Below are 43,729 nucleotides of genomic sequence, written 5' to 3'. Positions count from 1 at the left end.
CCCTTCCACCATCCGGCGCGGTCCTGCTCGCGGCGCAGGAACTCGACCGCCGCGGCCGCCGTGTCGGCAGCGGTGCGGGCGGTGCGGGCGGCGGGCGCGGAGGTCCGGGGGACGGTCTGGGTCATCAAGCTTCCCTTCCGGCGATGAAACGGGCGATCGAAACGAGATCGGCGCGCGGGCCCGGCGGGATGACGGCCAGCGCTTGCTCCGCGGCGGCGACGTGCCGAGCCGCTTCCGTGGCGGCCCATTCGCGCCCGCCCGCGTCGTCCACGAGCGCGGCGATCCGGGCGAGGTCGGCGTCGTCGTCCCCGGCGAGCCATTCGGCGAGCCGCCGGCCCGCCGCGCCGCCGTGCGTGGTCGCGTAGGTGATCGGCAGCGACTTCTTGCGCGCCCGCAGGTCGGAGTACACCGATTTCCCGGTGACCGCCGGGTCGCCCCAGATGCCGAGCACGTCGTCGACCAGCTGGAACGCCAGGCCGATCTCCTCCCCGAACACGGTCAGCGCGTCGACCACCTCGGCGGGCGCACCGGCGAGCACCGCCCCGATCGCGGCGCTGGCGGACAGCAGCGCACCGGTTTTCCCGGCGGCCATCGTCACGCATTCGGCGAGGATCACGTCGTCGCGCTGCTCGAACGCGACGTCCAGGAATTGGCCGTGGATCAGCCGCCGCGTGGTCTCGGTCAGCAATCGACCAGCGGGCACCGCATGGGGGGAACCGCTGTCCAGCACCACTTCCTGCGCGAGCGCGAGCATCGCGTCGCCGGTGAGGATCGCGCTCGCCGCGCCCCACAGCGCCCACACCGTCGGCCGGTGGCGGCGCTCGGTGTCGCCGTCCATCAGATCGTCGTGGACGAGCGAGAAGTTGTGCACCAGTTCCACCGCGACCGCGCCGGGCACGCCGACTTCCACCGGCGCGCCCGCGGCCTGCGCGGACACCACGGCGAGCGCCGAACGCACGGCCTTGCCGCCGTTGCCTTGCACCGGCACGCCGTTCGGGTCGGTCCAGCCGAGGTGGTAGGCGCTGATCGCGCGGCTGGTGTCGTCCAGCCGGTCGACGGCGGCGCGCAACGCGGGCTGCACGACGTCGCGGGCGCTGCCGAGCACCGGTGGCGCCGCGGAACGGACAGCTGTCGTCTTCGCGGCAGAAAATACGTCGGCGGTCATGCTCCGACTCCCTCCCTCTCACCGTTGTGCTGAAGAAGGATGGCGGCCGCAGCTGCGCCACTGCGCGCGGCGCCCTCCATCGTCGCGGGCCATCCGGTCGCGGTCCACGCACCCGCCAGGTACAGCCCGGGCAGGGCGGTGCGCGCGGGCGGGCGCAGCGAGGCGGTGCCGGGACCGGGCCGGAACGTCGCGTGCCGCTCCCGGGTGACGAAAAAGTCGAGCACCTGTGCGCCGCGGGCCTCGGGCAGCAGCGACAGCAGTTCGGGCAGCAACCGCTCGCGCAGTTTCGCGGTGGGCAGGTCGATCTGCGCGTCCGCGGCGGACAGCGACATCGCGAGGTATTGCCCAGTGTCCAAACCGGACTGTCGCGTTCGGTCGAACACCCATTGCACCGGCGTGCGCACGCCCGCGACGAACGGTTCGTCGAGCACCTTCCGGTCGAGCACCACGTGCACGTTGACGATCGGCGAGCTGCCGAGCCCGCCGGACCAGCCGGGCGGCAGGCCGATCGCCCCGGCGGGCGCGAGCTGTTCGGTCACCGGCGGGGGAGTGGCGAGGATGAGCTGGCTGAACGTTTCCTCGCCGCGATCGGTGCCGACCTGCCAGCCTTCGCTGATCGCGCGCACCTTCGTGCCGACCCGGACGTCCGCGCCGGCTTCGAGCAGCCGCTCGCGCGCGGGGTCGCCGTGCAGCTCCCGCAACGGAACCAGCGACCAGCCGATGTCGGCGGCGGCCGGATCGGTGAGCAGCCCCTCCTGAAACACTGTCGCGGCCAGACTGAGCGACGCGTCGTCGGCGGTCGCGTTCAGCGTCGCCACGCCGACCAGATCCCACAGCGCCTCGATCGCCGCCGCGCTCTGTCCGTGCCGCCGCAGCCATTCCCCGAAGGACTGGCGATCCGTGCGGTCCGACTTCGGGTCCACCCGGCGCAACGCGAGCGCGGCGAGGGCGAACCGGGCCCGGTCAAGCGGGCGCAGCGGCTCGTACCGCAGCAACGAGGTGGCCAAGTGCAGCGGCGCGGGCAGGTCGTCGCGTCTCAGCCAGGTCGGCTCGGTCGCGCCCGGCAGCCGGATCGGGATCTCCAGCCGAGGCTGCAGAGTCACCCGGTCCGCGACGCCTAGCCGGTCGAGCAGCGCGCGATAAGCGGTGCAGCAGCGGAGGAACACGTGCTGTCCATTGTCGACTCGCAGCTCGCCGCGGGTGAACGAATGGGTGAGTCCGCCCAGGTGCGGACGCGCCTCGAACAGCGTCACCGGCCGTCCGGCGTCGGCGCAGGCGAGCGCGGCGGCGATGCCCGCGAGCCCGCCGCCGACCACCGCGACCGGGGCGGTCATCGGCCGATCCCGGTCAGCGCCCGGAACGCCACCACCGCCTTTTCCCGGCCGGACAACGAAAGCCGCCGGTCGAACACGCGGGCGGGCTGCTCGTCGATCCGGTCCAGCAGAGTGCGGTAGATGCCCGACATCGCAGTGCAGCACGCGGCGCTGCGACCGTCCAAAGAGGGCACCAGGCGAAGACCGCGGGAGTACCAGTCGCGGGCGCGCGCGGCGCTGTCGTGGATCAGCGCGGTGAGCCCGCCTTCGGGGTCGGCCAGCTTGCCGTCCGGTCCGACGGACAGCTCGACGCCGAACCGGTCGAGGTCCTCTTTGGGCAGATACACCCGGCCGTTGAGCAGGTCCTCCCGGATGTCGCGCAAGATGTTGGTCTGCTGCAAGGCAATCCCCAGCTCGTCGGCGTACACCGGCGCGTTCGGCTCCGGACGGCTGCCGAACACGCCGAGACACAGCCGACCGACCGAACCCGCCACGCACCGGCAGTACTCGACCAGTTCCTCGAACCGCACGTACTCGCGGCCGGTCACGTCCATTTCGACACCGTCGAGCAACTCCTCGAACGCGCCCAGCGGAATCGGGTACCGGCGCGCCGCGTCGGCGACCGCGACGTACACCGGATCGGTGGTCGCGGACAGGTCGCCGAGCGATTTCCGCACCCCGGCGAGCCCCTGCAGCTTCGCCTCGTCGGACGCTTCGGTGTCGTCGCCGATGTCGTCGATGATCCGGGCCAGCGCGTACACCGCGCACAGCGCCGCGCGTTTGTCCGGCGGCAGCAACCGGATTCCGTAGTAGAAGTTGCGTGCCTGTTCCTTGGTGACCGCCGCGCAGTGCGCGTAGGCCTCGTCCACTGTGCCCATTGTCGTCATCCGGACCGCCTCCTCGTGCCGACTTGCAGCCACCCCAGCCAACTCAGCAGTCCGGCCCGGCTCGGCCGGACCGGCGCGGACAGCACGTCGCCGCCGCTCGCGCGCAGTGCGTCGACCGTCGCGAGCCCGCCGGCGAGGAAGCCGCTCACCGCGAACCGTCCCCACCCGGACAGGTACCCGAGCAAATCCGCGCCGCCGCCCAGCAGGGCGGCGGCGCGGCCGGTTTCCCACCGCATCAGCGCTTTCATCCGGGGCGACGCGTGCGCGGCGCCCAATTCCTCCTCGGCCACGCCGAACTCGGCGAGATCCTCCTGCGGCAGGTACACCCGCCCGTTGCGGTAGTCCTCGCCGACGTCCTGCCAGTGCTCCACCAGTTGCAGCCCGGTGCAGATCCGGTCGGACAGCACCGCCGCGGCCGGGTCGTCCACTCCGAGCAGGTCGAGCACGATGCGCCCGACCGGGTCGGCGGAAAGCTGGCAGTACGCCAGCAAGTCCGCGAAGACCGGATAACGGTGCACCTCCTGGTCCTGGATGTTCGCTTGGACCAGCCGCTGGAAGGGTTCCTCGGTCAACCGTCCGGCGCGGATCGCGGGGAGAAGTCCACGGACAGCGGGGTCTTCCGGTTCCCCGTTGCCGAAAGCCGCGGACAGTTCCGCCGAGAAAGCCTTGAGCTGCGCGACCCGGTCGCCCTCGGCCTCGTCGCCCAGATCGTCCACAGTGCGCGCGACGGAATAGACCGCGACAAGGTCGGCGCGCAGCTTTTCCGGCAGCACCCGCAGGGCCACCGGGAAGTTTTCCGAGCGCCGTTTCTCACGCAGGCCAGACGTATCCGGAGCGTGACGGACTGCCGAGGTCGATCTCATCCCCGCCAGTGTCGCGCCCCCGGTCGGGCGGCTTCTGCCGCCGGAAAGCGAATTTCGCTGGCTTCGACTTGGCACGAGAGGCCAAAGTGGGGTCAGGATGTCCCGAGGCGACCCGAGGACCGCTGCCTGCGACGGAAGGACTCCCGGACACATGGGACCACATCAGGTGACCCGGCTTGACGAACTGGAGACGGTGGTGACCCGCCGGCTTCCCGCGATCCTCAACGAGGTCCGCGACCAGCTCGCGGACGAGCATCCCGACTACGCGGAGTTCCTGACCGAAGAACTGGCCGACCTCGTCGCGGCCAGCGCGGGGTTCGTCCGGCGGCTGATCGACATGGCGGCCGAGCCCGACGAACGGCTGCCGGAACTGGGGTCCGGCGTCGAGCAGACAGTGTTCGAGGAGATCGGGCGAGCGCAATACCAGCAGGGCCGGCGCGTCACGAGTTTGCTGTCCGCCTATCGGGTGGGTGCGCGCGTGGCGTGGCGGCACGTTTCGGAAGCCGCGCTCGATCTGGAAGTGCCCGCCGAGCTGTTCGCCTCGCTCGCCACCACTGTGTTCGCTCTGGTGGACCAGCTTTCGGAATCGTCGCTTCGCGGTTATCTGCAGGAGCAGTCGGACGCGGTGCGCGCGCGGGAACGGCTGCGCGACGAACTGACCGCGCTGCTGCTGTCCGACCGCGCGGACAAGGCCGCGGTGCGGGCCGCTTCGCAGCGGGCGGAGTGGCGATTGCCGAAGCATGCCGCGGTCGTGCTGGTGGAGGACGACAACGAGCTGGGCCGGGAATTGGTGTTCCGCCTCGAAGACAGCTGTCTGCGGCTGCGTCGCCCGGGGGCGGTGGTGGCGATCGTGCCGGACCCAGGAGGCCCAGGCCGACGCGCGTGGCTGGCTCGCGCGTTGCGGGGAGGCGGAGCGGTGGTCGGCGCGACGGTGCCGCTCGACCGGCTCCCGGCCAGCCTGCGCATCGCCGAGGTGACCGCGCGACTGCGCCGCGACCACCTGCTCAGCGACGATCCGGTGTTCGCCGACGAGCATCTCGACGCGATCATCGTGCACCGCGACGACCGGCTGCTCGACGTGCTGCGAAGACAAGCCCTTGCCCCGCTTGACGAGCTGAACGAGTCCGCGCGGGAACGCTTGTCCACCACGCTCACGTCCTGGTTGCTGCATCTGGGCGACCGCAAGGCGGTGGCGGAGGATCTGCACATCCACCCGCAGACGGTGTCCTACCGGCTCGGCCGCCTGCACGACCTGTTCGGACCGTCGCTGGACGACCCCGCCGTGCGCGCGACGCTGGTGCTCGCGCTGGCTTGGGGGCCGCCTGGGGAAAGGGACGAAAATGGCTGATGGGGGAGATTCCCTGATGCGGCGGGACAGGGGGCGTGGTTGGGTCTCGTGAGTGGCAATCCCGGTTAGAACCGGGATTGCCACTCACGAGGTACGCGGGGGAGGAGGTGCGCGTGTCAGCTTTCGGCACCGAACCGCGCCGCGAGCGCGCGGTACAGCCCGGGTGCCGTGCCGCGCAGCGCGACGGGGATCCGCAGCCAGCGCGGCACGTAGTAGTCACCCGGATGCGCGGCGGCGCGCAGCACGGCGGCGGCCACGCGTTCGGCGCTGACCGGCCGGGGCGTGCTGCGGGTGTAGGGACGGCCGCGGCGCTCGAAGAATTCTGTGCGCACCACGCCGGGAACTACGATTCCGACCGTTACTCCGGTGCCGTGCAGCTCGAATCGGAGACTGTCGGCGAAAGCGTCCACACCGGACTTGGCCGCGGCGTACACCGCTTCCCCGGCGACACCGGTGCGTCCGGCGATCGACGACACGAAAACGATCTGCCCGCGGTCGCGTTCCAGCATCGCGGGCAGCAGCGCGCGGGTCAGGTCGAGCGGCGCGGTGAGGTTCACCTCGACCAGGCGCCGCAGCCGTTCCTCGGACAGTTCGGGCAGGGGACCGGACCAGCCGAGGCCGGCGTTGTTGACGAGCAGATCCACCGATCCGGTGCTCGCGAGCGCACGCTCGGCGAGATCCGCCGCGGCGCCCGGCTGCGCGAGGTCGGCGGTGAGCGCGGTGCCGCCGGTTTCCCGGGCGAGCGCGGCGAGCCGGTCCTCGTTCCGGCCGTGCAGCAGCACGTGGACGCCGGAGCGGGCGAGCTGTCGAGCGGTGGCGGCGCCGATGCCGGACGACGCGCCGGTGACGAGCGCGGTCCGGGCCATCAGGCGGCGGGCAGCGCGGCCGGAAGGTGGCCCATGCGCAGCGTGATGCCCGCCGACCGCAGCGAACGGCGGAACCACCACAGCGAACCGGCGATGGCCAGCCCGATGATCGAATACGAGCCCGCGGTGCTCACCATGAGGAAGTTGCCGACGGTTTCCCGCGCGAGCATCAGCAGCGTCACGCCGCCGTTCACGGCGAACACGAGTCCCCACAGCACCGACACGCGCTGGAAGAACCTTCGCATTCCGGGATGTCCGGACAGCGTTTCCGGGAAGGCGCAGAAATCGCCCGCCAGCCGCGCGAGCAGCGGTTTGTTGAACGGCGCGGAGATCAGGAACAGGGTGGCGACGAGGAAATTCTGTAGAGTCGGCTGCAAGAAGTACAGGAAAGCGCTGCCGGTGGCGAGGCCCAGCACAGTGCGCGCGACCAGCAGAGCCGTGGTCAGCAGCAGCACCGCGGGGATCTTCTTGCGCAGCACCAGCCGGGTGCCGACCACGGCGACCGACCAGCAGAGCGCGGCGATGACCCCGCTGTCGAAGCTCACCAGGGTCAGCAGGAGATAGAACAGGCCGGCCGGGACCAGCGTCGACTCCAGCAGGTGCCGGCCCCCGCCCACGACGAGGTTGCGGAACGAGGGGAGGTCGATCGTATGGGGGTGTCGCATGCGGGTTCTGCTGCCTCCGGTGCCAACCGGGCGACTCGGCCTGGACAAGGCTCGAGCATAAGCACGGCGGATGGGGACGGTGTGAGGTGAAGAGTCCGTGACAGTTACGGGGATGTCGCTGGTCGTGGCTGTCCCCGCCGCCGTGGCCGGCGCGGCGTGCATGGGACTCGCGAGCGCAGCGCAGGCCAGGGCGACCAAAGAAGTGGAAACCGGCAAGCCGCTCGACCTGACGCTCTTCAAGCGGCTCGTCGGACGCCCATTGTGGCTCATCGGGATCGCCGCGACCATCCTGGGTCTCGTCCTGCAGCTCGTGGCGCTCGCGTTCGGGCCGTTGCTGCTGGTCCAGCCGCTGCTCGTGACATCGCTCATGTTCGCCGGGCTCGCGTCCGCGCGGCTGGAGCGCCGCCGTCCGGACCGCACGATGAGTGTCGGCGGATTGCTCTGCGTGGCCGGGCTGGCCGCGTTCCTCGTCGTGGCCCGGCCGAGCGGCAACAGCGAGACGCTCGTCAGCGGCGGCGGCCTGCTGCCGCTCGGCATCGCGCTCGCGGTGGTGACTCTGGTCTCGCTTGTTGTTGCCGCGTCAACGAATTCCGGATCTTGGCGGGTGCTCGCGCTCGCGGTCGCCACCGGCGTGCTGTACGGCCTCACCGCCGGATTGATGAAGGTGGTCGCGGGCCAGTTCCGCGTCGGGATCGACGAGCCGTTCCGGCACTGGACGCTGTATCTGGTGTGCGTGGTGGGGCCGCTGGGATTCCTGTTGAGCCAGAACACGTTCCAGCAGGGCCGGTTCCTGACGCCCGCGCTCGCCGTGATCACCGCGCTGGATCCGCTGGTCGGCGTCGCGATCGGGCTGTCGTGGATGGGCGAATCGGCAGACGGCAGGCCGCTCGCGCTGTTCGGCGAGGCGCTGGCCGGGCTGGTGATCGTGGTCGGGATCGCGCTGCTGTCCACGCGCGCGTCGCATTTGTCGGCGGAATCGGAAATGCCGCCCGCCGAGGAGGAAACCGCGCCGGACGAATCCGGCGAAGAGCCTGATTCGGACCAGGACGACGGGTACGGCCTCGCCGGGACCGCTTGCTAGTGAAGGGGGATGCGCTGGTGCGCGTGCTGATCGTGTCCGCGAACATGGGGCAGGGGCACAACGCCACGGGACGCGCGCTCGAGGACGCGGTGCGGCAGCGCTGGCCCGATGCGACCGTTTCGTGGATCAATGCCCTCGAACGGCTCGGCCCCGGTTTCGAGGGGCTTTTCCAGCGGATTTACGTCGCCAATGTGGAAAGCGTCCCGTGGCTTTACGAGTTCTTTTACGGCGCGATCTGGCGGATTCCGTGGTTCGCCGCCGCGTCCCGGTGGTTCACCGCTTCCTGGTGCGGGCGGCGGCTCGCGAAACCGGTCGCCGAATTCGCGCCGGACCTGGTGCTGTCGACGTATCCGATGGGAACCGCGGGACTGGCCTGGCTGCGCCGCAAAGGAAAACTCTCGGTGCCGATCGGTGCGTGGGTTTCGGACTTCGCGCCGCATCCGTTCTGGGTTTACGGCGCGGCGGATCTCACCATGGTGATGCACGACGTCGCGGTCGCGCCCGCGCTGCGCTCGTCGCCGTCGGCGCACGTCGGAGTGTCCGCGCCACCGGTGCGCGCGGTGTTCCGTCCTGGGGACCAGACGGCGACGCGGCAGGAGCTGGAGCTGCCGCCGGACGCGTTCGTCCCGCTGGTTTCGTGCGGGTCGCTGGGTTTCGGCGAAATCGAGACCACGGTGCGGGAACTGCTGGCGGCGGATCCGTCGGTCGTGCCGATCGCGATCTGCGGGCGCAACGACGCGGTGGCTGCCCGATTGCGGGCACTGGGCGAACCGCGGCTGCGCGTGGTCGGCTGGACGGATCAGCCGGAGGTATACACGCTGGCGGCGGACGTCGTGGTCACGAACGCGGGCGGGGCGACCTCGCTGGAGGCCCTGGCGTGCGGACGGCCGGTCCTGATGCATCACCCGATCGCCGCGCACGGCAAGGCCAACGCCCGGTTGATGGCCGCGGCCGGGCTGGCTCTGGTGTCCACAAAGGACGGTGAGCTGGCGGAGACGGTGCGCGGGCTGCTGGCCGAACCGGAACGGCTCAAGGAGATGGCGGAAGCTGTCGCCCGGCATTGCGAGACGGCCACCCCGCTCGGATCGGCGTTGGAATCGCTCGTCTCCGCGCCGTTGAATCCGCCGACGCAGCGGCTCCGGCCGGAGGACGCGCTGTTCGTGCACGTGGCCACTCCGGAGGTGCCGCAGCAGGTCGGGGCGGTGTTGTTGTTCGACCCCAAGGCGGACGGAACGCCGGTCACCCCTGCGGACGCCGAACATCTGCTGGCCGCGACGCCGGGCTTGCGGACGCGATTGCTGCCCGGCAGCGGTTTGTGGCGAGCGCGGTGGCAGGAGGACCCGGGACGGACGTCGGCAGATGTGCTGACTTCGGTGCGGGTCGGGCCGGATGCACCGTTGGACGCGGCTTTGACGCGGGAGATGGACGCGTTCTTCTCGGAACCGGTGTCTCCGGAGCGTCCGGTGCGAGCGCGGTTGGTGGCGGGGATCGAGGGGGAGCAGGGGGCGTTGCTGATCGCGCTGCACCATGCGGCCAGTGACGGGATCGCGGTGATCAGCGCGTTGGTGGGGCAGGCGCGGGGGAAAGAGCCGCTGGTCCCGGTGGTGGCGCCTCGGCGGAGGGGGTGGCACCGCCCCGATGCCGCATTGGGTGCGTCGGGCGCGCCGAATGCCACATTGGGTGCGTTGAATGAGCCAGCGGCGCGCAGCGCCTCCGTCGAGGATGGTGGCGGGGGCATCGATGGAGCACCCAATGCCGCATTGGGGCGCAACAGGTCTGAACCCGAGCGACGTGCCGTGCGGGCGGGACTTGCCGGGCTGGTGGCGCCGGTGCGCAAGGTGCTTGCTCGCGGGGCAGGCCCGGTGTGGCACGGACTTGACCGGCCGACGGAATCGGCCGGTGGTCCCGGCCACGCCGAACCCGCGCGCTCGAAACCCAGCTCCGGCAGCAAAACCCGCCACCAAGCCGCCGATCTCGCCCGCGGCATCTGGGCCCTCGCGCGAGCCGGTACCGCGCCTCGGGTTCGCTGGGACAAGCGGATCGACGGCCCTCAGCGGCATTTCGCGCGCGCTCACCTGTCCGCCCCCGAGGTCCGGAAAGCCGCGCGGCGGGCAGCGGTGCCGACGACCAACCTCGTCCTCGCGCTCGTCGCCGAGGCCTTGCATCGCGAGCTGGGCGGGACCGCGCCGGAGCAGCTTCGGGTGCTGATTCCGATGTCGGTCCGCGACACCGGGACCTTCCGGCAGCTCGGCAACCACACCGGTGCCGCGTCGGTGGATCTGCCGACCGGGGCGATGTCGCTGTCGGAGCGGGTACGGGCGACTGATCGGATGCTGTCCGACCAAGTCGGCCACGGTGCGCCCCGCGCGGGCAACGCGGTCGTGCGCGTGCTCGGGATCCTGCCTCCGGCGTTGCACCGCCGGGCGGCCAGACTTGTCTACCGCGGCACGTGGTTCAGCGCCATCGCCTCGGTCCTTCCCGGCGCGCGGTCGCCGGTGGTGCTCAACGGCGCTCTCGTCCGCACGGTCTACCCGGTCTTGTCGCTCGCTCCCGGCGTTCCGGTCGCGGTCGGCATCATGACGTGGGCGGATCGGTTCACCATCTGCATCACCGTGCCCGCCGGACAAGAGGAGCGCGGCGATCGGCTGGCGACCGCGGTCGTGGAGGCGTTCAGTCGGGTGTAGTCACTGCGAGAAGTGCGTGTGCGGACGGAGAAGAAGTTCGCCGTCTACCTCGATGTCCACCATCTCGTTGTAGAACGCCACCAATCCGGCGATGGGCTGGACCGCTGCGGTCGGATAGGCGTACGTCCACGCGAGGTGCTCGTGCAGGACGTCGCCGACGCGGACGGACCAGTAGCCGGACGTCTCGCCCTTGTACGGGCAGGCGGTGACCATGGCGGGTTCGGCGACGAGGTGGGTGAAGTCGACTTCGGTGCGGTTGAAGTAATACCGCGTCGGGAGGCCGGTTTCGAACAACAGCACCGGCGACGAGGATTCCGCCAAAGTCACGCCATTCAACCGAACTCGGACGTGCCGGATCGAGCGCAAAGCGTCCACCCGCGTGTACGGGTTGCGCGGGTGGACGAAAACCTGTTCGTCCTCCTCGAACCAGGCGTCCAGCACGTCCCAGGCGAAGCGGACGTGTCCGGGTAGGACAGACCCGTCGCCGTGTATCCAAGCGGCAGCGGGCTTTTCGACCTCGCCGACGTGCAGCGAGTGCCGTCGGGCCGGGCCGTCGACCTCGTTCTCCGGCGTGAGCACCTCAGGGAGAACGTCGTCGAGCGGGAAGTAGAACTGCGGATAATAGGGCCATTCCCAGACGTACTTGGCCCGCGTACTGTCCACAATGGTCTTCCCGGCGAGTACTCCGCGCACTCGCCGGGGGACCGGTTCCACGTGTCCGGTTTCGACTGCTGCCGCTGGATAATCGGTCATGATCAGCCGCGCTTCGGGAGTTTCCAGCCGGGGCGCGGGAAGTGGCAGGTGTAGCCGTTGGGGTAGTGCTGGAGGTAGTCCTGGTGTTCGGGCTCGGCTTCCCAGAAGTCGCCGGCCGGGGTGACCTCGGTGACGACTTTGCCGGGCCAGAGGCCGGAGGCGTCGACGTCGGCGATGGTGTCTTCGGCGATCTGTTTTTGTTCGTCGGTGGTGTAGAAGATGGCGGAGCGGTAGCTGGCGCCGAGGTCGTTGCCTTGGCGGTTTTTGGTGCTGGGGTCGTGGACCTGGAAGAAGAATTCCAGCAGGGTGCGGAAGTCGGTGTGGGCGGGGTCGTAGGTGACTTCGATGGTTTCGGCGTGGGTGCCGTGGTTGCGGTAGGTGGCGTGGGGGACGTCGCCGCCGCTGTAGCCGACGCGGGTGGCGGTGACGCCGGGCTGGTGGCGGAACAGCTCCTCCATGCCCCAGAAACACCCGCCGGCCAGGATCGCTTTTTCCGTCATTTCCTTCTCTCCCGTCGCGAACTCCGTGTACAGGATGACGCTGCGGCGCCGGTCGCTATTCCGGCCGCCCGGGGCCCGGTCAGAACTCCGTAATATCTCCCTCCGCCGCGGCCGCGACGAACAGGTCCAGCAGCGTCCGCAGGGCCTGCGACGGCGGCCGCTTCGCGGAGACGACGACGGTGAGCGGCCAGGTCAGCGACGTGTCGGCGACGGGGATCGACACGACGCCCGGCATGGTCAGCCGGGCGGTGCCGGGCAGGACCGCGACGCCGAGCCCGGCGGCGACGTAGCGCGGCACCGTCCGCAGGTCGGCGACCTCGGCGGTCACCCGGCGGGAAAGCCCGAGCGCGGCGAATTCGCGGTCGACCGCCAGCCGGTTCCCGAAGCCGCGCGGGCAGTCGACGAACATCTCGCCGTCCAATTCCGGCAGTGCGACCGACGCGCGCTCGGCGAGCGGGTGGCTGTCCGGCAGCACGGCGTAGTACGGCACGCTGGCCAGTTGCGTCGCGTCGAGGCCGCCCAGTTCCGCTCGGGAGAGGCCGAGCAGGGCGACGTCGAGGCGGCCGTGGCGGACGTCGTCGGCGAGGCCGGACGAGCCGGTGAGGGATACCGTCAGGTGCAGGTCGACCAGCGGGTGCCTGCGGTGGAACGCGCCGAGCAACACCGGCAGGTCGAACGCGTTCATGCTGGTCAGCGTGCCGATCCGGAGACTCCCGCGCAGGCCGGCCGACGCCTGCTGCACCACCTCGCGGGCCCGCTCCACCGATTCCAGCGCGGCTTTCGCCTCGGGCAGGAAGAGCGCGCCCGCGGTTGACAGCGCGACCCGGCGGGTAGACCGGTCGAAGAGCGTCGCGCCGAGGTCGGTCTCCAGCGCGCGGATCGTCGCCGAAACCGTGGACTGGGTGGCGAACAGCCGCTGCGCCGCCCGCGTGAAGCTCAGCTCCTCGGCGACCGCGACGAAGAACTCGAGCTGGCGCGTATCCATCGCCTAATTATCGCTGATCCAGATAACTCTGACCAACACTTTTCGTTGGACTTGATGAGTGGAGCGAGGGATCGTTGCAGACGTAGGTTCCCGCTTGGAAGGTCGACATGGTCACCACAGTTCCGCCCGCTTTCACCGCCCCGGCCGGATGGCGCGTCAGCCATGGCTGGGGGTTCCGGGTGATCGCGTTCGCGTTCGCCGCGTGCCTCGCGTTCTCCACCGTGCCCACCCCGCTGTACGCGCTCTACCAGCAGCGGGACGGGTTTCCGACGTTCCTGGTCACCGTCGTTTTCGCGGCCTACGCGGTCGGCGTGATGGCCAGCCTCTACCTCGCCGGACACGTCAGCGACTGGCTCGGCCGTCGCCGCGTGATCCTCGCTTCGGTGCTCGCCGAGGTGCTGTCCGCGGTCTTGTTCCTGCTCTGGCCGGAGGTCCCGGGCCTGCTGATCGCGCGGTTCGTGTGCGGCGTGGGCATCGGCGCGCTGACCGCGACGGCCACCGCGCACCTGTCTGAGCTGCGGGCGGTGACCCGTCCGGACCAGGATCTCGGCCGCTCCGGCCTGATCGCCACCGTCGTCAATATGGGCGGGCTCGGGCTCGGCCCGGTCGTCGGCGGCGTCTTCGCGCAGTACATCGGCAGCCCGCTGACCAGTACGTTTGTCGTGTTCTTGATCGTGCTGCTGGTCGCCGCGTTCGCGGTGTGCCTGGTGCCGGAGACCGTCGAGCGGCGCGAGGAGCGTCCGGCTTACCGGCCGCAGCGGGTGTCGCTGCCCGCCGGGGCGCGGCCGGCGTTCATCGGCGCGGCGATCGGGGTGTTCGCCGCGTTCGCGATCACCGGACTGTTCATGTCGCTCGCGCCGACCCTGCTCGCCGAGGGCCTGCACGAGCACAGCCGGATGCTCGCCGGGGTCACCGCGGGCTCGATGCTGGCCGCCGCGGCGGTGTCGCAGGTGGTCTTCGCGTCGATGGCGCCGCGGGCACAGCTGAAGCTGGGGTTCGTGCTGATGCCGATCGGGCTGGCGGTGCTGTCGGTGGCTGCGTTGCTGCCTTCGCTGGCGTTGTTCCTCGTCGGTTCGGTGATCGCCGGAAGCGGGATGGGACTCGGATTCCGCGCCTCGGTCGGGACGGTGGCCGCGCTGGCCGATCCGCTGTCCCGGGGCGAGGTGCTGGCCGGGATCTTCCTGGCGGCTTACGCCGGGCTGGTGGTGCCGGTGCTGCTGGTCGGCATGACGCTGCTGTGGGTGCCGAGCCCGCTCGCGCTGGTCGGGTTCTCGGCCGCGGAGCTGGTACTGCTGGGATTCTCCGCGTGGCGAGTGCTGCGGACGGCTTGAGCCTGGCGGCTTCGGCGGTGCGGGGGTGCGCCGCCGAAGCCGTGGGAGGGTCTGATCGCTGCGGGGCGGGTCGGTCGGGCTTGTGGCTCGGTGTGCGGCTGCTCGGGTCGGGCGGCGTTGGTGGTGCGGGGGTGTGCCGCCGAAGCCGCGGGGGTGCCCGATCTCCGCGAGCCGAGCAAGCCGATCTCCGGGCTCGGCGTGCGACTGCTCGGGTCAGGCGACCTCGGTGGACCGCGTGCGGGCGGCGCGGGCGCTCCACCGGCCGTCGTGCCGGTCGACGCGGATCGGGTGACCGAATGCCCGGCTGATGCTCGCCGTGGTCACCGCCTGGTCGATCGGTCCGGACGACACCACCGAACCGTCCGCGATCAGCAAGGCGTGCGTCGTCGTTTCCGGCAGTTCCTCCAGATGGTGCGTGACCACGATGGAGGCGAGCCGGGGATGCGTCCGGGCGAGCAGGTCGATCGTTTCGAGCAGCTGCTCGCGAGCGGCGACGTCCAGGCCGGTGGACGGCTCGTCGAGCAGCAGCAACCGAGGGTCGCTGATCAGCGCGCGGGCGATCAGGGCGCGGCCGCGTTCGCCTTGGGAGAGCGTCGGCCAGCGTTCGGCGGACTTGCCGTCCAGGCCCAGGAGACCGATGAGTTCGTCGGCCTGGGAGATCTGCGCCGCGGTGGGTTGCCAGCGCGGGGGAGTGTCGATGCTTCCGGTGATGCCGGTCAGCACGACTTCCCGGATGGTGAGCGGCGAACGCAGCGGATGCCGCGGGTCGACGTGGCCGATGCTGCGGCGCAACGCCTGCAGTTCGACGCGGCCGAGCCGTCCGCCGAGGACGTCGACGGTGCCGGTCGTCGGATGCGTGACCGCGCCGCAGAAACCGAGGATCGTGCTCTTCCCGGCGCCGTTCGGGCCGAGCAGCGCCCAGTGTTCGCCTGCCCGCACGGTCAGGTTCACGCCGTGCAGGATTTCCTTGCCCTGCCTGCGGAACACGACGTCGGTCAGCTGCAGCACGACCTCGCTCACGAAAGTGCCTCCTTCAAGGCGGTCAGGTGCGCCCGGCTCAGTTCCGCGGCGGCGGACGCGTCCTTGTCCGCGATCGCGTCGACGAGCGCCAGGTGCGCGGCTTGGTCTTCCTCCGGCGCGGTGATCGGCCGGGCGCGCAGCATGTCCGTCATCGCGCGGTGGACGCGGGGGACGAAACTGTCGAACAATTCGATGAGCACGTCGTTGTGCGCGGCGACGAGCACCGTGCGGTGAAACGCGGTGTCGGTGTCCACCAGGAATTCGACGTCCGGGTCGCCGAGTGCGCGGGCCGCGAGCGCGCGGCGGATCGCGCGCAGGTCGGTCGGCGTTCGCCGGTGTGCGGCGAGGGCGGCGGCTTCCGCTTCGATGGCGATGCGCGCTTCGAGCACCGCGCCGATGGTGGCGCGGCGCAGCACCGCGTCCCAATCCTCGGCGACGTCCAGCGCGGTCACGAAAACCCCGGAGCCCTGCCGGGAATCGAGCACGCCTTTGCCCGCCAATTCGCGGATCGCCTCGCGCAGGGTCGAACGGCCGACGCCCAGTTGTGCGGCCAAAGTCGTTTCCCCGGGCAATTTGTGGCCGAGCGGCCATTCGCCGGCGCGAATGCGTCCCAGAAGGACTTCGGCGGCCTGCGCGGCGAGCGGGTGCCGGTGCACGAGAGGGGGCATCGGGAGGCTTTCTGGTCGGGCGGAACGACAGGAGCGAGGCTACTGCGGGACATTCTTCCGGCGGGGTGTCGAGTGTGGAGCGTCACTAGTCTACTTGTCTGAGGAGCGCGGTATTTTCTGACCCGTTCGGGTGGGTTACGGTGTTTTGACTGAGGTATTTCGGCCGCTCCGGGTAAGGATCGGCCGCATGCGTGCCAGGAAAATGGCCGTCGTGGGCGGAGCGATCGCCGCGGCGGTGTGTGCAGTGGCGTTTGTGGCCGGTCCGGGCGCGAGCGCCGCTCCGTTGCCCGGGGGGCTGGGGCCGTGCGTCGGCGACGCCTGCCCGGACAAGTACCCGCCGGTCCACAACGAGGGGTTCGCGGGACGGGACAGCGGCATCAACGTCTTCGCCGGCGGCGATTTCCTGGTGCGCGAAGGCGCGGCCGAGGCCGAGGGCAAGGTCGTGGTGCTCGGCGGTTTCGACATGGCGAAGCGGGCCGGCGCGTCCTCGATCTACAACATCGGCATCGTGGGCGTCGGCTCGCGCGTGCCCCCGCCGGACGGCAGCGATTTCCTGACGACCGGCAAGAACGTCACCATCGCGCCGAACCAGCGGCTGCTCGCGGAGGGCGGCGTCGTGCGCTACGGCGGCACTGTCACCGGAACCGTGGTCGGCACGCTGAAGCAGGACCCGAACGCGGCCGAGCCGTACAAGCAGCTCCGGACGCAGCTGCAGGAAGCCAGCACCTGCTACGACAAGTCCGCGGCGACCGGCACGGCGAAGAACGAGGGCTACCGCACGCTGTTCACCGGCGACGGGAAGTCCGCGCTGCAGGTGTTCAACGTCGACTTCGACCTCACCGGCCCCGGCGGCGGCATGCAGGGCCTCGCGTTCGCCGGCATCCCGGCGGGCGCGACCGTCCTGGTGAACCTCGTCGGCGGCAACCGGGTGATCAACACCTACACCGGCGACCTCGCCGACCAGGACCCGATCAACCACCTGCGCGAGAAGCTGCTGTGGAACTTCCCGGACGCGTCGAAGGTGAAGATCGCCGGGCAGGCGCAGTTCCAGGGCAGCGTGCTGGTCGGCAACCCGTCCAGCGACACGACGGTCACCGCGTCGGGCACGAACGGCCGGTTCTTCACCGCGGGCAACCTGCTGCACACGTCCGAGGGCGCGGCGGGCGGGCAGGAATTCCACGCCTATCCGTTCAACGGGGACCTGCCGGACTGCACGACGCCGACGACTTCGACTACGCCGACCAGCACTACGTCCACGTCCAGCACCACTACGTCGAGCACGGAGCCGACATCGAGCACCACGTCGACTTCCTCCACGACGTCGACCACGACGACTGAGCCGACGAGCACCACGTCGTCCAGCACGACCTCGTCGAGCGCGACCTCGACTACGTCGACCAGTTCGACGACGTCCAGTTCCACCGTCCCGACCGGCCCGTCGGAGACGTCCTCGTCGACCGCGCCGACGTCGTCGTCCTCGGAGACTTCGTCCAGCGCGACGTCGTCGAGTTCGCAGCCGGCGTCCTCGGCCAGCAGCACGAGCCCGACGACGTCCAGTTCGTCGTCGGAGGCCCCGGTCCCGATCACGACCACGAGCGACAACTCCGGCGGGGTGGCCCCCGGAACCGGTCCGTCCGACCAGGGACCGCTCGCCTCGACCGGCGCGGACATCCGCGGCTACCTGATCGGCGGAGGTGCGCTGCTGCTCATCGGCGGCGCGCTGGTGGCGGCAGTGGCGGTTCGCCGCAAGCGCTCCTGACCAAAGCCTTCACAGGCACTCAGGTCGGGCCGGGTGCCCTGACTGCGTGAAGTCCGTGAGGGGAACCCTGAGGGACTCAGAGTCCGTGATGGTTCCCCTCACGGACCTCGTGGGTTCCCCTCACGGCATCGCGGCGGGTCGCGAGGGGCACCTGGCCAAACCAGCGTCTGTGAAGGGCTCCTTGGGGGAATCTAATTCCCCCAAGGAGCCCTTCACGGACACTCAGGTCGCGCGGCGGGTGAAATCCGTGAGGGGAACCCTGACGGACTCAGAGTCCGTGAAGGTGGCCTTCACGGCATTGCGCGGGTCGTGACGGGCGGACCTTCGGCTATTGGGCGACTGGCGTGCGCGAGGCGCGGTACTCGGCGGCGCGGGCCTCGTAGGCACGGAGTTCTTCCTCCCGGTCCGGAACGTCCTGCGGGCCACTGTCCGGTCGGTCGGCGAAGAAGCCCCGCAGCGCCGCGTTCGAGTCGGCGGCCAGGTGGCCGGTGCGGGCGAACATCGTTGTCTCGTAGCGGGTCAACGCGGCTTCGACGCTCGGCTCCTCGTGCAGTGCATGCGCCAATTCCGCACCGTCGAGCAGCGCCAGGTTCGCGCCGTGCCCGCCGAACGGGGCCATCGCGTGTGCGGCGTCGCCGAGCGCGGTGATGCCCGGGACTCGTTCCCACGTCAAGGGAGCGGGCAGTGCGGTGAACGCGCGCGCCACGTAGTCGCCGTCGTTGTCGGTCAGCAGCGGACGCACCGTCTCGCCCCAATCGCGGAATTCGCGCAGCAGGAACTCCCGCACCGAGGCGCGGTCCGTCAGGTCGACGCCTTCGCGTGCGGCCCAGTCCTCGTCGGCGCGGAACGCGACGTAGCCGCGGATCACGCCGTTGCTGTTGCGCTGCACGATCACCGCCCGGCCTGCGCCGTCGGCGGTGAACAGCTGGCCGTTGCCTACCAAAGCCGCGATGTCCGGGTGCCGGGTTTCCACGTCGTCGAAGCGGACGTCCAAAAAGGACACGCCGAGGTATTCGGGCAGCACGTCGGTAAGTCGACGGCGGACCTTCGACCAAGTGCCGTCCGCGCCGACCACGACGTCTGCGTCCACTGTGGATCCATTGGCGAACTTCAAGCGGTGGACGCCGTTTTCGGTCGTCAGCTCGATGAGCTTGTGTCCCCAGTGGACGGTGCCGGGCGCGAGGTGTTCGTACAGCATGGTGCGCAACTGGCCGCGGTCGATTTCCGGGGCGGCGGTGTCGTCGTCGGCGGGGGTGAACTCCTTCAGCAGGGTCCCGTGGTGGTCGCGTCTGGTCATGGCTTGGCCTTCGACGCGGGCTAGCGCGTGGAAGGCGGGCAGCAGTCCGGCGTCTTCCAGGGCGATCTGCCCGCTGTCGGCGTGCAGGTCCAGCGTGCCGCCGGGATCTCGCGAATCCACGGCGGCGTCGGCGTCGTAAACGGTCGCGGCGATGCCGTGTCCGTGCAGGACGTGCGCGGCGAGCAGCCCGCCCGGGCCGCCGCCGACGATGGCGATGCGCGGTGTCTCTTTCATGGTCTTCCCCTCTCGTGCCGGTGTGATCTGCACCCAGCATAAGTGGAACCATATAAAAAGTGCAACCGTACAACTTAGTGAGTCATTGCACCTCGCGATGGCCGCTTCGCCTCCAGTCCGGCGAGCACGATGCCGAGTGCGTATTCGAAGCTGTCCTCGACGGTGCTTCCGGCTGCTTGGCGTTCCCGCAATCCCTGCGCCATAAGCGGAAACGGGATGCTTTCGATGGTCGCCTCCAGGTCGTCCGGCCAGGCCTGGTCCTCGACGGCGCGGCCGAGGATGAAGTGGACGTACACCCCGGCGCACCGGGTGGCGTCGGCGAGCGGGAACCCGGCTCGGTGCAGCACGTCCACCGCGCGCTCGGCGAATTCGCCCAGCGAGCGGGCGGTCCGGAGGTCTGCGCCGAGCGCGATGCGGGCGCCGTCTCGATGGCCGAGGAGAGCGGCATGCAGGGCGGTGCCTGCTTGCTTCAGCCACGACAGCCAGGGGGTGTCCAGTGGTGGGAGGCCGGCCAGGACTGGGGTGACGAGGGTGTCGGCGAGATGGTCGAGCAGGGCCCGTTTGCTGCTGAAATGCCAGTACAAAGCGGGTGCTTTGACGCCGAGTTCGGTGGCGAGGCGGCGGACGGTCAGCTTGTCGAGGCCGTCGGCGTCGACGAGGGCGAGCGCGGTCCGGACCGCCGCGGGGATCTCGATCGGCAAGGCGGTTGCCTCCTTAACTAGTTCAGGGCAGTCTAGCCTTTAACAAGTTAAGGAGAATCATGGACGCAGACGTCATCGTGGTCGGGGCCGGGCCGGTGGGGCTGTTTCTCGCCGCCGAACTCCGGCTCGGCGGCATCCGGCCGCTGGTGGTGGAGCGGCTCGCGGAGCCCTCGACGGAACGGAAGGCGCGCGGCATCGGCGTGCTCGCGACGGAGGCGCTGACCCGGCGCGGTCTCGGCCCGCAGCTAGCCGCGGCGCACGAGGAGGGGATGCGCGATTTCGCGCGTGATCACGGCAGCTCGCTCGGCCACTTCGCGAACATCCACAAACTCCTCCCAGACGAGAATCGCCCGCGCACGCACATCTGGCAGCCGGAACTGGAGCGGCTTCTCGCCGGACACGCGGAGGTGCTCGGCGTACCCGTGCGCCGGGCGCATCGGGTGACGGCGATCGAGTCTGGTGTGGACGGATTAACGGCGATTGTCGAGACGCCGCAAGGAGAACAGCAGATCACCGCGGCTTACCTCGTGGGTTGCGACGGTGGCCGAGGGAAGGTTCGGAGCCTCGCCGGGTTCGGCTTTCCGGGCACGCCGCCGTTGCTGCGGACGATCGCGGGCGAAGTCCGGCTCGAGGGGCCGGTTCCGCCCGCCGGACGGTACCCCGATGGGACCTTCCTGCACAGCGGCAGCATGGCTGGTGTCACCGAGTTCGCACGCGACGGCGAGCCTGACGGTCCGGTCGCTCCGGCGGAAATGGCCGCCGCGATCCGGCGGGTGACCGGCGAGGACGTCACCGTGGCGGAGGTACGCGAGTCCCGCCGGTTCGCCGACCAAGCGCGCCAGGCCGACGACTATCGGCGCGGCCGGATTCTGCTCGCGGGCGATGCGGCGCATGTGCACTCGCCGAGCGGCGGTCAAGGGCTCAACCTCGGTCTGCTGGACGCGGCGAACCTCGGCTGGAAGCTGGCCGCGGTCGTGCGCGGGGAAATGCCGGATACCTTGCTGGACAGCTACTTCCGCGAACGCGGCCCGGTCGGCGCGGCGGTCCTGCGCAACACGCGGGCGCAGTCGGCGTTGCTCGCGCCGGGGCCGCAGGTCGACGCGTTACGGGAGATCGTCGCGGAGCTGATGGATCTTCCGCAGGCGAACCAGTACTTCTCGGACCTGCTGTCCGGAGTGACGGAGCGATACGAATTCCCTTACCTGGCAGAGGAACCGGTCGGATTGCACAGTCCAGATAAGTCCCTTGTGGACGATGACGGCCGCGTCACGCGACTGTCGGACCACACTCGCACCGGGCGGGGCGTGCTGGTGCTCGACCCGGAGAGTCGCGGACTCGCCGCGTTGGCAACGAAGCGAGTCGAGGTGGTCTCGGCGACGAACACCGAGTCGTTCTTGCTGCGTCCGGACGGGGTCATCGCCTGGGCTGGGGGAGAAGCCGAATTGAAGGTCGCGCTGGACACCTGGTTCGCCTAGGCGTTCGCGCGGCTCCGCCACAGCAACCAGCCGAAATACGGTGCCCCGATCAGTGCGGTCACCAGTCCCGCCGCGATCTGGGTCGGTGCGAGGACCGTGCGTCCCAACGTATCGGCGACGCACACCAGCACCGCTCCCAGCGCGGCCGCCACCGGCAGCGATCGCGAATGCCGGGAACCCACCAACGCCCGCGCGGCGTGCGGGGCGACGAGGCCTACGAAACCGAGCGCGCCGACCGCACACGCGGCTGCGGCGGTGAGCACGGCGGCGAGTGCGGCGAACGTGAGCCGAGAACGGTCCAGCGGAACGCCGAGCACGCGAGGCACGTCCTCGTCGAGCGAGACCAGGTCGAGGGTCCGTGCGCTGGACAGGGCAATCGGCAGTGCGATGACCAGGCACAACAGCACCGGAAGGACTTGGCTGAACTCCCGGCCGTAAGTCGACCCGGCGAGCCAGGTGAGCGCGAGGTGCGCGTTCCACGGCGAAGTGAGCACCACGACGAGCGTCGTGATCGCCTGGGCACCCGCGCTGACGCCGATGCCGACCAGCACCAGCCGGTCCGACGAGAGCCCTCGGCCGGTCGAACCGCGGCCGGTGGCGAGCCAGTGCACGAGCGCGAATGTGGCGAAGGCGGCGACGGTCGCCGCGCCCATCATCGGCCAGACTCCGATGCCAGGCACCAAAAGCACGACGCTGATCGCGCCGACGCTCGCGCCGGGCGTCACGCCGAGCAGGCTCGGTTCGGCCAGCGGGTTGCGGCAGATCGCCTGCACCAGCGCGCCCGCGACGGCCAGCGCCGCCCCGCCGAGCAGTGCGGCGAGCATCCGCGGCCAGCGCAGGTCGAGCGCGAACGACACCTCGGTGCCGGACACTCCGCGCAGCCAGTTCAGGACGTCGCCGAGCAGCACGATCCGGTCGCCCAGCAGGAGCGCGGCGATCACCGCGCCGACCAGCGCGATCGTCAGCACGACGCCGGTCCCAGCCACCCAGCGGCGCGACCGGACGGTGCCGTGCGTGCCGCGCGCGGACGGCGTACCGGAGGGTTGCCGTCGTGCCAGCCAGACCAAGACGGTGGCGCCGGCGAGGGTCGTCACGACGCCGGTCGGCACCGAAACCACTTTGTCCGCTGGGACGAGAACGCGGAGCAGGACGTCGGCGGCCACGACGACCAGCGCCCCGGTCAGCCCGGCGAGCGGCAGCAACAGCGGATGTTTCCCGAGCCCGGGCACCCGGTTCGCCAGCAACCGCGCGATCACCGGCGCACACAGGCCGACGAATCCGATCGGCCCGGCGACGGTCACCGCGACCGCCGAAAGCAGCACCGCCACGACGACGGCGAAAGTGCGGGTACGGCGCACGTCGATGCCCAGCACTCGCGCGTGGTCATCGCCGAGGCTGAGGACGTCGAGGCGGTGCGCGAGCAGGAGCGTCGCCAGGATGCCGACGGCGATCACTGGCGCGGCAAGGGAAACCTGCCGCAGTCCGGATTGGACAGTCGTGCCGCTGCCCCAGCCGTATAGGCCCGCGGTCCGCTCCTGGAACAACATCAGCAGCACCGACGTGAGCGCGGTCAGCGCCAGCGCGATCGCGGACCCGGCGAGCACGAGCCGGGCCGCCCCGCCGCTGCTGCTGCGCGCGACGAGCAACACCAGTCCGGCCGCCGCGAGACCGCCGATGAAGGCGACGATTCCGTTGACATAGAAGGGAAGCGAGACCCCGAACGCGGCGACGCCGACCACCGAGACGTACGCACCGGCGTTGACCGCGAGCGTGTCCGGCGAGGTGAGCGGGTTCCGCGCCACCGACTGCAACACGCAGCCCGCGAACCCGAGCGCCAGCCCCACGAGCAGCGCCGCGGCCAGCCGGGGGAGCCGGCTGGCCACGAGCACTGCCACCGCCTGGCTGCGCGCGTCGTCGTCCGTGCCAGGGAAAACGGCGCGCAGAAGTTCGCCGAGCCCGACATGCGACGTTCCTTGCAGCAGGTGCACGGCGGACAGGACGAGCAGCGCGATGATTCCGCTGAGGAAGACGACGGACGCGGTGAGCCTCGGTTTCCGCGAGACAAGCGGCCGGGCGGGTGCGGGGGCTGGTGCGGTCATCGGATCAGCGCGTCAGAGCGCCGGTGAGCGCGTCCACGTAGGCGATCGCCGACTTCGGGCCGCCGAACATCCAGATGCCGTCCGGAATCCGGTGCAGCTTCCCGGCCTTGACGAACGGCAGCTGCTTCCACACGGCGTTGCTCGCGAGATCCTGGGTGAAGACGTCGGATTCGGCGTCGTTGGCGGCGTACACGAAAGAAGTGGCCGGATCGGTGATCTTGGTCAGGCCCTCGATGTCGGTGGGGGCGAGGCCGTAGACCTTGTCGCCCTCGCCGGTCCACTGGTTCGCGACGCCGAGCCGGTCGGCGATGCTGCCGAGGAACGAGCCCTTCGTGTACATGCGGACGGTGACCGTGCCGGAGGTCGAATAGCCGTCCGCCATGACGAACTTGGCCCCGGACTTGCCCGCGTCGGCCAGTTTCTTCTTGCCGTCGGAGACCTTGGTGTCGAATTCGGTGAGCAGCTTGCGGCCCTGCTCCTGCGTTCCGGTCGCCTCGGACAGCGTGGTCACGGTTTTGCGCAGGTAGCCGATCGGGTCGGCCGAATCCGAGCCGCGCAGCGTGAGCACCTTCGTCTGCTTCGAGAGCTGCGCGATCACGTTCTCCGGCAGATCCGTGGTGGTGACCACGAGATCCGGGTGCAGCGCGGCGATCGCGTCGAGGCTCGGCTCGCCGCGGGTGCCGACGTCCGGAGTGGACGCGGCGAGCGGCATCGCCTTGTCGTAAGTGTTGTAGCCCTTGACATCCGCCGCACCGATCGGCTTCACGCCCAGCGCCAGCAGGTTCTCGGTGAGGCCCCATTCCAGCGACACGATCTTGGTTGCCGGCGCGGGCAGGTCGACCTTGCCGCGCTCGTCGGTCAGGTGGACCGGACCGGACGGCTTCGCGGCAGTGGCTTGGTCCCCGGCGGCGGGAGCTTCGGTGGTGCCGCACGCGGCGAGCGCGAACGTGGCGAGCACCGCCGCCACGGTCTTCAGGACCGGCCTGCGGGCAGGACGAGAGAACACAATGGACACGGGGTTTTCCTTTGAACTCGGGGACGGGTCAGGCTGAGCGGACCGGCCGCGGCCGGGAGGTGTGCCGTCCGACCGGGCGTGTGCGGACGTGCCCCTCGTCGTCGACGTGGACGTCGATGCGCAGGCCGTAGACGTCGCTGAGCAGATCGGCGGTCAGCACGTCGGCCGGGCGGCCGGTGGCGCGGACGGTGCCGCGGCACAGCAGCACCACCTCGTCGGCGACGGCGGCGGCCTGGTCGAGGTCGTGCAGCACGACGCCGACCGCGACGCCGTGTTCGTCGGCGAGGTCGCGGACGAGGTCCAGCGTTTCGATCTGGTAGCGCAGGTCGAGGAAGGTCGTCGGCTCGTCGAGCAGGACGACGCCGGTGTCCTGGGCGAAGCAGGTGGCCAGCCAGACGCGCTGGAGTTCGCCGCCGGACAGCTCGTCGACCGGGCGCTCGGCCATTCCGTCGACGCCGGTGTGCCGCATGGCCCGCTCGACCAGCTCCGGCCCCTCGGGATCGCCGGAGCCGAAACGGCCGCGGTACGGGTGGCGGCCGTAGGATACGACGTCGCGCACGCGCACGCCGCCGGGCGTGGGGCGCGACTGAGTCAGCAGCGTGACGTGCCGGGCGAATTCCTTGGGGGACAAGGCGAGCGCGTCTCGTCCGGCCAGGGTGACGTCGCCCGCGGTCAGCGGATGCAGCCGGGCGAGCGAGCGCAGGAGCGTCGACTTGCCGGAGCCGTTGGGGCCGACCAGGACGGTGACCGCGCCCGCGCGCAGGACGATCCCGGCGTCCTGGACCACCGGCTTTCCGCCGTAGCCGAGCGCGAGCCCGGCGCCGGCGAGCGCCGGTGCTTCCGGCCAGGAGTGACTCATGAAGGTTAGCCTAACCTGATTGAGTGAAATTCCGAAACCGGACACCGCGGCGGTGTCGGACGTCACGGGCGTTTTGTACCGGGCGGGCCCGCCAGGATGTGAAACGCCTTTGCCGCTTCCGGTTGTCGCTCTAGCTTCTGATCGGGTCAGAGGTTTTCGGATTTCCGGGTGACGAGGGGAGCCGGTGCGTGGCCACGGGCGAACTCGCGAGGACGACGCTGCCGGTCGGGGCAGGCTGGCTCGGGTCCCGCATCGGCGAGCGCACCGCGCGGGGCGTGGCCGGCACGGTGTCCGGCCTGATCCGCGACGGGGAAGTGCCGCCGGGCACGCGGCTGCCCACCGTGCGCGCGCTGGCCGCGGAGCTTTCGGTCAGTCCCACGACGATCGCCGAAGCGTGGTCGCAGCTGCGCGCGGCCGGGTTGATCGGCACTGGCCGCCGGCGCGGCACGATAGTGCTGGAACCGCCGTCGAGCCCGCCGCCGGAACGCGCGTTTTCCGGCTGGCAGACGGTCGATCTGGAACACGGCCTGCCGGATCCGGGACTGCTGCCGCCGCTGGAGGACGCCGTCGCGGCGGGTGTCCACACGGAACGGTTCGGCGGCCCGGTCAAGAACACGATCACGTCGCAATTGCGCGCCGCGGTGAAGCCGGCGTGGCCGTTCGCGGCCGAATCGTGGACGGTCGCGGCCGGTGGGCAGGACGGGATGTTGCTGGCCTGCCAAGCGGTCGCGCGGCCGGGTGATGTGATAGCACTGGAAGCTCCGACGACGCCGTGGTTGCGTGAATTGCTGCGCCGGTCGCGGATCCACGTGGTGCCGGTGCGCTGTGACGAGAATGGTCCGCTGCCGTCCTCGCTGGCCGCGGCGTTGGAACATCGGCCGGTTGCGTTTGTCTACCAGCCGCGCGCGCAGTCGCCGCTTGGCCATTCGGTTCCGGCGGACCGGCTCGCGGAACTCGCCGCCGTACTGTCCGAAGAGGACGTCGCGGTGATCGAGGACGACGATTTCGGGCCGTTGGCTTCGACGCCTTCGTTAAGTCTTGGCACGCACTTGCCCGGCCGGGTGTTGCTCGTGCGGTCGTATTGCACTGCTTTTGGGCTCGAATTGCGCAGTTGCGTGATCGGCGGCTCGGCGGCGCTGGTGGAGCGGGTGCGGAAGCAGCGCGGGCCCGGATCAGTGTGGTCGAGCCGGATTCTTCAGGACGCGCAGGCGTTTTTGCTGACCGATCCCGGCAGTGCGGAGCTGTTGAATCGGGCTCGGCATCGGTACGCGCAGCGGCGGACGGCGTTGGCGGAAGCGCTGCGGGAGCACGGGATTTCGGTGCGGGCGCGGGACGGGTTGACGTTGTGGGTGCCGGTCGCGGAGGAGTCGCGGACGTTGATGAATTTGGCGGCCAACGGGGTTTCCGCCGGGTCGGGCACTCGCGCGGGCAATCCGGGGACGCCGCACGTCCGGGTGGCGACAGGGCAGTTGCCGGACGATCCGGCGTTGGTGGCTGATCTCGCGCGGATGATCGCGCGGGCTGCTCGGCGGTCTTGATGTCTGTTGTGGACAGCTCCATTTTGGACAATGCCGCTTGGGCGTCGCTGACTGGTCCGCATGCTGCGTTCGCCGAGCGGGTTGGGCAAGCGGTGCGCTATCCGGTGGATGTTTCGGTGTTTCTGGCGGTGCCCGACGAGCCGTCCGAGAGGGTGTGGGACGACATCGCCGCGCTCGCCGGACCGGGCGCAGTGGTGCCGGTTCTCCCGCAGGCTGGGCCGCCTCCGCCAGGTTGGGAGCTGCTGGAGAAGATGGCCGGGGTCCAGCTGGTGGACGCCGGGGTCGATGCCGCGCCCGATCCGGATGCGGTCCGGCTGACGGTGGCCGACGTGCCGGAGATGCTGGATCTGGTTGCGCGTACGAAGCCTGGCCCGTTTTTGCCGCGGACTGTTCTGCTCGGGACGTATCTCGGCATCCGGTGCCATGGCGCGCTCGTCGCGATGGCGGGGGAGCGATTGCATCCGCCGGGGTGGACGGAGATCAGCGCGGTGTGCACGGATCCGGCGTATCGCGACCGGGGTCTGGCCGGTCGGCTGGTGCGTGCGGTGGCCGCGGGGATCCGGGATCGGGGAGAGACGCCGTTCATGCACGCGGTGGCGTCGAACGTGAACGCGATCCGGCGGTACGAGGGGATGGGGTTTCGGTTGCGGCGGACTAATGCGTTCGGTCGGGTGCGTATTCCGGAGGACTGGCGGGTGGCGGCCTGAGGTTGTGAGTGGCGATGCCGGTTCTAACCGGCATCGCCACGCACGAGGTCTGTCCAGGCGTGGCTGCAGCTGTGCGCAGCATCACCCTGCGACGGCGCGCCTGCCCCGGCCGGGTATGTGTCGTGAGTGTTGGCGCCGGTTCTAACCCAATGCCACGTAGCTTATGTTGATCTTGCTGGCGGGGTCGGCGTGGCGGCATGGTCAGGGCGGGGTGGCGGTGCTCTGATACCGGTCGTGGAATCTGGTGTGGTGGTCAGTGCGGATCAGGTGTCGCTGGGTGTGCTGGTGACGGCGGTGCCCCGGGAGGTGATCGACCCCGCGGTCGCTGCGTGCGGGGTCGCGGCGAAGCGCTCGGACGGGAAGCTGCCACCGCATGTGGTGGCGTATCTGACGATGGCGATGTGCCTGTTTCCCGATGACGACTACGAAGAAGTCGCGACCAAGGTCACCGGTTCGTTGTCCCGGTTCGGGTGCTGGAACGCATCCTGGACGGTCCCGACGGCCAGTGGGATCACCCAGGCCCGTAAACGCTTGGGCCCGGCGGTGATGAGCGAGGTGTTCGAGGGTGTCGCTGCTCCGGTGGCGACCTCGGACACCCGCGGGGCGTGGCTGCGGCGGTGGCGGTTGCTGGCGATCGACGGGTTCGAGGTCGACCTGCCCGACACTCCCGGCAACGCCGGCGAGTTCGGGTATGCCGGGTCGGGTGAGCACCGCTCGGCGTTCCCGAAAGCGCGGGTCGTCGCGCTGGCCGAGTGCGGCACGCACGTGTTCCTCGCCGCCGAGGCCGGGTCCTATGCGGTCGGGGAGAAAACGCTGGCGCAGCGGCTTTATCCGCGGCTGCGTGATGATGAGTTACTGACCGCTGACCGTGGCTTCTACAGCTGGGAGGCGTGGGATCTCGCGGCCCGGTCCGGGGCGGCGTTGCTGTGGCGGGCCCCGGCCCAGCTGGGCCTGCCGGTCGTGCAGGTGCTGGGCGACGGGACCTACCTGACGATCCTGGTCAACCCGAAGGTTCGCGGTGCCGGGCGCCGGCGGCAGATCCTCGCCGCCGCCGAGGCCGGACAGGATGTCCACGCTGATGAGGCGCACCTGGTCCGGGTCGTGGAATACGACGTTCCCGATCGCGAGGGCAACGGCGCCGGGGAGCTGATCGTGCTGCTGTCCACCTTCACCGATCCCGCCGATGCTGCCGCCGACGAACTCGCCGCCGCTTATCACGAAAGGTGGGAAGAGGAAACTGCGAACGACCAGCTCAAAACCCATCTCCGCGGCCCCGGCCGGGTCTTGCGGTCCCGGCTGCCGGAGCTGGTGCACCAGGAGATCTGGGCGTGGCTGAGCGTGCACTACGCCCTGTCCGTCCTGATCGCTCGCGCGGCCGAGGCCGCCGACCTGGATCCCGACCGGATCAGCTACAGCCGCGTCCTGCGCATCGCCCGCCGCACCGCCACCGGCACGGCGGGCTTTTCCCCCTCAGGACTGGACTGACGTCCTGCCCGAGATCCTGGCCGATATCACCCAGCGCGTCCTCCCTCCACGACGGCACCGCACCTGCCCACGCGCGGTGAAACGGTTGCGTCACAACGCCTACCGCGCCAAGAAACGCGCCGAACCCAGCAGTACCCGCCACGTCGGCCCACCCGTGATCAGGCTCCATAAACTCACCTCCGCAGCAAGATCAACCTAAGCTACGCGGCATTGGGTTAGAACCGGCGCCAACACTCACGAGGGGGTTCAGGAGTCGCTCAACGGCAGGCCCGGAGGGTTGACGCCCGCCTTCTTCACCGCTTCGTTCTCCAGCCCGTACGCGGCAAGCCATTTCGCGTACTGGCCGTGCTGAATCAGGTAGTCGATCGCCGCCGCGACCGGCTTCACAAGACCGTTGTCCTTCTTGGTCGTCGCGGCGATCAGCCCCTGCAGCTTGGCTCCAGCCCCGGAATACTTGCCCGCACTGCGCGTGGGGTTCGGGGTTTTCGCTGTCTGCGTGGCGTGGTAGGCGATGCTCGGGTTCGGCGCGAAGTACGCGTCGATCCGGCCGGAAGCCAGTGCCAGGTACGTGCTGTTCTTGTCCGCGAAATTGCGCACGTCGAGTTTCTTGCCTTCGGCGGTCAGCTTCCGCTGCCATTCCTTGAGGATTTTCTCCTGGTTGGTCCCGCTGTCGACGGCGACGGTCTTCCCCGCCAGCACTTCGTAATTGCCGTCGAAGTTCCACGTGCTCGCGCGGTTCGTCTCGAAGCCGAGGTTGTCCTCGCGGTAGGCGGCGAAGTCGAAGCCCTGCTGTTTGCGCTGTTCGGTCACGGTGATGTTCGAGAACCCGGCGTCGAACTGGCCGCTTTGCAGGCGTACGAACAGGTTCTGCCATGAAGCGTTCTGCACGTCCGGCTCCAGCCCGAGCACCGCGGCGACGAGACGGCCGAGGTCGGGTTCGGCACCGGTGAGGGTGCGCTGATCGGTGCCGACGTAGGCCAGCGGCGGGAATCCCGATGGCAGCGCACCGATGCCGATCGTCAGCTTGCCCCGGTCGAGGATCTTCTTCGGCAGTTGTGCGCGGATCTCGGCGACGACAGGCACGGTCAGCGAAACCGGGTGCGCGTCCGCGGTGTTCGCGGCTACGGAAACGGTCTGCGAACCGTTCACGCTGGTCGACGCCTGAGTGCTGCCGCCGCACGCGCCGGCGAGCAGCGCGACTGCGGCGAGGACGGGCAGGATCGTGCGGGTTTTCATGCGTTCTCCGGGGTTTCGAGGCGGGCGACCTTCCCGAGGAAGGTTCGGGTCCGGTCGTGACGGGGGCGGTCGAGGACCGCTGACGGCGGCCCTTCCTCGATGACGCGGCCGCCGTCGAGGAACACGACGTGGTCGGCGATCTCGCGGGCGAACCCGATCTCGTGCGTCACCACGATCATCGTCGTGCCGGAGCGGGCCAGTTCGCGGATCACGGCCAGCACTTCGCCGACCAGTTCCGGGTCGAGCGCGGACGTCGGTTCGTCCAGCAGGATCAGCCGCGGTTCGAGCGCGAGCGCCCTGGCGATGGCGACTCGCTGCTGCTGGCCTCCGGACAGTTGCCGCGGGTACGCCCCGGCCTTGTCCTCGAGGCCCACGCGGGCGAGCAATTCCCTTGCCCGCGTCGCTGCCTTGGCGCGGGGCAGTCGTTGGGTGACGATCGGCGCTTCCGCGATGTTGTCGAGGATGGTGAGATGCGGGAAGAGGTTGAAATTCTGGAACACAAACCCGATCCGGGACCGTTGCCGCAGAATCGTGCGTTCGCTCAGTTCCTTGAACCGGTCGCCGTGCACGCGCACGCCGACGAGTTCGCCGTCGATGCTGACGTAGCCGCTGTCAAGGCGTTCCAGATGGTTGATCGTGCGTAGCAAAGTCGATTTGCCGGAACCGGACGGACCCAGCACCACGGTCACTTGTCCGCCGGGTGCGGTCAGGTCGATTTCGTCCAGCACCCGGGTTCCGTCGTACGTCTTGACCGCGCTGCGCACGCGGACTTCGGCGCTCATCGGGCCACCCCTAGCGTGCGCAGCCGGGCGCGGAACCGCTGGAACGGCGTCGGCGGAACGGTGCGCAGCGCGCCGCGGGAAAAGAAGCGTTCCACGTAATACTGGATCACCGAGAGGACGCTGGTGAGAATGACGTACCAGACCGTGCCGACGAGCAGCAGCGGAATGATCTGCCCGCTGTTGGTGCTGGCCTGGGTTTCGACCACGCCGAACAATTCCAGCAGCGACGTGATGTAGACGACCGAAGTTCCCTTGAGCAGGCCGATCAGCTGGTTCGCGTAGGCGGGCACGATCGCGCGGGTAGCCTGCGGCAGGATGATTCGCCGGTATTGCCGGGCTCGCGGAAGTCCCAGCGCGGCCGCGGCTTCGAGTTGTCCTTGGTCCACCGAAAGCACCCCGGCACGCACGATCTCGGCGGCGTACGCGGCTTCGTTCAAGCTCAGGCCGAGCACCGCGACGACGAAGAAACTCAGCACGTCGGTGGCGCTGAAACTCAGAAACGACGGGCCGAACGGGATGCCGAGGCTGAGCGTGCTGTACAGCGCGGTCACGTTGGCGAGGAACAGCAACAGGACGATCAGCGGAATCGAGCGGAAGATCCACACGTACGCCCACGAAACCGCTTGGAGCAGCGGGTTTTTCGACAGCCGGAGCAATGCGAGCACGATGCCGCCGACGAGTCCGAACACCGCGGCGAGGCCGGTCAGTTCGAGGGTGAGCAGCAGCCCGTCGAGGATCACCGGGCGGAAAAACCAATAGCCGAAGACGTCCCATTGGAACACCGGATTGGTGATCAGCGCATGCGCCAATTGGGCTAGCAACACGAGTACTACTGCCGCGGCGACCCATCGGCCCGGACGGCGCAACGGGGCGACTTTCTTCGCCGCCAGCTCGCGCAACCGCGCTTCACCGGGCGGTTCGGGACCTGCGGACGGCACCGGCACGGCGCGCAGCGTCGGAGGAGAACTCACAGTGGCTCCTGGGGATCGCGGAGAGGGCGATCGCCACTGTGACCCGCTGGGTTCCCGGCTGTCGAGTGTCCTCTTGGGACTCCCACATGGTGAGCGCGGTGGTACGGAAGGAGGTTTTGTACCGGCTTTGTTACTGACTATCCATTGTGGACTAGCGAAGCAGGTGCCGCTCCAGGAACGGATTCCGGAACTTGCCCGCCGGGTCCAGCTCCGCGGCCAGCTCCCGGAACTGCCGCACGCCGGGGTGGTCCAGGTCCAGCGCAGCGCCGTGGAACAGCTTCCCCCAGTGGGCGCGGACGCCGAACGGAGCCAGCCTCTCCTCGATCAACGGCAACACCGCTTCCACCTCCGGCTGATGCTGCTGCCAGGTGAAATGCACCGCCACCCGGTCGCCGCCGTACGCCGGGCTCAGCCAGTGCTCGTCGCCAGCGACAGTGCGGATTTCCGACACCACCAGCAGCGGCGCGATCCGGTCGCCGAGGCTGCGCAACGCCTCGAACGCCGCAGCCGCCTGCGCGCGCGGCACGAAGTACTCGCTCTGCAATTCCGCTCCGACGCTCGGCGCGAAGTCCAGGCGGAAGTGCGGCAGGCGGTCGTACCACGGTCCGGGAACGCCGCCTTGCACTGTGGTGTTTTCCGCTGGAATGCCTGCCGCGTGGGCGGGATGGCGCGGACCGTCGGCGAGAAGGGCGCCGAACAGCGAATCGGGGATCTCGGCCGGGACGCGGTTCTTCAGCAGGACTTGGTCTACGACGTCGCGCGCCCAATTCGTGAACAGGCTGACGCTGTAGCCCGCCGCCTGGATTTCGTCGAAGTGCTCCGACACGGCGGACCACGGGAGAGCGTCGAAAACGTCTTGGCGCACCGAGAAAGTCGGCTCGAGGTCGAGGGTGAGCCGGGTGAGGACGCCGAGCGCGCCGACGTTCACCACGACTCCGGGAAACTCGGCGTCGCCGCGGGAGAAGGTGCGCAGGGAGCCGTCGGCGGTGAGGAGTTCGACGGCGGACACTGCCGAGGCCAGGCCGGGCAGCCGCTGTCCGGAGCCGTGGGTGCCGGTCGCGACGCTGCCGGCCACGGTGATGTGGGGGAGCGACGCCAGGTTGGCCAGGGCATACCCGGCCTCGTGCACCTGCGCGACCACGTCGCCGTAGCGGGTCGCGCCGCCGATGGTGAGCGACGCGGCGTTGATCTCGGGCGCGATGTTGACGGCGGAGAGATCGAGTTGGACGCCGTCCGGGCTGTCGGCGACGGTGTTGAAGCTGTGCCTGCTGCCGAGGGCCTTGATCCGGGCCGCGCTGGCGACGAGTTCCCGCGCTTCGGAAAGGGTGCGCGGGGCGACGATCTCGCGTGCGCGGTAGGTCAGATTGCCAGCCCAGTTTTCGATCACGAACGCCGAGCCTAACCGGCCCCGGCGCGGCAGACTGGGGGCAGGCTGAGGCGAGGAGACCCGACATGCATTCCGCTGGACTCGTGCTGCACCCGCGCCGCGACTCGAAAGCCGCGGTCGACGCGGTGCTGGGCTGGGCCGCCGTCCGCGGGATCGAGATCCTCGGCATCGAGGACGAGATCGCGCGGGTCGACTGTTCGGCGACCGGCGTCCAGCCCGCCGAGCTGGGAAAACGGTCGGATCTGGTGGTCAGTCTCGGCGGCGACGGCACCATGCTGCGCGCGATGCGGCTCGCCGACGGGCAGCACGCGCCGGTGCTCGGCGTGAACCTCGGGAAGCTCGGCTTCCTGGCCGAGGTCGACGTGCCGGACCTGCCGCTCGCGCTGTCCGCGATCGACCGCGAGGAGTTCACCGTCGAGCCCCGGATAGCGGTGGACGCGCGGTACGGCGGCCGGATCGAGACCGCGTTCAACGACGTCGCGGTGGTGCGGGTGCCCGGCGACGGGAGCGCTGTGGTCGCGGTGCTGGTGAACGGCGAGCAGTTCGTGAGCTACGCGGCCGACGCGGTCGTGGTCGCGACGCCGACCGGGTCCACCGCGTACAGCTTCTCCGCCGGCGGGCCGATCACGAGCCCGGCTGTCGAAGCGCTGCTGGTCACGCCCGCCGCGCCGCATTCGGCGTACAGCCGCGGCGTCGTGTTGTCGGTGCACGACACCGTGACGCTGGAGGTGCTGCCGTCGAGCGGACGGCTCGCGGTGGAGGTCGACGGCCAGGTGGCGGGTTATGTCGGGCCGGGCGAAACGATCGACCTGCACGCCCGGCCGAACGCGGCCCGGGTGGTCCGGCTCGGCATGACGACGTTCTACCAGCGCGCCCGCCGCAAGCTGCGGCTCACTGATTCGGCGGAGATTCCGCTGTCCTGAGCAGGTCGCCCGTTCTACTGGTAATCGCGCCTTGACCTGCAGTAATGCCGGACGGAGTGTGCCTGCTGTCACTTGTCGGTGACATTGCCGTGTCCTATTCGTAATGTCGGGGCGGCTTTGCGACCGAGCGAGGAGATGGTGGTGCGAGGTGTCCGGTAGACATCGGGACGGATCGAAGTCGTGGCGGCTGCCGACCGCGGCGGGCGTGTTGGCCGTCGGCGCGCTGGCGGTGCCGGTGTGGCTGACCGCCGGTGCGGTCGAACCGCAGCAGTTCCCGGCGGCGGCCGCGGAGATGCACGCGTTCAGCGCGCCACGAGCGTCGAGCACCGCTCCGTCTACCACCTCGACGCCTCCCACGGCGTCTTCCAGTGCTGCTCCCACGACGACGTCGTCTTCATCGGCTAGCAAAACGACCTCGCCCACTCCGGAAACCCTGGCGGCGAAAGCGTGTTCGTCCACTTTGGCCGGTACGCAGCCCGCGGTGGCGCAGGTGGGCAATTACCTCAAAGAGAAGTTCTCGGTGGATACGGTCGGCGGCAGGGCCGGACGGTCCGGGGCGAGCGACCATCCGGCCGGGCTCGCGCTGGACTTCATGGTCGACACGAAGACCGGAAACGCTTTGGCCGCTTATGTTCTCGAGCACCAGAGCGAATTCGGCGCGAAGTACGTGATCTGGCAGCAGCGCTACAACGACGGCGGCGGCTGGTCGGCGATGGAGGACCGCGGCGGCGAGACCGCGAACCATTACGACCACGTCCACGTTTCGTTCGAACGCGGCGCGAAGGTTTCGGTCACCTGCTGACACCCGACTTTCGGAGGTGGGCCGGATTCGTCCCGAAGAGCACACTGTGCGCTGCCGAACGGTCACCGTCCGCACGTGGTGACCTTCCTTCGCTGCGTGAGGAGCTCCGATGGCGGGCAAGTACTCGATCCGGCTCACTCTCAGCGTCGTCGGGGTGCTGGTCGCACTCGGCGGCACCACGACCGCCGCGGCCGCCGCCGCGCCGGACGATCCGGTTTCGTGGCGCGTACCCGCTACCCCCGCTGAGGCGGCTTCCCTGGCTCGCGCCGGGTTCGACGTCGCGGGGACCAGTCCGGGTGTGGCTTACGTGGTCGGGAACCAGGCGGTCGCCGGGCAGTTGCGGGACCGGGGCTATGCGCCGGAATTCTTCGACACTGTCTACAAAGGTGTGACGACCCGCGCCGCGGGCGACACGTTCTACGGCGGCTACCGGACTGTTGCGGCGCAGGAAGCGCACCTGGCGAAAGTCGCGGCGGCGCACCCGGATCTGGCGACGGAGTACACGCTCGGCCAGTCGTGGCGGAAGACACAGGGCAAGGGCGGCCATGACATCAACGCGATCTGCCTGACCAAGAAGCAGGACGGCGACTGCACGCTGTCCACGAAATCGCCGAAGCCGAAATTCGTGCTGATGGCGCAGATCCACGCCCGGGAGATCTCCACTGGCGAAGTGGCCTGGCGCTGGATCGACTACCTCGCCGACGGTTACGGCGCCGACGCCACCGCGACGTCCATTTTGGACACCACCGAGGTGTGGGTGGTGCCGATCTCGAACCCGGACGGCGTCGACATCGTCGCGTCCGGCGGCAACTCGCCGAAACTGCAGCGCAAGAACGCGAACACCAGCAACGGCAATTGCGGCGGGACGAACATCGGCATCGACCTGAACCGCAACTCGACCTTCCGCTGGGGTGCGGACTCGGACTCGCCGTGCGCGGAGACGTACCAGGGCCCGGGTGCCGGATCGGAACCGGAAGTGCAGGCGCTGGAACAGTTCTTCCGCGCGATCTACCCGGAGCAACGCGGCAGCGGCGACAACGACCCGGCTCCCGACACCGCTCGCGGCACAATGATCACTTTGCACAGCTACGGAAACGACATCATCGTTCCGTGGGGATTCACGTCCGATCCTGCGCCGAACGACGCCGCGCTGCGCAAGCTCGGCGCGAAGTTCAGCGACTCGAACGGGTATCTGGTGGGGACCAACACGGAAACCGTCGGCTACTCGACCAGCGGCACGACGGACGACTTCACCTACGGTGCGCTGGGGGTCGCGAGCTTCACGTTCGAGATGGGCGGACAGAGCGGCAGCTGTGGCGGGTTCTTGCCGCGGTACTCGTGCGTGGACAGCACGTTCTGGCCGAAGAACAAGGGCGCGTTGATCACCGCGGCCCAGTCCGCGGCGGCTCCTTATCAGCAGTGAGGTGTGATTGAGCGCGGTGCACTCAGGCACGTGCCGCCTGGGTGCACCGTAGCGTCTCCGGAGTGGATTACTTGCAGTGGCGCGACGAGATGCGCCAAGCGATCGACGGCTATATGCCCCGTATTCAGGCCATCTTCGCCCGCTTTGGCGAGCTTGAGCCGGACACCGTGTCGGACGAGGTCGATTCCGTCGCGCTGAGGAAAGCCGAAGAGGTCGATCCGCCACTGCCGCGGGCGCTGCTTGAGCTGTACGCGTCCATCAGGGAAGCCAGCTTCGCGCACCTGCACAACGCTTACTTCATTCACTCCCTCGACTTGGTGCTGAACAGTCTGCACCGCAGCGACATTCCCGCCTGGGCTCCCGAAGTCACCGACGAGCGGCTCGTCGTGTTCGCCTCGGACGGCGGCGGGCGCATGTTCGCGGTCGGATACCGCAGCGGGACCGTGTTCCGGCTGCCGGTCGGCGCCGTCGTGGACCAGGTCTACGACGGCTCGATCGACTCCATCGGGCCGGGCGAGATCGCGAAGGACGTCCCCGATTTCCTGACCCGGCTTGTGGGCATCGCGCAGGACTTCAGCGAGGAGGACGACGAGGACGACGACGAGGAACGCCCCATCATGTGAGGCGTCGTTACCTTCAGTTAACTCGGCAGGCGACCTATCTCACCCCGATTCTCACGCAAACGCCATCACGCCGGCGCTGCCATATGTACGTACATCCCTTACAGTAGTTCTGTAGCAGAACTACTTGAGCGGGAGGCGGCAGTGACGATCGGCCTGGAGCGGGCTCGGCCGGCGGTCGTGCGGGATCATCCGAATGCTGGGTGGTTCGCGGTCGGCGCGGTGTGTTTCGGGGCGTTCATGGGGCAGCTCGACGCCAGCATCGTCACGCTCACTTTCCCCGCGTTGCAGCACGAGTACGGGGCTCCGCTGGCCGCCGTCCAATGGGTGTCGCTGGCATATCTGCTCGCGCTGGTGGGATTGCTGGCCGCGGTCGGGCGGATCGCTGATGCGGTCGGGCGGAAGCTCACGTACGTGCAGGGGTTCGGCGTGTTCACCGTCGCGTCCGTCGCGTGCGGGCTCGCTCCGACGCTCGGTTGGCTGGTCGCGTTCCGGGTCGTGCAGGCGATCGGCGCGGCGATGTTGCAGGCCAACAGCGTCGCGCTGGTGGTGCGCAGCGTGCGCGAAGACCGGGCGCGGGCCGCGCTCGGGGTGCAGGCTGCGGCGCAGGCGCTGGGGCTCGCGCTCGGGCCCGCAGTGGGCGGGCTGCTGGTCGACACCGTCGGCTGGCGGTGGGTCTTCCTGGTCAACGCGCCGGTCGGTCTCGCCGGGCTGATCGCGGGGCGGTATCTGCTGCCGCGCACTCGCGAGCGCACTCCGCTGGGTCGCTTCGACGGGGCTGGCGTCGGATTGCTGGCGACCGCGTCGACGGCGTTGCTGCTGGTGATTTCCGGGGTGTCCGGGCTGGAGATGCCGGGGTGGCTGCTCGTCGTGCTGGCCGGGGCGACGGTCTTCGCCGCGATCGGGTTCGTGCTGCGGGAAAAGGCGGCGAGCAGCCCGGTGCTGCAGCTGTCGGTGCTGCGGCCGCCGGTGGTGTCGCTGGGGCTGGCCGGGGCGCTGTGCGGATACCTCGTCTTGTTCGGGCCGCTGACGTTGCTGCCGCAGGTGCTCGGGACGGCGGGCGGGACCGGAGCGGTGCTGACGTGTCTTCCCGCCGGGTTCGCGGTGGCGGCGGTGCTGGCCGACCGGGTGCTGCCGAAGCGGCTCGGTTCGCGCGGACGCACCGTGCTGGGGGCGCTCGTCGCGGCGGTCGGGTGCGTGGGATTGGGACCGGCGTCCGCTCCTTGGGAGGTGGGCGTGTCGCTGGTGGTGGCCGGGCTCGGTCTGGGAGTGTTCATTCCGGCCAACAACTCGGCTGTCATGAGCGCGATCCCGGCGCGGATGTCGGCCACCGGAGGAGGACTGGTGAACATGGCGCGCGGACTGGGGACGGCGCTCGGCGTGGCGCTGGTGACACTGTGCCTGCACACCGGCGGGGAAACGGCCGCGCTGGCGGTCCTGGCCGGGGCCGGTGTCCTGGCCGCGGCGACCGGGCTGGCGGCGCGCCCCGAGCGGGCCCGGTGACCGCGCCGGAACCCGCGCTCGCCGACGTCGTCGCCCGGCTCCGGCGGGCCATGCGACGGGCCGCGCGCACTGCCGATCCGGACAACACGTTGTCGGTGGCGCAGCTGGAACTGCTGTCCTGCCTCTTCGAGAATCCCGGTGCGCGCCCGAGCCGGATCGCGCAATTGCTGAAGCTCGCGCCGAACTCGGTGACCACGATGGTCACCGGGCTGCGTTCGCGGGACCTCGTCACCCGCACCAGCGGCGGCGACGACCGGCGGACGGTGGCGCTCGAACTCACCGACACCGGCCGCGCCGCGGTCGAGCGGTGGCAGGGGCACAACGCCGCGATCCTGGCGGCGGCGCTGGACGGGGTGCATCCGGCGTGGCGGCATCTGATCGCGGCCGCGGTGCCCGCGTTGAACGAGCTGGTGGGAGCGATCGACGCGCTGGCGGAGTCGGAGCAGCCGCGTCCGTGAGGGGAACCTTCACGGACTCTGATTCCCTCGGGGTTCCCCTCACGACCCGCATTCCCAATGCCAGGGACTTAGGCCGTGCGGCCTCGGCATGCCGACCGTCCACAAGGCGCCAACCTCGCCGAAATGCCCGCCCCATGCCTTCGTGGCCGCTTGCTGCTGTCCGTGAGGGGAACCCCGAGGGAATCAGAGTCCCCCAGGGTTCCCCTCACGGACAGCAGCACCCCGCACGTGGCCCTCGCCAACCCCGCGACCAGGACAGACACCCCTCCAAGCCGCACCCACACCGCCGCCTTAAGCCCCTGGCATCGGACCTGAGGCGACCGCGGGCGGCCCGGCCTCGACCCGGCGCAGCACGGGTTCCAGCTTGTCCTCTTCCGGACCCCCGAACGGAAGGCTCTCCTCCCACCACGTGACACCGGCCTCGGCGAACGGTTCGACGACGCTTCGCGCCTGGACCGGGTCGGCGGGGCTGGTTCCGCCGAAGACCACGTCGAACGGTGCGTCGGAGTCCCGTTCGCTCCGGATGTAGGCGATCAGGTCGCGCACCTCGGCGACGTCCGGCAAACCCTTGGCGCCAGCGGATTCGAAGATCGGCACCACGCCGTCCCAGCGAGCCGCGCGGCGCATCGGGCGGCGGTTCGGCCACCGGCCCGCCACCCAGACCGGCGGCCGCGGGCGCTGCACCGGCGTCGGAAGCAGCGTGATGTCGCGGGCGGTGAAGTGCTTGCCGGAGAACGTCACCGGTTCGCCGGTCCAAAACCGGGTGATCAGGTCGAGGCCCTCGTCCAGCTTCTCGGCGACCACTTTTGGGTCGGCGGACTCGCCGAAGTCGCCGAACTCCGCCTCCAGCGGCGCGCCGAGCCCGACGCCGAACACCACCCGGCCGCCGGACAGCTGGTCCAAAGTGGACACCACGCGGGCGAGCTGCTGCGGGCGGCGGCGCGCGACGGGCGTGACCATGGGGCCGAGCTGGATCCGGCTGGTGGCGAGCGCGGCGGCGGTGAGCAGGATCCACGGGTCGCCGAAGAGGCGGCCGGGACGTTTGTCCAGCACCACGTGGTCCCAGACGAACAGGCCGTCCCAGCCCGCCTCTTCCGCCGCCGTGGCGACGCGAGCCACCGCGCGCGGGTCGGCGAAGTCGCCGAAGTTCGGGATGCAGACCGAGAAACGCATGCCTGCCACCCTGCCCAGCCCCGGCGGACGCGTCAATCTGATTTGCCCGCCACGAAGGTCTGCCGCACCCTGGCCCGCAGCAGCGCGTCCGGTGCTTCGGTGAACGGATCGACGTCCAGCACAACGAAATCCGCCGCCAAGCCCGCTGCGAGCTGTCCGGTCAACCCGTCCCACCGGCACGCATACGCGGCGTCGCGGGTGCCGTGGGCGAGGGCTTCGGCCAAGGGCAGGGCGTATTCCGGCAGGTTCGGTTCGAGTTCGGGGTTCAGCGCGGACCGGCGGGTCGTCGCGATGTACATGTTCGGCAACGGCGGATGCGGCGCGGTCGGGGCGTCGGAACCGAACGCGAGTACGGCGCCGGCGGCGGTCAGTTCCGGCCACGGGAAGCCGCGCTGCACGCGGTCGTCGCCCAGTTTCGCGCGCCAGTTTTCCTGGATCGCCGGGTCGGCGTGCACCGGCTGCATCGACGCGACGGCACCGAGTTCGGCCAGCCGCTTGACGTTTTCCGCGGTCACCGTCTCGAGGTGTTCGAGCCGATGCCGCCGGTCGCGCGGTCCGTTCACCTTGATGGCGTGCTCCAGCGCCGTCAGCGCGATGTCCGACGCTTCGTCGCCGATGGCGTGCATCGCGACCTGCAGACCTGCCGCGTCCGCCGCCGCGACGACCGGGGCCAGCGCTTCCGGCGGCCACAACGGCCCCGGGTGACTGCCGTCGGCGAACGGTTTCTTCATGGCCGCAGTACAGGTGTCGATGACTCCGTCGACCATCAGCTTGATCCCGGCCACCCGGAGCCACGGCCCGGACAGCCGCGCGCTCAACTCGGCCGCGCGCTCGACCTGCCGGAGGTCGTCCCGGGTGTTGCCGGTGCGCTCGATCAGCCAATGTCCGGCGACGCGCAGGGGGAGCCGTCCGCCTTCGAGGGCTCGCTCCAGGGCGGCGAGGTCGGTCTCGGTGAGCGCCATGTCGACAGCGGTCGTGACGCCGTCCGAGAGGTAGTGCGCGAACGCCGACGCCAGGGCACGGTCTCGGTCGGCGTCGCTGGTCTGTTCGTCGAGGAAGTGCCGCATCAGTTGCAGCGCAGCGGTTTCGTAGAGCATGCCGTCCGGTTCGCCGGTCGAGTCGCGGCCGATGCGTCCGTCGAGCGGGTCCGGGGTGTCGCGGTCGATGCCCAGCTCGCGCAGGGCGGCGCTGTTGACCCACGCGGAGTGGACGTCGTTCGCGGCGAGGTAGACCGGCCGGTCCGGGATGACCGCGTCGATCAGCTGCCGGTGCGGCGCTTGCCCGCCGAGTGCGTCGAAAAGCCAGCTGCGGCCCAGGATTCGCGGTGCGGACGGATCGTCGGCGGCGGCGCGGGCGAGCCGCTGCTGGATGTCCTCGGGGGACGTGGCGGAGAACAGGTCCACCTGCTCCAGTGCTTCGCCCATCGACACCAGATGCGTGTGCGCGTCGACAAAACCGGGCAGCACGAAGGCGCCGTCCAGGTCGACCACCCGTGCCTCGATCCGGTCGGCCTCCGCGGTGCTGCCGACGTATTCGATGGTCTCGCCGCGCACGACCATGGATTCCGCCCAGCCGGACGCGCTCGCGGTGAAGATCCGGCCGCCGCGGTAGTGCACCGGGGTCATCGGGTCACCACCGTCGGGTCGGAGAGGAAGTGGTTGGTGTGCAACAGGAAACCTTCTTCGTGATCGAGGATGGGTACTTCCGCCGGGCCGAGCAGGTGCATTCTCTTCCTTGCGATTGAGGTCAAGCGGCGACGCGAGGGCGGCCGACGAGCAAGTAGATGGCAGCGGCAACCAGCATTCCCGCTGGCAGCGAGAAGTCGATCCCGCCAGCCGCGCTCGCCGCAAACCCGGTGTACATGCCGGGCACGGCGAGGCAGGAGGCTGACGCGGTCGCGCCGAGGACCAGAGCCGCGATGCCGGGCCAATGCACGCCGCCGACGTACCAGAACGGACCACCGCGGCTTTCGTCGACGAGTGCGTGGCCGTCGTAACGGTTGCGGCGCAACAGAAGATCGGTCGCGTAGATCGCCATCATCGGGCCGAGCACGACGACCATCAACTGCATCATGTCGTTGACCGCCTGGAGGAAATTCGACACGAGCAAGGCGTACAGGGTGAGCAGCACTCCGGCGGTGCCGTCCAGCAGAACGCTGCGCGAACGGCGCAGCCGGACGCCCATCGCCTGAAGCGCGAGGCCGGAACTGTAGACGGTCATCGCGTTGTTGGCGATCGCGCCGAGGATCACCGCGATCAGGAAGATCGGCGTGAACCAGGACGGCAGAACGGATTCCAGCGCGGATTGCGGGTCGCTCATGTCCAAAGTGGTCGCGGCGAACGCGCCGAGCGCGGTGAACGCGACGCTCGGCAGGAAGGCTCCGGCGGCGGTCCAGGCGGCGACGGCGAACGGTTTGGTGTCGCGCGGCAGATACCGTGCGAAGTCCGCGCTGTTGTTGTAGGACAACGAAGCGGACGCGACCAGCGCCACGCCGCCGGCGAGCGCGGCCCACAGCGCGACTCCGTGCAGCGGCGTCGCGGGGTGGTAGCTCCACGCGGTGTGCGGGATCAGGAAACCGCCCAGCACCAGGAAAACCGCGGTCGTCACGATGGCCAGCGGCAGGTAGAGGCGCACGATCACGGAGTGGCCGTAAACGCTGATCACCAGCGTCGCGGCGGCGATCGCGACGATCACGAGGACCTTGCCCGGGGTGTTCAACCCGATGCCGAGCCGCGAGCACAGGCTGAACGCGGTCACCGAGGCCGCTGACCAGCTCAACGCCACGTAGCAGACCGAAACGAGCCAGCCGTTCAGCCCGATCACGAAGCGGTTGCCGCGCGTGCCGAACATCGCCCGCATGATGACCTCGCTCGGCGCGCCCGCGGCCGGGCCGCTGACCGCGACGAGGCCGACGAGCGCCCAGCACAGGTTGCCCACGACGATCGCCGCGAGCGCCTGCAGCAGGCTCAATCCGCTGAGCACCAGCGCGCCGCCGACCACCAGGCTGAGGTAGCTGACGTTGGGCGCGGCCCACACCCCGAACAGGTCGCGGGCCCGGCCGTGCCGCTCGCCGTCGCCGATGACGTCGATGCCGTGGGCTTCCACCCGGGGGCCGCGCCCGGACCGGGGCGGCCCCCGGGTGGAAGCCCACGG

The 43,729-nt window shown here is 69.8% G+C and carries 38 protein-coding genes; 15 read left to right on the top strand and 23 right to left on the bottom strand.

Annotation, left to right across the window (positions count from 1 at the left end; translation table 11 throughout):
• Positions 1–124 precede the first annotated feature (124 nt).
• From D0D37_RS29020 to hpnC, 4 genes are read right to left on the bottom strand one after another with little or no spacing between them, the layout of a single operon-like run.
• Entirely contained in the window at positions 125–1,165 is a 1,041-nt protein-coding gene (locus tag D0D37_RS29020) for a polyprenyl synthetase family protein (protein ID WP_116203769.1), read from the bottom strand.
• Positions 1,162–2,499, bottom strand: coding sequence for a hydroxysqualene dehydroxylase HpnE (gene hpnE, locus D0D37_RS29015; RefSeq protein ID WP_116203768.1), 1,338 nt, complete (start codon positions 2,497–2,499; stop codon positions 1,162–1,164). Before hpnE ends, D0D37_RS29020 begins: the two co-directional genes overlap by 4 nt.
• The gene (gene hpnD, locus D0D37_RS29010; protein ID WP_208720188.1) at positions 2,496–3,356 is read right to left on the bottom strand and encodes a presqualene diphosphate synthase HpnD; all 861 of its coding nucleotides are present in this window, start codon (positions 3,354–3,356) and stop codon (positions 2,496–2,498) included. Before hpnD ends, hpnE begins: the two co-directional genes overlap by 4 nt.
• A 5-nt stretch (positions 3,357–3,361) precedes the next feature.
• Complete coding sequence (gene hpnC / locus D0D37_RS29005) at positions 3,362–4,228, bottom strand: squalene synthase HpnC (RefSeq protein ID WP_208720186.1); 867 nt, start codon at positions 4,226–4,228, stop codon at positions 3,362–3,364.
• Between the two features lie 151 nt (positions 4,229–4,379).
• Here hpnC and D0D37_RS29000 point away from each other — a divergent pair, with 151 nt between their 5' ends.
• Positions 4,380–5,576: a PucR family transcriptional regulator gene (locus tag D0D37_RS29000; RefSeq protein ID WP_116203766.1), complete on the top strand. Its 1,197-nt coding sequence runs from the start codon at positions 4,380–4,382 to the stop codon at positions 5,574–5,576.
• A 116-nt stretch (positions 5,577–5,692) separates the two neighbouring features.
• On the opposite strand, the gene D0D37_RS28995 is transcribed toward D0D37_RS29000, so the two are convergent.
• Both D0D37_RS28995 and D0D37_RS28990 read right to left on the bottom strand, forming a co-directional pair.
• Complete coding sequence (locus D0D37_RS28995) at positions 5,693–6,442, bottom strand: SDR family NAD(P)-dependent oxidoreductase (protein ID WP_167493584.1); 750 nt, start codon at positions 6,440–6,442, stop codon at positions 5,693–5,695.
• Positions 6,442–7,107, bottom strand: a complete 666-nt coding sequence (locus D0D37_RS28990; RefSeq protein WP_116203764.1) for a VC0807 family protein — start codon at positions 7,105–7,107, stop codon at positions 6,442–6,444. The genes D0D37_RS28995 and D0D37_RS28990 overlap by 1 nt, the downstream gene beginning before the upstream one ends.
• 97 nt (positions 7,108–7,204) lie before the next feature.
• On the opposite strand from D0D37_RS28990, the gene D0D37_RS28985 reads away from it, so the two are divergent.
• Positions 7,205–8,188, top strand: coding sequence for a DMT family transporter (locus D0D37_RS28985; protein ID WP_244223711.1), 984 nt, complete (start codon positions 7,205–7,207; stop codon positions 8,186–8,188).
• Between the two features lie 17 nt (positions 8,189–8,205).
• Positions 8,206–10,872, top strand: coding sequence for an MGDG synthase family glycosyltransferase (locus D0D37_RS28980; protein WP_244223710.1), 2,667 nt, complete (start codon positions 8,206–8,208; stop codon positions 10,870–10,872).
• Here D0D37_RS28980 and D0D37_RS28975 read toward each other — a convergent pair whose 3' ends face one another.
• The 3 genes from D0D37_RS28975 to D0D37_RS28965 all read right to left on the bottom strand — a co-directional run bounded on the left by D0D37_RS28975 (position 10,873) and on the right by D0D37_RS28965 (position 13,110).
• Positions 10,873–11,625: a DUF427 domain-containing protein gene (locus D0D37_RS28975; protein WP_116203762.1), complete on the bottom strand. Its 753-nt coding sequence runs from the start codon at positions 11,623–11,625 to the stop codon at positions 10,873–10,875. It abuts the gene before it with no gap.
• Between the two features lie 2 nt (positions 11,626–11,627).
• Complete coding sequence (gene msrA, locus D0D37_RS28970) at positions 11,628–12,125, bottom strand: peptide-methionine (S)-S-oxide reductase MsrA (protein WP_116203761.1); 498 nt, start codon at positions 12,123–12,125, stop codon at positions 11,628–11,630.
• 79 nt (positions 12,126–12,204) lie between these two features.
• Positions 12,205–13,110, bottom strand: a complete 906-nt coding sequence (locus D0D37_RS28965) for a LysR family transcriptional regulator (protein ID WP_116203760.1) — start codon at positions 13,108–13,110, stop codon at positions 12,205–12,207.
• A 107-nt stretch (positions 13,111–13,217) separates the two neighbouring features.
• Between D0D37_RS28965 and D0D37_RS28960 the strand changes: the two genes are divergently transcribed.
• Positions 13,218–14,441: an MFS transporter gene (locus D0D37_RS28960; protein ID WP_116203759.1), complete on the top strand. Its 1,224-nt coding sequence runs from the start codon at positions 13,218–13,220 to the stop codon at positions 14,439–14,441.
• Between the two features lie 213 nt (positions 14,442–14,654).
• On the opposite strand, the gene D0D37_RS28955 is transcribed toward D0D37_RS28960, so the two are convergent.
• On the bottom strand, positions 14,655–15,461 hold the full coding sequence (locus tag D0D37_RS28955) for an ABC transporter ATP-binding protein (protein WP_116203758.1): 807 nt from the start codon (positions 15,459–15,461) through the stop codon (positions 14,655–14,657).
• Entirely contained in the window at positions 15,458–16,129 is a 672-nt protein-coding gene (locus D0D37_RS28950) for a FadR/GntR family transcriptional regulator (protein WP_116203757.1), read from the bottom strand. The genes D0D37_RS28955 and D0D37_RS28950 overlap by 4 nt, the downstream gene beginning before the upstream one ends.
• A gap of 187 nt (positions 16,130–16,316) precedes the next feature.
• Between D0D37_RS28950 and D0D37_RS28945 the strand changes: the two genes are divergently transcribed.
• Positions 16,317–17,888 carry a choice-of-anchor A family protein gene (locus D0D37_RS28945; RefSeq protein WP_208720185.1) on the top strand — a complete coding sequence of 524 codons (1,572 nt, stop codon included), beginning with the start codon at positions 16,317–16,319 and terminating at the stop codon, positions 17,886–17,888.
• Positions 17,889–18,216: 328 nt separating this feature from the next.
• Here D0D37_RS28945 and D0D37_RS28935 read toward each other — a convergent pair whose 3' ends face one another.
• Together D0D37_RS28935 and D0D37_RS28930 are read right to left on the bottom strand one after the other, a co-directional pair.
• Entirely contained in the window at positions 18,217–19,419 is a 1,203-nt protein-coding gene (locus D0D37_RS28935) for an FAD-dependent oxidoreductase (protein WP_116203755.1), read from the bottom strand.
• Positions 19,420–19,493: 74 nt separating this feature from the next.
• Positions 19,494–20,120 carry a TetR/AcrR family transcriptional regulator C-terminal domain-containing protein gene (locus D0D37_RS28930; RefSeq protein ID WP_116203754.1) on the bottom strand — a complete coding sequence of 209 codons (627 nt, stop codon included), beginning with the start codon at positions 20,118–20,120 and terminating at the stop codon, positions 19,494–19,496.
• Positions 20,121–20,179: 59 nt separating this feature from the next.
• On the opposite strand from D0D37_RS28930, the gene D0D37_RS28925 reads away from it, so the two are divergent.
• Positions 20,180–21,595, top strand: coding sequence for an FAD-dependent monooxygenase (locus D0D37_RS28925; RefSeq protein ID WP_116203753.1), 1,416 nt, complete (start codon positions 20,180–20,182; stop codon positions 21,593–21,595).
• Here the strand turns inward: D0D37_RS28925 and D0D37_RS28920 are convergent.
• From D0D37_RS28920 to D0D37_RS28910, 3 genes are read right to left on the bottom strand one after another with little or no spacing between them, the layout of a single operon-like run.
• On the bottom strand, positions 21,592–23,694 hold the full coding sequence (locus tag D0D37_RS28920; RefSeq protein WP_116203752.1) for an iron ABC transporter permease: 2,103 nt from the start codon (positions 23,692–23,694) through the stop codon (positions 21,592–21,594). The genes D0D37_RS28925 and D0D37_RS28920 overlap by 4 nt on opposite strands.
• A 4-nt stretch (positions 23,695–23,698) precedes the next feature.
• Positions 23,699–24,709: an ABC transporter substrate-binding protein gene (locus tag D0D37_RS28915; protein ID WP_116203751.1), complete on the bottom strand. Its 1,011-nt coding sequence runs from the start codon at positions 24,707–24,709 to the stop codon at positions 23,699–23,701.
• A 28-nt stretch (positions 24,710–24,737) separates the two neighbouring features.
• Positions 24,738–25,568, bottom strand: a complete 831-nt coding sequence (locus D0D37_RS28910; protein WP_116203750.1) for an ABC transporter ATP-binding protein — start codon at positions 25,566–25,568, stop codon at positions 24,738–24,740.
• Between the two features lie 188 nt (positions 25,569–25,756).
• Between D0D37_RS28910 and D0D37_RS28905 the strand changes: the two genes are divergently transcribed.
• The 3 genes from D0D37_RS28905 to D0D37_RS28895 all read left to right on the top strand — a co-directional run bounded on the left by D0D37_RS28905 (position 25,757) and on the right by D0D37_RS28895 (position 29,298).
• Positions 25,757–27,106: an aminotransferase class I/II-fold pyridoxal phosphate-dependent enzyme gene (locus D0D37_RS28905; RefSeq protein ID WP_116203749.1), complete on the top strand. Its 1,350-nt coding sequence runs from the start codon at positions 25,757–25,759 to the stop codon at positions 27,104–27,106.
• Positions 27,106–27,813 (top strand): GNAT family N-acetyltransferase, encoded by a 708-nt coding sequence (locus D0D37_RS28900; RefSeq protein WP_116203748.1) that lies wholly within the window; start codon positions 27,106–27,108, stop codon positions 27,811–27,813. Before D0D37_RS28905 ends, D0D37_RS28900 begins: the two co-directional genes overlap by 1 nt.
• A gap of 189 nt (positions 27,814–28,002) precedes the next feature.
• On the top strand, positions 28,003–29,298 hold the full coding sequence (locus D0D37_RS28895) for an IS4 family transposase (RefSeq protein ID WP_116203747.1): 1,296 nt from the start codon (positions 28,003–28,005) through the stop codon (positions 29,296–29,298).
• A 246-nt stretch (positions 29,299–29,544) separates the two neighbouring features.
• Here D0D37_RS28895 and D0D37_RS28890 read toward each other — a convergent pair whose 3' ends face one another.
• The 4 genes from D0D37_RS28890 to D0D37_RS28875 all read right to left on the bottom strand — a co-directional run bounded on the left by D0D37_RS28890 (position 29,545) and on the right by D0D37_RS28875 (position 33,674).
• Positions 29,545–30,534: a transporter substrate-binding domain-containing protein gene (locus D0D37_RS28890; protein WP_116203746.1), complete on the bottom strand. Its 990-nt coding sequence runs from the start codon at positions 30,532–30,534 to the stop codon at positions 29,545–29,547.
• Positions 30,531–31,316 (bottom strand): amino acid ABC transporter ATP-binding protein, encoded by a 786-nt coding sequence (locus D0D37_RS28885; RefSeq protein WP_116203745.1) that lies wholly within the window; start codon positions 31,314–31,316, stop codon positions 30,531–30,533. Before D0D37_RS28885 ends, D0D37_RS28890 begins: the two co-directional genes overlap by 4 nt.
• Positions 31,313–32,287, bottom strand: coding sequence for an amino acid ABC transporter permease (locus D0D37_RS28880; protein WP_116203744.1), 975 nt, complete (start codon positions 32,285–32,287; stop codon positions 31,313–31,315). Before D0D37_RS28880 ends, D0D37_RS28885 begins: the two co-directional genes overlap by 4 nt.
• Positions 32,288–32,438: 151 nt before the next feature.
• Positions 32,439–33,674: an FAD-binding protein gene (locus D0D37_RS28875; RefSeq protein ID WP_116203743.1), complete on the bottom strand. Its 1,236-nt coding sequence runs from the start codon at positions 33,672–33,674 to the stop codon at positions 32,439–32,441.
• A 65-nt stretch (positions 33,675–33,739) separates the two neighbouring features.
• On the opposite strand from D0D37_RS28875, the gene D0D37_RS28870 reads away from it, so the two are divergent.
• The 6 genes from D0D37_RS28870 (at position 33,740) to D0D37_RS28845 (ending at position 39,403) form a co-directional block, all read left to right on the top strand.
• On the top strand, positions 33,740–34,597 hold the full coding sequence (locus tag D0D37_RS28870) for an NAD(+)/NADH kinase (RefSeq protein WP_116203742.1): 858 nt from the start codon (positions 33,740–33,742) through the stop codon (positions 34,595–34,597).
• A gap of 148 nt (positions 34,598–34,745) precedes the next feature.
• The gene (locus tag D0D37_RS28865) at positions 34,746–35,399 is read left to right on the top strand and encodes a VldE C-terminal domain-containing protein (protein WP_167493583.1); all 654 of its coding nucleotides are present in this window, start codon (positions 34,746–34,748) and stop codon (positions 35,397–35,399) included.
• A gap of 109 nt (positions 35,400–35,508) precedes the next feature.
• Positions 35,509–36,822 carry a M14 family zinc carboxypeptidase gene (locus tag D0D37_RS28860; RefSeq protein WP_116203740.1) on the top strand — a complete coding sequence of 438 codons (1,314 nt, stop codon included), beginning with the start codon at positions 35,509–35,511 and terminating at the stop codon, positions 36,820–36,822.
• A gap of 62 nt (positions 36,823–36,884) precedes the next feature.
• Positions 36,885–37,445, top strand: coding sequence for an SMI1/KNR4 family protein (locus D0D37_RS28855; RefSeq protein WP_116203739.1), 561 nt, complete (start codon positions 36,885–36,887; stop codon positions 37,443–37,445).
• 141 nt (positions 37,446–37,586) lie between these two features.
• Positions 37,587–38,945, top strand: a complete 1,359-nt coding sequence (locus tag D0D37_RS28850) for an MFS transporter (RefSeq protein WP_116203738.1) — start codon at positions 37,587–37,589, stop codon at positions 38,943–38,945.
• A complete protein-coding gene (locus D0D37_RS28845) occupies positions 38,942–39,403 on the top strand; it encodes a MarR family winged helix-turn-helix transcriptional regulator (protein WP_116203737.1) in 462 nt (153 codons plus the stop codon). The genes D0D37_RS28850 and D0D37_RS28845 overlap by 4 nt, the downstream gene beginning before the upstream one ends.
• A 291-nt stretch (positions 39,404–39,694) precedes the next feature.
• Here D0D37_RS28845 and D0D37_RS28840 read toward each other — a convergent pair whose 3' ends face one another.
• The 3 genes from D0D37_RS28840 to D0D37_RS28830 form a co-directional block, all read right to left on the bottom strand.
• The gene (locus tag D0D37_RS28840) at positions 39,695–40,576 is read right to left on the bottom strand and encodes an LLM class flavin-dependent oxidoreductase (protein ID WP_116203736.1); all 882 of its coding nucleotides are present in this window, start codon (positions 40,574–40,576) and stop codon (positions 39,695–39,697) included.
• 32 nt (positions 40,577–40,608) lie between these two features.
• The gene (locus D0D37_RS28835) at positions 40,609–42,201 is read right to left on the bottom strand and encodes an amidohydrolase (RefSeq protein ID WP_116203735.1); all 1,593 of its coding nucleotides are present in this window, start codon (positions 42,199–42,201) and stop codon (positions 40,609–40,611) included.
• Between the two features lie 121 nt (positions 42,202–42,322).
• A partial coding sequence (locus D0D37_RS28830) for a cytosine permease (protein WP_116203770.1) occupies positions 42,323–43,729 on the bottom strand: 1,407 nt, incomplete at its 5' end.

The sequence above is a fragment of the Amycolatopsis circi genome (assembly GCF_003385235.1).
GTDB classification, from domain to species: domain Bacteria; phylum Actinomycetota; class Actinomycetes; order Mycobacteriales; family Pseudonocardiaceae; genus Amycolatopsis; species Amycolatopsis circi.
Note: the sequence above shows the minus strand (reverse complement) of the source record. Positions and strands in the feature narration are given on the sequence as shown.

Bases quoted from the DNA above. Each gene is read 5' to 3' on its own strand.
- D0D37_RS29020 (WP_116203769.1), bottom strand. From the start codon at position 1,165: ATGACCGCCGACGTATTTTCTGCCGCGAAGACGACAGCTGTCCGTTCC.
- hpnE (WP_116203768.1), bottom strand. From the start codon at position 2,499: ATGACCGCCCCGGTCGCGGTGGTCGGCGGCGGGCTCGCGGGCATCGCC.
- hpnD (WP_208720188.1), bottom strand. From the start codon at position 3,356: ATGGGCACAGTGGACGAGGCCTACGCGCACTGCGCGGCGGTCACCAAG.
- hpnC (WP_208720186.1), bottom strand. From the start codon at position 4,228: ATGAGATCGACCTCGGCAGTCCGTCACGCTCCGGATACGTCTGGCCTG.
- D0D37_RS29000 (WP_116203766.1), top strand. From the start codon at position 4,380: ATGGGACCACATCAGGTGACCCGGCTTGACGAACTGGAGACGGTGGTG.
- D0D37_RS28995 (WP_167493584.1), bottom strand. From the start codon at position 6,442: ATGGCCCGGACCGCGCTCGTCACCGGCGCGTCGTCCGGCATCGGCGCC.
- D0D37_RS28990 (WP_116203764.1), bottom strand. From the start codon at position 7,107: ATGCGACACCCCCATACGATCGACCTCCCCTCGTTCCGCAACCTCGTC.
- D0D37_RS28975 (WP_116203762.1), bottom strand. From the start codon at position 11,625: ATGACCGATTATCCAGCGGCAGCAGTCGAAACCGGACACGTGGAACCG.
- msrA (WP_116203761.1), bottom strand. From the start codon at position 12,125: ATGACGGAAAAAGCGATCCTGGCCGGCGGGTGTTTCTGGGGCATGGAG.
- D0D37_RS28965 (WP_116203760.1), bottom strand. From the start codon at position 13,110: ATGGATACGCGCCAGCTCGAGTTCTTCGTCGCGGTCGCCGAGGAGCTG.
- D0D37_RS28960 (WP_116203759.1), top strand. From the start codon at position 13,218: ATGGTCACCACAGTTCCGCCCGCTTTCACCGCCCCGGCCGGATGGCGC.
- D0D37_RS28950 (WP_116203757.1), bottom strand. From the start codon at position 16,129: ATGCCCCCTCTCGTGCACCGGCACCCGCTCGCCGCGCAGGCCGCCGAA.
- D0D37_RS28945 (WP_208720185.1), top strand. From the start codon at position 16,317: ATGCGTGCCAGGAAAATGGCCGTCGTGGGCGGAGCGATCGCCGCGGCG.
- D0D37_RS28935 (WP_116203755.1), bottom strand. From the start codon at position 19,419: ATGAAAGAGACACCGCGCATCGCCATCGTCGGCGGCGGCCCGGGCGGG.
- D0D37_RS28925 (WP_116203753.1), top strand. From the start codon at position 20,180: ATGGACGCAGACGTCATCGTGGTCGGGGCCGGGCCGGTGGGGCTGTTT.
- D0D37_RS28920 (WP_116203752.1), bottom strand. From the start codon at position 23,694: ATGACCGCACCAGCCCCCGCACCCGCCCGGCCGCTTGTCTCGCGGAAA.
- D0D37_RS28910 (WP_116203750.1), bottom strand. From the start codon at position 25,568: ATGAGTCACTCCTGGCCGGAAGCACCGGCGCTCGCCGGCGCCGGGCTC.
- D0D37_RS28900 (WP_116203748.1), top strand. From the start codon at position 27,106: ATGTCTGTTGTGGACAGCTCCATTTTGGACAATGCCGCTTGGGCGTCG.
- D0D37_RS28890 (WP_116203746.1), bottom strand. From the start codon at position 30,534: ATGAAAACCCGCACGATCCTGCCCGTCCTCGCCGCAGTCGCGCTGCTC.
- D0D37_RS28885 (WP_116203745.1), bottom strand. From the start codon at position 31,316: ATGAGCGCCGAAGTCCGCGTGCGCAGCGCGGTCAAGACGTACGACGGA.
- D0D37_RS28870 (WP_116203742.1), top strand. From the start codon at position 33,740: ATGCATTCCGCTGGACTCGTGCTGCACCCGCGCCGCGACTCGAAAGCC.
- D0D37_RS28860 (WP_116203740.1), top strand. From the start codon at position 35,509: ATGGCGGGCAAGTACTCGATCCGGCTCACTCTCAGCGTCGTCGGGGTG.
- D0D37_RS28840 (WP_116203736.1), bottom strand. From the start codon at position 40,576: ATGCGTTTCTCGGTCTGCATCCCGAACTTCGGCGACTTCGCCGACCCG.
- D0D37_RS28835 (WP_116203735.1), bottom strand. From the start codon at position 42,201: ATGACCCCGGTGCACTACCGCGGCGGCCGGATCTTCACCGCGAGCGCG.